Source organism: Streptomyces sp. PL-25 (genome assembly GCF_058344915.1).
Genome location: NZ_CP136997.1, coordinates 4,946,935 through 5,000,986, shown reverse-complemented (window position 1 = coordinate 5,000,986; position 54,052 = coordinate 4,946,935). Strand labels below are relative to the sequence as shown.

At 72.3% G+C, this 54,052-nt stretch carries 57 protein-coding genes, 1 pseudogene and 1 riboswitch (2 of these 59 running past the window's edge); of the genes and pseudogenes, 29 read left to right on the top strand and 29 right to left on the bottom strand.

The window, feature by feature from the left end:
- On the top strand, window positions 1-627 hold the 3' portion of the coding sequence (locus tag R4Z62_RS22720; protein WP_064537633.1) for an amino acid ABC transporter ATP-binding protein. 126 nt of this gene lie to the left of the window's left edge; 627 of the gene's 753 nt are visible here — the last part of the coding sequence; the start codon falls outside the window, past its left edge; it ends in the stop codon at window positions 625-627.
- 84 nt (window positions 628-711) lie between these two features.
- Here R4Z62_RS22720 and R4Z62_RS22715 read toward each other — a convergent pair whose 3' ends face one another.
- Window positions 712-1,488, bottom strand: coding sequence for a class I SAM-dependent methyltransferase (locus tag R4Z62_RS22715; RefSeq protein ID WP_491520736.1), 777 nt, complete (start codon window positions 1,486-1,488; stop codon window positions 712-714).
- A 101-nt stretch (window positions 1,489-1,589) separates the two neighbouring features.
- Between R4Z62_RS22715 and R4Z62_RS22710 the strand changes: the two genes are divergently transcribed.
- Window positions 1,590-2,219 (top strand): CGNR zinc finger domain-containing protein, encoded by a 630-nt coding sequence (locus R4Z62_RS22710; protein WP_355476846.1) that lies wholly within the window; start codon window positions 1,590-1,592, stop codon window positions 2,217-2,219.
- On the opposite strand, the gene sodX is transcribed toward R4Z62_RS22710, so the two are convergent.
- Complete coding sequence (gene sodX, locus R4Z62_RS22705; RefSeq protein ID WP_355476958.1) at window positions 2,123-2,557, bottom strand: nickel-type superoxide dismutase maturation protease; 435 nt, start codon at window positions 2,555-2,557, stop codon at window positions 2,123-2,125. The two genes, R4Z62_RS22710 and sodX, sit on opposite strands and share 97 nt — an antisense overlap.
- A 145-nt stretch (window positions 2,558-2,702) precedes the next feature.
- Here sodX and sodN point away from each other — a divergent pair, with 145 nt between their 5' ends.
- Entirely contained in the window at window positions 2,703-3,098 is a 396-nt protein-coding gene (gene sodN, locus R4Z62_RS22700) for a superoxide dismutase, Ni (RefSeq protein ID WP_064535234.1), read from the top strand.
- Between the two features lie 189 nt (window positions 3,099-3,287).
- Here sodN and R4Z62_RS22695 read toward each other — a convergent pair whose 3' ends face one another.
- The 3 genes from R4Z62_RS22695 to R4Z62_RS22685 are packed head-to-tail and all read right to left on the bottom strand — an operon-like array spanning window position 3,288 to window position 4,890.
- The gene (locus tag R4Z62_RS22695; protein ID WP_491520735.1) at window positions 3,288-3,671 is read right to left on the bottom strand and encodes a hypothetical protein; all 384 of its coding nucleotides are present in this window, start codon (window positions 3,669-3,671) and stop codon (window positions 3,288-3,290) included.
- Entirely contained in the window at window positions 3,671-4,309 is a 639-nt protein-coding gene (locus R4Z62_RS22690) for an Asp23/Gls24 family envelope stress response protein (protein ID WP_491520734.1), read from the bottom strand. The genes R4Z62_RS22695 and R4Z62_RS22690 overlap by 1 nt, the downstream gene beginning before the upstream one ends.
- A complete protein-coding gene (locus R4Z62_RS22685) occupies window positions 4,300-4,890 on the bottom strand; it encodes an RNA polymerase sigma factor (protein ID WP_389597605.1) in 591 nt (196 codons plus the stop codon). Before R4Z62_RS22685 ends, R4Z62_RS22690 begins: the two co-directional genes overlap by 10 nt.
- Window positions 4,891-5,049: 159 nt before the next feature.
- On the opposite strand from R4Z62_RS22685, the gene R4Z62_RS22680 reads away from it, so the two are divergent.
- The 6 genes from R4Z62_RS22680 to R4Z62_RS22655 all read left to right on the top strand — a co-directional run bounded on the left by R4Z62_RS22680 (window position 5,050) and on the right by R4Z62_RS22655 (window position 8,557).
- Complete coding sequence (locus R4Z62_RS22680) at window positions 5,050-5,535, top strand: Asp23/Gls24 family envelope stress response protein (protein WP_491521913.1); 486 nt, start codon at window positions 5,050-5,052, stop codon at window positions 5,533-5,535.
- An 83-nt stretch (window positions 5,536-5,618) separates the two neighbouring features.
- A complete protein-coding gene (locus tag R4Z62_RS22675; RefSeq protein ID WP_159393111.1) occupies window positions 5,619-5,789 on the top strand; it encodes a hypothetical protein in 171 nt (56 codons plus the stop codon).
- Window positions 5,786-6,193, top strand: coding sequence for an Asp23/Gls24 family envelope stress response protein (locus R4Z62_RS22670; protein ID WP_491520733.1), 408 nt, complete (start codon window positions 5,786-5,788; stop codon window positions 6,191-6,193). The genes R4Z62_RS22675 and R4Z62_RS22670 overlap by 4 nt, the downstream gene beginning before the upstream one ends.
- 97 nt (window positions 6,194-6,290) lie before the next feature.
- Window positions 6,291-7,022, top strand: coding sequence for a DUF6286 domain-containing protein (locus R4Z62_RS22665; protein WP_491520732.1), 732 nt, complete (start codon window positions 6,291-6,293; stop codon window positions 7,020-7,022).
- 68 nt (window positions 7,023-7,090) lie between these two features.
- Entirely contained in the window at window positions 7,091-7,699 is a 609-nt protein-coding gene (locus R4Z62_RS22660; RefSeq protein ID WP_491520731.1) for an alkaline shock response membrane anchor protein AmaP, read from the top strand.
- A gap of 114 nt (window positions 7,700-7,813) precedes the next feature.
- Window positions 7,814-8,557, top strand: a complete 744-nt coding sequence (locus tag R4Z62_RS22655; protein ID WP_491520730.1) for a VOC family protein — start codon at window positions 7,814-7,816, stop codon at window positions 8,555-8,557.
- Between the two features lie 9 nt (window positions 8,558-8,566).
- Here R4Z62_RS22655 and R4Z62_RS22650 read toward each other — a convergent pair whose 3' ends face one another.
- Window positions 8,567-9,148: a dihydrofolate reductase family protein gene (locus R4Z62_RS22650; RefSeq protein WP_064535228.1), complete on the bottom strand. Its 582-nt coding sequence runs from the start codon at window positions 9,146-9,148 to the stop codon at window positions 8,567-8,569.
- Window positions 9,149-9,273: 125 nt separating this feature from the next.
- On the opposite strand from R4Z62_RS22650, the gene R4Z62_RS22645 reads away from it, so the two are divergent.
- Window positions 9,274-9,873, top strand: a complete 600-nt coding sequence (locus tag R4Z62_RS22645) for a TetR/AcrR family transcriptional regulator (RefSeq protein ID WP_064535227.1) — start codon at window positions 9,274-9,276, stop codon at window positions 9,871-9,873.
- Here R4Z62_RS22645 and R4Z62_RS22640 read toward each other — a convergent pair.
- The 3 genes from R4Z62_RS22640 to R4Z62_RS22630 form a co-directional block, all read right to left on the bottom strand.
- Window positions 9,870-10,559, bottom strand: coding sequence for a GNAT family N-acetyltransferase (locus tag R4Z62_RS22640; protein ID WP_389597596.1), 690 nt, complete (start codon window positions 10,557-10,559; stop codon window positions 9,870-9,872). The two genes, R4Z62_RS22645 and R4Z62_RS22640, sit on opposite strands and share 4 nt — an antisense overlap.
- 187 nt (window positions 10,560-10,746) lie before the next feature.
- Window positions 10,747-11,916, bottom strand: coding sequence for a family 2 encapsulin nanocompartment cargo protein polyprenyl transferase (locus tag R4Z62_RS22635; protein WP_491520729.1), 1,170 nt, complete (start codon window positions 11,914-11,916; stop codon window positions 10,747-10,749).
- A 127-nt stretch (window positions 11,917-12,043) separates the two neighbouring features.
- On the bottom strand, window positions 12,044-13,450 hold the full coding sequence (locus tag R4Z62_RS22630; protein ID WP_064535224.1) for a family 2B encapsulin nanocompartment shell protein: 1,407 nt from the start codon (window positions 13,448-13,450) through the stop codon (window positions 12,044-12,046).
- Window positions 13,451-13,673: 223 nt separating this feature from the next.
- Between R4Z62_RS22630 and R4Z62_RS22625 the strand changes: the two genes are divergently transcribed.
- Window positions 13,674-14,660 carry a 1-aminocyclopropane-1-carboxylate deaminase/D-cysteine desulfhydrase gene (locus R4Z62_RS22625; protein ID WP_491520728.1) on the top strand — a complete coding sequence of 329 codons (987 nt, stop codon included), beginning with the start codon at window positions 13,674-13,676 and terminating at the stop codon, window positions 14,658-14,660.
- Between the two features lie 51 nt (window positions 14,661-14,711).
- Here R4Z62_RS22625 and R4Z62_RS22620 read toward each other — a convergent pair whose 3' ends face one another.
- Window positions 14,712-16,307 (bottom strand): Na+/H+ antiporter, encoded by a 1,596-nt coding sequence (locus R4Z62_RS22620; protein WP_491520727.1) that lies wholly within the window; start codon window positions 16,305-16,307, stop codon window positions 14,712-14,714.
- A 78-nt stretch (window positions 16,308-16,385) separates the two neighbouring features.
- On the opposite strand from R4Z62_RS22620, the gene R4Z62_RS22615 reads away from it, so the two are divergent.
- The 3 genes from R4Z62_RS22615 to R4Z62_RS22605 all read left to right on the top strand — a co-directional run bounded on the left by R4Z62_RS22615 (window position 16,386) and on the right by R4Z62_RS22605 (window position 18,507).
- Window positions 16,386-16,646, top strand: a complete 261-nt coding sequence (locus R4Z62_RS22615) for a UBP-type zinc finger domain-containing protein (protein ID WP_018571357.1) — start codon at window positions 16,386-16,388, stop codon at window positions 16,644-16,646.
- A 248-nt stretch (window positions 16,647-16,894) separates the two neighbouring features.
- Window positions 16,895-17,311 carry an ATP-binding protein gene (locus R4Z62_RS22610; protein WP_009190566.1) on the top strand — a complete coding sequence of 139 codons (417 nt, stop codon included), beginning with the start codon at window positions 16,895-16,897 and terminating at the stop codon, window positions 17,309-17,311.
- 17 nt (window positions 17,312-17,328) lie between these two features.
- Window positions 17,329-18,507, top strand: a complete 1,179-nt coding sequence (locus R4Z62_RS22605; protein ID WP_491520726.1) for an RNA polymerase sigma factor SigF — start codon at window positions 17,329-17,331, stop codon at window positions 18,505-18,507.
- Window positions 18,508-18,543: 36 nt separating this feature from the next.
- Here R4Z62_RS22605 and R4Z62_RS22600 read toward each other — a convergent pair whose 3' ends face one another.
- Entirely contained in the window at window positions 18,544-19,002 is a 459-nt protein-coding gene (locus R4Z62_RS22600) for a hypothetical protein (protein WP_064535222.1), read from the bottom strand.
- 116 nt (window positions 19,003-19,118) lie between these two features.
- Here R4Z62_RS22600 and R4Z62_RS22595 point away from each other — a divergent pair, with 116 nt between their 5' ends.
- On the top strand, window positions 19,119-20,087 hold the full coding sequence (locus R4Z62_RS22595) for a diacylglycerol/lipid kinase family protein (RefSeq protein WP_064535221.1): 969 nt from the start codon (window positions 19,119-19,121) through the stop codon (window positions 20,085-20,087).
- Window positions 20,088-20,407: 320 nt separating this feature from the next.
- On the top strand, window positions 20,408-20,665 hold the full coding sequence (locus R4Z62_RS22590) for a WhiB family transcriptional regulator (RefSeq protein WP_016639615.1): 258 nt from the start codon (window positions 20,408-20,410) through the stop codon (window positions 20,663-20,665).
- A 247-nt stretch (window positions 20,666-20,912) separates the two neighbouring features.
- Here R4Z62_RS22590 and R4Z62_RS22585 read toward each other — a convergent pair whose 3' ends face one another.
- Window positions 20,913-22,379: a sensor histidine kinase gene (locus R4Z62_RS22585; protein ID WP_491521912.1), complete on the bottom strand. Its 1,467-nt coding sequence runs from the start codon at window positions 22,377-22,379 to the stop codon at window positions 20,913-20,915.
- Between the two features lie 500 nt (window positions 22,380-22,879).
- Complete coding sequence (locus R4Z62_RS22580; protein ID WP_491520725.1) at window positions 22,880-23,530, bottom strand: TetR/AcrR family transcriptional regulator; 651 nt, start codon at window positions 23,528-23,530, stop codon at window positions 22,880-22,882.
- A gap of 93 nt (window positions 23,531-23,623) precedes the next feature.
- On the opposite strand from R4Z62_RS22580, the gene R4Z62_RS22575 reads away from it, so the two are divergent.
- Window positions 23,624-24,421, top strand: coding sequence for an SDR family oxidoreductase (locus tag R4Z62_RS22575; RefSeq protein ID WP_491520724.1), 798 nt, complete (start codon window positions 23,624-23,626; stop codon window positions 24,419-24,421).
- Window positions 24,422-24,748: 327 nt separating this feature from the next.
- Window positions 24,749-25,534 (top strand): glucosamine-6-phosphate deaminase, encoded by a 786-nt coding sequence (gene nagB, locus R4Z62_RS22570; RefSeq protein WP_382849519.1) that lies wholly within the window; start codon window positions 24,749-24,751, stop codon window positions 25,532-25,534.
- 263 nt (window positions 25,535-25,797) lie between these two features.
- Here nagB and R4Z62_RS22565 read toward each other — a convergent pair whose 3' ends face one another.
- The 4 genes from R4Z62_RS22565 to R4Z62_RS22550 all read right to left on the bottom strand — a co-directional run bounded on the left by R4Z62_RS22565 (window position 25,798) and on the right by R4Z62_RS22550 (window position 30,586).
- The gene (locus R4Z62_RS22565) at window positions 25,798-27,306 is read right to left on the bottom strand and encodes a glycoside hydrolase family 3 protein (protein WP_064535218.1); all 1,509 of its coding nucleotides are present in this window, start codon (window positions 27,304-27,306) and stop codon (window positions 25,798-25,800) included.
- Between the two features lie 9 nt (window positions 27,307-27,315).
- Window positions 27,316-28,182, bottom strand: a complete 867-nt coding sequence (locus R4Z62_RS22560) for a carbohydrate ABC transporter permease (protein ID WP_018571348.1) — start codon at window positions 28,180-28,182, stop codon at window positions 27,316-27,318.
- Entirely contained in the window at window positions 28,179-29,165 is a 987-nt protein-coding gene (locus R4Z62_RS22555) for a carbohydrate ABC transporter permease (RefSeq protein ID WP_064535217.1), read from the bottom strand. The genes R4Z62_RS22560 and R4Z62_RS22555 overlap by 4 nt, the downstream gene beginning before the upstream one ends.
- 137 nt (window positions 29,166-29,302) lie before the next feature.
- The gene (locus R4Z62_RS22550; RefSeq protein WP_064535216.1) at window positions 29,303-30,586 is read right to left on the bottom strand and encodes an extracellular solute-binding protein; all 1,284 of its coding nucleotides are present in this window, start codon (window positions 30,584-30,586) and stop codon (window positions 29,303-29,305) included.
- Window positions 30,587-31,049: 463 nt separating this feature from the next.
- Here R4Z62_RS22550 and R4Z62_RS22545 point away from each other — a divergent pair, with 463 nt between their 5' ends.
- The 6 genes and pseudogenes from R4Z62_RS22545 (at window position 31,050) to R4Z62_RS22520 (ending at window position 38,174) form a co-directional block, all read left to right on the top strand.
- Window positions 31,050-31,814 carry a GntR family transcriptional regulator gene (locus tag R4Z62_RS22545; RefSeq protein WP_018571345.1) on the top strand — a complete coding sequence of 255 codons (765 nt, stop codon included), beginning with the start codon at window positions 31,050-31,052 and terminating at the stop codon, window positions 31,812-31,814.
- A gap of 148 nt (window positions 31,815-31,962) precedes the next feature.
- A complete protein-coding gene (locus R4Z62_RS22540) occupies window positions 31,963-32,241 on the top strand; it encodes a DUF3311 domain-containing protein (RefSeq protein WP_064535215.1) in 279 nt (92 codons plus the stop codon).
- Window positions 32,238-33,848 carry a monocarboxylate uptake permease MctP gene (gene mctP, locus R4Z62_RS22535; protein WP_355476876.1) on the top strand — a complete coding sequence of 537 codons (1,611 nt, stop codon included), beginning with the start codon at window positions 32,238-32,240 and terminating at the stop codon, window positions 33,846-33,848. The genes R4Z62_RS22540 and mctP overlap by 4 nt, the downstream gene beginning before the upstream one ends.
- A gap of 102 nt (window positions 33,849-33,950) precedes the next feature.
- Window positions 33,951-34,460, top strand: a pseudogene (locus R4Z62_RS22530) (GNAT family N-acetyltransferase).
- A gap of 62 nt (window positions 34,461-34,522) precedes the next feature.
- Window positions 34,523-34,659: riboswitch (cobalamin riboswitch) on the top strand.
- A gap of 123 nt (window positions 34,660-34,782) precedes the next feature.
- Window positions 34,783-37,155, top strand: coding sequence for a ribonucleoside-diphosphate reductase subunit alpha (locus R4Z62_RS22525; RefSeq protein ID WP_491520723.1), 2,373 nt, complete (start codon window positions 34,783-34,785; stop codon window positions 37,153-37,155).
- Window positions 37,155-38,174, top strand: a complete 1,020-nt coding sequence (locus R4Z62_RS22520) for a ribonucleotide-diphosphate reductase subunit beta (protein ID WP_491520722.1) — start codon at window positions 37,155-37,157, stop codon at window positions 38,172-38,174. The genes R4Z62_RS22525 and R4Z62_RS22520 overlap by 1 nt, the downstream gene beginning before the upstream one ends.
- Here the strand turns inward: R4Z62_RS22520 and R4Z62_RS22515 are convergent.
- Entirely contained in the window at window positions 38,087-38,350 is a 264-nt protein-coding gene (locus R4Z62_RS22515) for a hypothetical protein (RefSeq protein ID WP_107440815.1), read from the bottom strand. The two genes, R4Z62_RS22520 and R4Z62_RS22515, sit on opposite strands and share 88 nt — an antisense overlap.
- Before the next feature lie 93 nt (window positions 38,351-38,443).
- Between R4Z62_RS22515 and R4Z62_RS22510 the strand changes: the two genes are divergently transcribed.
- Window positions 38,444-39,409 (top strand): GlxA family transcriptional regulator, encoded by a 966-nt coding sequence (locus tag R4Z62_RS22510; protein ID WP_381742499.1) that lies wholly within the window; start codon window positions 38,444-38,446, stop codon window positions 39,407-39,409.
- 27 nt (window positions 39,410-39,436) lie between these two features.
- Here R4Z62_RS22510 and R4Z62_RS22505 read toward each other — a convergent pair whose 3' ends face one another.
- The 10 genes from R4Z62_RS22505 to R4Z62_RS22460 form a co-directional block, all read right to left on the bottom strand.
- Window positions 39,437-40,837: a bifunctional albaflavenone monooxygenase/terpene synthase gene (locus R4Z62_RS22505; RefSeq protein ID WP_385495783.1), complete on the bottom strand. Its 1,401-nt coding sequence runs from the start codon at window positions 40,835-40,837 to the stop codon at window positions 39,437-39,439.
- Entirely contained in the window at window positions 40,834-41,937 is a 1,104-nt protein-coding gene (cyc1, locus tag R4Z62_RS22500; RefSeq protein WP_107440814.1) for an epi-isozizaene synthase, read from the bottom strand. Before cyc1 ends, R4Z62_RS22505 begins: the two co-directional genes overlap by 4 nt.
- Before the next feature lie 303 nt (window positions 41,938-42,240).
- A complete protein-coding gene (gene def, locus R4Z62_RS22495) occupies window positions 42,241-42,891 on the bottom strand; it encodes a peptide deformylase (RefSeq protein ID WP_389601653.1) in 651 nt (216 codons plus the stop codon).
- Between the two features lie 75 nt (window positions 42,892-42,966).
- On the bottom strand, window positions 42,967-43,947 hold the full coding sequence (locus R4Z62_RS22490; RefSeq protein WP_064535207.1) for a tetratricopeptide repeat protein: 981 nt from the start codon (window positions 43,945-43,947) through the stop codon (window positions 42,967-42,969).
- A gap of 104 nt (window positions 43,948-44,051) precedes the next feature.
- The gene (locus R4Z62_RS22485) at window positions 44,052-45,272 is read right to left on the bottom strand and encodes an HD-GYP domain-containing protein (RefSeq protein ID WP_491520721.1); all 1,221 of its coding nucleotides are present in this window, start codon (window positions 45,270-45,272) and stop codon (window positions 44,052-44,054) included.
- Window positions 45,269-46,681 carry an HD-GYP domain-containing protein gene (locus R4Z62_RS22480; RefSeq protein WP_491520720.1) on the bottom strand — a complete coding sequence of 471 codons (1,413 nt, stop codon included), beginning with the start codon at window positions 46,679-46,681 and terminating at the stop codon, window positions 45,269-45,271. Before R4Z62_RS22480 ends, R4Z62_RS22485 begins: the two co-directional genes overlap by 4 nt.
- A gap of 132 nt (window positions 46,682-46,813) precedes the next feature.
- Complete coding sequence (rsrA, locus tag R4Z62_RS22475; protein ID WP_064535201.1) at window positions 46,814-47,143, bottom strand: mycothiol system anti-sigma-R factor; 330 nt, start codon at window positions 47,141-47,143, stop codon at window positions 46,814-46,816.
- Window positions 47,140-47,835 (bottom strand): RNA polymerase sigma factor SigR, encoded by a 696-nt coding sequence (gene sigR / locus R4Z62_RS22470; protein WP_018571331.1) that lies wholly within the window; start codon window positions 47,833-47,835, stop codon window positions 47,140-47,142. The genes rsrA and sigR overlap by 4 nt, the downstream gene beginning before the upstream one ends.
- A gap of 320 nt (window positions 47,836-48,155) precedes the next feature.
- Window positions 48,156-48,794, bottom strand: a complete 639-nt coding sequence (locus R4Z62_RS22465) for an alpha/beta hydrolase family protein (protein ID WP_064535200.1) — start codon at window positions 48,792-48,794, stop codon at window positions 48,156-48,158.
- A gap of 92 nt (window positions 48,795-48,886) precedes the next feature.
- The gene (locus R4Z62_RS22460; RefSeq protein ID WP_491520719.1) at window positions 48,887-49,759 is read right to left on the bottom strand and encodes an SOS response-associated peptidase; all 873 of its coding nucleotides are present in this window, start codon (window positions 49,757-49,759) and stop codon (window positions 48,887-48,889) included.
- A 48-nt stretch (window positions 49,760-49,807) separates the two neighbouring features.
- Here R4Z62_RS22460 and R4Z62_RS22455 point away from each other — a divergent pair, with 48 nt between their 5' ends.
- The 4 genes from R4Z62_RS22455 to R4Z62_RS22440 all read left to right on the top strand — a co-directional run bounded on the left by R4Z62_RS22455 (window position 49,808) and on the right by R4Z62_RS22440 (window position 53,376).
- Entirely contained in the window at window positions 49,808-50,530 is a 723-nt protein-coding gene (locus R4Z62_RS22455) for a M50 family metallopeptidase (RefSeq protein WP_491520718.1), read from the top strand.
- 56 nt (window positions 50,531-50,586) lie between these two features.
- Window positions 50,587-51,918, top strand: coding sequence for a 3-phosphoshikimate 1-carboxyvinyltransferase (gene aroA, locus R4Z62_RS22450; RefSeq protein WP_491520717.1), 1,332 nt, complete (start codon window positions 50,587-50,589; stop codon window positions 51,916-51,918).
- Window positions 51,919-51,935: 17 nt separating this feature from the next.
- On the top strand, window positions 51,936-52,946 hold the full coding sequence (gene rsgA, locus R4Z62_RS22445; RefSeq protein WP_064535193.1) for a ribosome small subunit-dependent GTPase A: 1,011 nt from the start codon (window positions 51,936-51,938) through the stop codon (window positions 52,944-52,946).
- 106 nt (window positions 52,947-53,052) lie between these two features.
- On the top strand, window positions 53,053-53,376 hold the full coding sequence (locus R4Z62_RS22440; protein WP_018571325.1) for a DMT family transporter: 324 nt from the start codon (window positions 53,053-53,055) through the stop codon (window positions 53,374-53,376).
- Window positions 53,377-53,447: 71 nt separating this feature from the next.
- Here R4Z62_RS22440 and R4Z62_RS22435 read toward each other — a convergent pair whose 3' ends face one another.
- Window positions 53,448-54,052: the 3' portion of a TetR/AcrR family transcriptional regulator gene (locus R4Z62_RS22435; RefSeq protein WP_491520716.1), read on the bottom strand. It continues 163 nt past the right edge of the window; 605 of the gene's 768 nt are visible here — the last part of the coding sequence; its start codon lies off the right edge, out of view; it ends in the stop codon at window positions 53,448-53,450.

The following is a 54,052-nucleotide window of genomic DNA, read 5'->3' as shown; positions in this document are numbered from 1 at the left end:
TTCCTGCGCTGCATCAACCACCTGGAGAAGATCAACGCGGGCCGGCTCTGGGTCGACGGCGAGCTGGTCGGCTACCGCCAGCACGGCGACAGGCTCTACGAGCTGCGCGACCGCGAGGTCGCCATGAAGCGCCGCGACATCGGCATGGTCTTCCAGCGCTTCAACCTGTTCCCGCACATGACCGCCCTGGAGAACGTCATCGAGGCGCCGGTCCAGGTCAGGGGCGTGAACCGGGGCGAGGCCCGGGACCGCGCGATGCAGCTGTTGGAGCGGGTGGGCCTGGCCGACCGCGCGGGGCACTACCCCTCGCAGCTCTCCGGCGGCCAGCAGCAGCGCGTGGCCATCGCCCGCGCGCTGGCCATGGACCCCAAGCTGATGCTGTTCGACGAGCCGACCTCGGCGCTCGACCCCGAGCTGGTCGGCGACGTCCTCGACGTCATGCGCGACCTCGCCGAGTCCGGGATGACGATGGTCGTCGTCACCCACGAGATGGGCTTCGCCCGCGAGGTCGGCGACAGCCTGGTCTTCATGGACGAGGGCGTGGTGGTCGAGTCCGGCCACCCGCGCGAGGTGCTGACCGACCCGCAGCACGAGCGCACGCGCTCGTTCCTGTCGAAGGTGCTGTAGCCCCGCCGTACGGCGGGCATGTGTGAGGGGCGGTACGGGTTCGTCCCGTACCGCCCCTCACACATGTGCGCGCCGCGGCCCGCGCTACTTCAGGGCCAGCAGCAGGGTGTCCGACGGCGAGCACCACACCGGGCGGGCCTCGGCGAAGCCCTTCTCGCGCAGCACGCGCGCGTGCCAGGCGGCGGAGGGCATGTCGCCGTCGGCGTGCTCCCCGTAGATCTCGAAGCGGCGGGCGGTCGGCCCGGCCAGCACCGGGTCCTTCGCGGCCACCTGCCACCAGGCGGCCCAGTCCAGGGCGCCCTCCTCCTTGGCCCGTTCCATGCGCTCGTGGCGCTGGGCGCGCTCGGCCGCGTTGATCCGGGGCGTCGACTCGTCGATCATGTGGTCCGCGTTCATGAAGACACCACCGTCGCGGACGAGTCCCGCGACCTGACCGTAGAGGGCGGCGAGGGGTTCGCTGTGCAGCCAGTGCAGGGCCGTGGCGGTCAGGACGGCGTCGTAGGAGGCGTACGGCAGCTTCGCCGTCCAGTCGGGGTCCTTCAGATCGGCGGTCACGAAGGAGACCCGCTCGTCACCCGCGAAGGTGCCCTCGGCGATGGCCAGGAGCGCCGGGTCGAGGTCGACGCCCGTGCTGGTGGCCCCCGGGAAGCGGTCGAGCAGGCGGGCGGTGATGGTTCCGGTGCCGCAGGCCAGGTCCAGGACCCGCGGCGCGGCGCCGACCAGGGCCTCCACCATGTCGAGCATGATGCGGAAGCGGTCCTCCCGGTCGGGCATGTACCACTCCTGCTGCCGGTCCCAGCTCTCCTGCCAGGCCCGCCAGTCGGTGCCCGCCGTCGTGACGTCCCTGCCCGTGCCGGTCATCGCCGTCTCCCTCACTCAGGTCGCGTCGTAATACCCTGGAACCACGACCGGCTGTTACCGACCGCACCCACGACCATAGAGCGCCCTCGTAAGGACTACAAGTGGAACTGGCCTATTACTCGGACTACGCCGTACGTCTCGTCAACAGCGAGGAACCGGGGCGCGGCAAAGACGTCCTGACCTCGGTGGAGGCGGTCCGCGACCTGTTCGGCGCCAACGGCTCGGCGGCCCGGCGCGCCACCGAGGCCGACGTCACCCGCTTCCGCTCGGTCCGGGGGCGGCTGCGGTCGGTCTTCGAGGCGGCCGACCAGGGCGACGAGACCCTGGCGGTGGCCCTGCTGAACTCGCTGCTGCTGGAGTTCCCGGTGAGCCCGCAGATCTCCGGGCACGACCACCGCGACGAGGACGGCCGGCCGCTGTGGCACATGCACCTGGCCGACCACCCGTCCAACGCCACCGCCGGCTACGCGGCGATCGCGGCCATGGGCCTGGCCTTCCACCTCACCGCGTACGGCGTGGACCGCCTCGGCCTGTGCGAGGCCGCGCCCTGCCGCAACGCCTACCTGGACACCTCGACCAACCGCTCCCGCCGCTACTGCTCCGACCGCTGCGCCACCCGCGCCAACGTGGCCGCCTACCGGGCCCGCAAGCGCCTGGAGGCCGACCGGTCGGCGAGCACGGGCCTGACCGCCGACAGCGCCCAGCGCACCAGCGCCAGCGGCGAGCGCTGACCGTCCCGGCGCGGCCGGTAGCGCAGCCACACCCTGCCCAGCACCAGGTCCTCCGGCACCGTGCCGTAGTCGGTGCTGTCCCCGCCCGCGTACGCGTTGTCGCCCAGCACCCACCAGCCGCCCTCGCGGCGCTCCGCCGCCCGCTTGACGACGAGCAGGTCCTGCTGGAACGGATGGCGCAGCACGATCACCTCCCCCGCGCGGACCCGGGCCCCGTACTGCACCACCAGCCGGTCCCCCTGGTGCAGCGTGGGCACCATGGACGGACCGGTCACCTCGGCCAGCCCGAAGGGCAGCAGAGCGCCTCTGCGCTCGGTCTCCTGCAACAGCTCCGGCATCCCCGGCACCTCCCCGGTCCGTTCCTCCACCAGTCCCAGTCTGACCCTGGACTTTTGTCCTAAGCCCCTGGGGGCACCCGCGAAAACAGGCTTTGCAGGGAGTAATGTCCCCCCTGAGAAGACGATCACGAGGAAGGAATGCTCCATGCTTTCCCGCCTGTTTGCCCCCAAGGTCAAGGTCAGCGCGCACTGCGACCTGCCCTGCGGTGTGTACGACCCCGCCCAGGCCCGCATCGAGGCGGAGTCGGTGAAGGCCGTCCAGGAGAAGATGGCCGGCAACGACGACCCGCACTACCAGGCCCGCGCCACGGTCATCAAGGAGCAGCGCGCCGAGCTGGCCAAGCACCACGTCTCCGTGCTCTGGAGCGACTACTTCAAGGCCCCGCACTTCGAGAAGTACCCCGAACTGCACCAGCTGGTCAACGACACGCTGAAGGCCCTCTCCGCCGCCAAGGCCTCCACCGACCCGGCGACGGGCCAGAAGGCGCTGGACTACATCGCCCAGATCGACAAGATCTTCTGGGAGACCAAGAAGGCCTGATCTTCGCTTGAGCCTTGCGACCTGCGGTTTCTCTGAACGCAGAGTCTCCTGCCCGCACCCGGACCGCAGGCCGCCGACAACGGCGGCCGTGCCGGTCCGGGTGCGGTCTTTTTCGCCCGGCCCCGGCTCCGGCCTTCCTCGCTCCGACCCCGGCCTTCACCGCTCCGGCCGCGGACGCGCAGCCGCGCCTCACGCCGCGTCGGGCCGCCGGGCGACGACACCGGTCACGACGACCTCGACGGTGACCGGCTCCACGGCGCCGAGCATGGTGAGGTGCGCGACGGCGGCGGCCGCCACCCGGTCGTGGACGTCACGGGCGACGTCCAGCGCCCGCCGCCGCCCGGACAGGACGCAGCGCACCTCGATGTGCCACCCCGTGCCGTCGGGCGGCCGGCCGGCCCGGACGGCCGCCTCGGGCGGCGCCCGTCGCGGGGTGGCGTCCGGCCGGGCGGGCGCGGCGGCTGCCGCGAGACGGCGGGTGAGGCGGGGGTCCAGGGCCGCCACACCGGGCACCGCGAGGGCCGCCTCGGAGGCGACGCCGGGCAGCGCCGTGGCCGCGGGGACGGCGGTCATCACGCGCCGCCGCCGGTCACGGGGCCGGGCTCCGGGGGCTGTTCCGGTTCCAGGACGCCGGTCACGGTGATGTCGACGGCCGTCACGGCGAGGCCCAGGTCGTGCCGGGCCGAGTGGAGGACGGACCGGCGCACCTGGCGGACCCGGTCGGGCAGCGGGCGGTCGAGCGCGGCGGCCAGGGTCAGGGTGACGCGGACGTCCGCGCCCTCCCCCTCGGGCCGGAGCCGACAGGCCGCCGCCCTGGCGCCGGGCACCGTGTCCGCGGCCCGCCGCAGCACCTTCGCCGCGGCGCTCTCGGCGATCCGCAGGTCCCGTTCCGGATCGGCCAGGGGCAGCAGCCGTCCGAGCCGTACCTCTGCCCTGACGACGTCCATGACACGCTCGGTGAGCGCCCGGAGGGCGGAGGTGTCCTCGGTGGCGCACAGCGCCCGGGTGGCCTCGGTCAGCGCCGCCAGCCCCTCGACGGCCTCGCGGCAGTACGGACAGGAGGCGGTGTGCGGGTCCGCGGCCGTGTCCCGCGCCCGCTCCCACACCTGGCTGAGCAGGCGGCCGCAGGGCAGCACCTCATCGCCTTCGAACGGGGGCCCGTCGGCCCCGGGCGGTCCGGAAGGCCGTGCGTGCGGGGCGTCTAGCGCCATGGGCCCATCGCCTCCTGAAGGGATCGGCGGGCCCGGAACAGCCGTCCGCGCGCCGTCTGTTCGCTGGTCCGGGTCACGTGGGCGATCTCCTTGTAGGACAGGCCCTGCACCTCCCGGAGGATCCAGCACAGCCGCTGCCCGGCGTCCAGTCCGGCGAGCGCGCGGGAGAGGGCGGCGGTGGCCGCGTCCTGCTCGGCGGACCGGGCGGGCTGGCTCCAGGCGTCGCCCGCCGCGGGCTCGACGACGGCGTCCAGGGAGAGGGGCGGCGGTCTGCGCCGTCGCATGGTCAGGCAGCGGTTGACGGTGATCCGGTACATCCAGGTACGGAACTCCGCGCTGTGCCGGTACTCCGGCAGCCGCCGCCAGGCACTGACGAAGGCGTCCTGGACGGCGTCCTCGGCGTCCTGGGGGTTGCCGAGCATGCAGCGGGCCAGGGCGAGCAGGGACGAGCCGTGCCGCCGGACGAGAGCGGCGAAGGAGTCGTCGTCCCCCTCTGCCGCCCGTACGGCCAGCAGCCCGTCCGGCAGGTCACATTCCCGCAGGTCGCCTTCCGGCGGTGGGGACACAGTGCGTTCGATCATGGCGTTCCCGTACGAAGACTCGGACCACCGCCGCGTACCCGGAGAGCGCCTTGTGATGCACGTCACAGCCTTCGCGCGTGAGAGATGCCCCGTCCGATATGTCCAACCTTGTGAGGGGCACCAACACCGGTGTCCGACCGACCGATCGAGGCGACCGCCATGACGGACAACATCACCAGCGTCGGCGGGGGCAGCCGGCCCGAGGCGGGTGTGAGCGCGCTCAAGGGCCGCACCGGGGCCGGGGCACCGGCCGAGACACGGGGGAAGACCACCATCGCGGACGGCGTGGTGGCGAAGATCGCGGGCATGGCCACCCGCGAGTCGCCGGGCATCCACAGCCTGGGCGCGGGCATGGCCCGTGCTCTCGGCGCCGTGCGGGAGCGGGTGCCGGGCGGCGGCGGAGGCGGCCTCACACGAGGAGTGAAGGTCGAGGTCGGCGAGCGCCAGGCCGCGGTGGACGTGGATGTCGTCGTCGAGTACGGCGTCTCCATCGTCGACGTCGCCGGCGGCGCCCGCGCCAATGTCATCAGCGCCGTGGAACGGATGACCGGGCTGGAGGTCGTCGAGGTGAACATCACCGTCGACGACGTCCACCTCCCCGACGAGGAGGACGAGGACCAGCCGGACGAGGGCCGCGTGCGGTGAGCCGCCGCCGCGCCCTGGGGGCGTGAGCGGGGAAGAGCGGGTGACCGGGGAAAGCCACGTACGTTCGTGAGACGGGTGAGTGCATGATGAACGCGGCAACGACAGGCCTCGTGGCGGGCATGGCGCTGGGCTTCGCCGGGTACTTCGGCGGCTTCTGGGCGTTTCTGCTGGTACTGGTCCTGGGCGCGGTGGGGCTGGTCGTCGGCCTCGCCGTGCAGGGCGACCTCGACGTCCGGACCCGGAGGCCGCGGTGAGGACCCGGCCCGGTCCGCCCCGCGAGGGGCCGGGCGCACCGGCTCCGCCCGCGGGCCTGCCGCCCCCGGCGGAGCGGGGCGCCACCGTCATCCCGGACAGGGTGGTCGAGCGTATCGCCGCACAGGCCACGCGCACGTCCCAGACCGGACGCGCCGCCGTACCGCCGGACCGGGGCGGGCCGACGGCGCCCGGCGCCTCCGCCGCCGTCCGTTCCGGATCGGTGCGCCTGCATCTGGCCCTCGACCTGCCCTACCCCACCGACATCCCCGAAGCCTGCGAGCGGATCCGGCAGGACGTCGCCGAACGGGTGGCCACGCTGACCGGCCTGCGGGTGGGCGAGGTGACCCTCACCGTCCGCCGGCTGGTGACAGCCGCCGGAGCGAGCCGGGGGCGGGTCCGGTGACCGGCGCGCAGCGGCCCCGCGCACCGGGCGTGCCGTGCGGCGCACCCGCGTATGACCTGCGGCGCGCCGGGCGTGCCGTGCGGAAAGGGGTGATCCGATGACATCCGAACCCGGCCTTCCGGGCCGCTCCGCTCCGTCGTCCGGGCACCGCGCCGCCATGGTGCCGTCGGCGAAGGAGTCCGCGGTGGAGGAGTCTGCGGCGAAGGAGCCCGATCCGCCCGGTCGTGACATGTCCGGCCGTGAGCGCGGGTCCGGGCGCGGGTCCGGGGACGGCGGCAGCGGGCACCGGACCCGCCGGCCGTGGTCCGCGCGCCGCGTCCCGGCGGCGGTGGTCGCCCTGGTGCTGCTCGTGGCAGCGGTCGCGGCGCTGGTGGACGTGGTCGCCGTACGGGCGGGGCGTCCGGCGGCGGCCTGGCGGCGGCACCTGACCGACGAACTGGCCACCCGCCCGGTGGACGACGTGTGGATGCTCACGGGAGCCGCCGTGGCCGCCGCCCTCGGGGTCTGGCTGATCCTCCTGGCTCTCACCCCCGGCCTGCGCCACTGGCTGCCCCTGCGCTCGCCCGCCGACTGCCCCTGGCTGCGGGCCTCCCTGGACCGCGACGGGGCCGCCGGCCTGCTGCGGGACGCCGCGATGCGGGTGCCCGGGGTCGGCGCGGCGCGCGTGCGGGTCCGCCGCCACCGCGTCAGAGCCCGCGCGGACGTCCGCTTCCGCGATTCCCGGCAGGTGAAGGACGACCTCACCGCGGTCCTCGACGAGGAATGCGGCTGGCTGGCCCTCGCCCGCCCGCCCCGCATCGTCGTACGCGTGCGACGGCGCGCCCACTGACCGGAGATCCGCACCGACCGACCGGAACCCGTACCGACCGGAAACCCGCAGCATCGGGAGCCCGAACCATGACGCCGAGATCCGTACTCAACCGCAGCCTGCTGGCCCTCGCCGGACTGGTCCTGCTCGGCGGCGGACTGCTGATCCTCTTCGCCGGGCTCGACGTCTACCGGCCGCACGATCTGGTCCCGCCCGGCGGCTGGCCCCTGACGGCCCCCGGCGACGTGCTGCTCGGCTCCGCCGACCGGAAGCGCTGGAGCAGCCAGGGCTGGTGGTGGTGGCCCGCGGTCATCGCCGCCCTCGCCCTCGCCTTCCTGCTCGCCCTGTGGTGGCTGCTCACCCAGCTGAGCCGCCGCCGCCCCGGCACTCTGCCCGTCGGCGGCGCACCTCCGCAGGAGGGCGTCGAACTGCGTGACAGCGCACTCGCCGACGCGGTCGCGGCCGAGGCCGGCGCCCTGCCGGGGGTCGACCAGGCGACCGTACGCATCACCGGCCGGGCCGCCTGCCCCCGCACGCGCGTCGGGCTCATCCTCACCCCCGAGGGCGCGCCCGGCGCCGCACTCGGTGCCCTCTGCGAAGGACCGCTCCGCACCGCGCACCGGTCCACCGGCTCCCCGCCGACGCCCACCGAGGTCCGCATGCGCGTCGTCCGCCACCGGCCGCACCGCGTGGACTGAGCGGTGCGGCGGTCCGGCGGTCCTGGTCCGGCGGGGCGGCGGTCCGGCCCGGCCGCGGTCCGGCTCCGGGCACCGGCCCCTTGGTGGAGCCCGGGTACTCGTACCATCGGCCCCATGGAGATCCGCTGGACGTACGCCTTCGTCGACCGGCCCGTGGAGAGTTTCGGGCGGGCCCTGGAGTTCTGGGCCGCCGTCACGGACAGCCGGGCGTCGCAGGTGCGGGGCGAGAACGGAGAGTTCGCCACTCTGGTGCCGGAGAGCGGGGACGCCTGCGGGAAGGTGCAGGCGGTCGGTTCCGGGGGCGGGGGCGCGCATCTGGACCTGGCGGTCGACGATGTGCCGGGGCTGGCGGCGGCGACCGTACGGCTCGGGGGCTCGGTTGCCGCCGAGCACGAGGGATGGGCCGTACTGCGGTCACCGGCGGGGCTGTTGTTCTGTGCGGTGCCCTGGGCCGGGGAGTCGGTGCGTCCGCCCGTCGTGCGCGGCAGCCGACTGGACCAGGTGTGTCTGGATGTGCCGCCGTCCGCCTTCCGCGCGGAGGTCGCCTTCTGGAGCGGGCTGCTGGAGGGCTGGACGTCGCGGCCCGGCGCGCTGCCCGAGTTCCACACGATCGCGCCGCCGGCCGGTCTGCCGGTGCGGATCCTGCTCCAGCGCCTGGACGAGGAGCGGGCCGCCGCCGCCCACCCGGACCTGGCCTGCGCGGACATCGCCGCCACCCGTGCCCGGCACGAGGAACGGGGCGCGACCCGGGTGGCCGACCACCCGCACTGGACGGTCATGCGCGACCCGGCCGGCGGTCTGTACTGCCTGACCGGCCGGGACCCGGAGACGGGCGGCCTGCCCCGGGCGGCTTCGTAGGACGGCCCCTCATGCCCTCCGGTACGTCCGCACCAGCACCCCGTTGGCGAAGGTGCGCACCTCGTCGAGGGTGAACGGCGTGACGGAGAAGCCCGACGCGAACATCGGCAGGCCCGAGCCGAGGACGACCGGGTAGGTCTTGACGACGATCTCGTCGATCTCGTCGGCGAGTTCCCCGGCGAGCCGCGAGCCGCCGCACAGATAGATGCCGAACTCGCTCTCCTCCGCCTTCAGTGCGCGCACCCGCTCCACCAGGCCGGTGGAGATGACCTCCACGTCCGGGTCGGGCGACTGCCCCAGCGTGCGCGAGGCGACGTACTGGCGCAGATGGGCGTACGGGCTGGTGATGCCCTCCTTGAGGGCGAGGTCGTAGCTGACCCGGCCCTGGATCAGCGTGTCGAAGCGCTTGTTCTCCAGGTGGTCGATGCCGAGCGCGCGGCGGCCCTGGGTGGCCGCGGTCTCCGGGTACTCCTCCGTCAGGAAGCCGAGGAACTCCTGGTCGAGGTAGGCGAAGAACATCTGCGCGTCGCCGTCAGGGGCCCCGATGAAGCCGTCGATCGAGCAGGCGATGAAGTAGGTGAGCTTTCGCAATCCGGACTCTTTCCGTAGGCTGCGCGGCGAACCACTGCGCTTGTAGTGCTTCAGTTGTAGTACTTCAAGCGTAGTGGTTGCAAGGGATCACGGCATCACCAAGCAAGTGAGAGAAGGGGTTCCGTATGGCCGGGAATCCGGAGCGGCGGGCGGCGCTGGTCGACGCGGGGGTCGAGGTACTCGCGCGGGAAGGCGCCCGCGGGCTGACCTTCCGCGCGGTCGACGCCGAAGCGGGGGTGCCGGTGGGCACCGCGTCCAACTACTTCACCGGCCGCGACGACCTGCTGCGCCAGATCGACGCCCGGCTGCACATCCGTCTGGCGCCCGACCCGGAGGTGGTCGCCCATCTGATGGACCGCCCCAGGGACCGCGCCCTGGTCACCGCGTTCATGCACGACCTGCTGCACCGCGCGACCCGGGACCGCAGCGGTTACCTGGCGCTGCTGGAGATGCGCCTCGAAGCCACCCGGCGCCCCGCGCTGCGCGCCTCCTACACCCGGTCGGTGCGCGGTGATCTGGAACAGGCCCTGGAGTTCCACCGGGCGGCCGCGCTGCCCGGCGGCGACGAGACCGTGACCGTCCTCTACCTCGCCATGCTCGGCCTGCTCCTCGAACACCTGACCCTGCCGGACGTCCTGGACGGCGTCCTGCCCGGAGTGAGCGTGCCCGACGGCCTGGTGGACCGCGTCGTCGCGGCTCTCGTACCGGAGACCGAAGAGGCTTAGCGCTTTTCGGCGGTCCGGCCGCCGGTGCCGGGTTCGCGCCACATCGGCCACATCCGCGGGCCGTCCGGCAGGTCGACCGTGGTACCGGTGTACGCGAACCCCAGGCGTTCGTAGAGCCTGGTGCTGCGCGGACTGCTGGCCTCCAGATAGGCGGGCAGACCCTCGCGGTCGCAGCGGTCCAGGACGTGCCGGACGAGCGCGCCGCCCAGGCCCGCGCCCTGCCGGTCCGGGGCGACGGCGATCATCCAGAGGTACTCGTGGGCCCGGCCCGCAGGATGCGTCGCGTCCAGGAGCCGGACGATCTCCTCCACCCTCGGGTTCGCCGGATCGACCGTCTCGCGCATCCACACCGCCGGGTCGGCCGGTTCCCCGCCACGACCGCCAGAACCGTCGGGAGTAGCGGAACCGTCAGGACCGGCGGGACCGGCGGAGCCGTGGGTGTCGGCGGCGGACGCGGGCATCGACAGCCACAGCGCGCAGGCCGCGCCGTCCTCGGTCAGGTCGATACGGCCGTCGGCGAGCACCACGTCCGTGAAGGCGCCCATCAGCCGGTGGTGAGTCCGGCGGCGGTACTCCGCGTCCGGGAAGACCCAGCTGCTCACGGGGTCGTCCCGGAAGGACTCGTCCAGCAGCCGCACGACCAGTTCCCGGTCGTCTTCCCCGGCCGCCCGGATCGCCACGCCCATCGTCCGCCCCTCACCTCGACAAGCAGTGCCGGTACGGGCGCCGAGCGTACCGGGCGCTTGCCGGGACGGTGCGGGGCGGGCCCCGCACACCGTGGGGCAGTGCGGGACCCGCCGAACCGGAGCCCCGGCCGCCGTACGGGGTCAGGAACCGTACGGGCCCGGGGGCTCCGGAACCTGAGCGCGCGCCTCAGCTGGTGCGGCGGGTCACGAACTCGGCCAGCGCCAGCAGACCTCCCGCGTCGGCGGGGTCCGGGACGGCACGGGAGAGTTCCTGGACGGCCTGGGCCATCCGGTCGGCCGCCTGGGACTGGGCCCAGTCCCGGCCGCCGGCCCGCTCCACCATCAGCGCGGCGCGCTCCTCCTCCCCTTCCTGGTGGGGCCGGGCGTAGAGCTCGGCCAGCTCCCGGGCGGCCGGGGTGCCGGAGGTGAGCGCGGCGACCACGGGCAGCGACTTCTTGCGGGCGGCGAGGTCGGCACCGGCCGGCTTGCCCGTACGGCCGGGGTCGCCCCATATGCCGATCACGTCGTCGATGAGCTGGAACGCCAGTCCCGCCTGTCTGCCGAACGCGTCCAGCGCCTCCACCTCCTCCTCGGCCGCTCCCGCGTACAGCGCTCCGGCGGCGCAGGCGCAGCCGATCAGCGCTCCCGTCTTGGCCTCGGCCATGGCGAGCACCTCGGGCAGCGTCACCTCGCAGGGCGGGCGCTGCTCCAGTGCGCTGTCCGCGTGCTGGCCCGCGCACAGTTCGACGACGCAGGACGCGAGCCGGGCGGCGACCGCCCGGGACGCCGGATGCGGGTCCTCGGCGAGCATCCCCAGGGCCAGTGCCTGGAGGGCGTCCCCGGCGAGGATGGCATCGGTGTCGCCGAACACCGTCCAGGCCGTGGGCCGGTGGCGGCGGGTGGTGTCCCGGTCCATCACGTCGTCGTGCAGCAGCGTGAAGTTGTGGACCAGTTCCACCGCCGCCGCGGCCCGCGCGGCGCTCGCGCGCGCCCGCGGGCCGCCGAGTGCCTCGGCCGCGGTGAGGACCAGTGCCGGGCGGATCGCCTTGCCCGCGTGCCCGGCGGCCGGTGTGCCGTCCGCGTGCTCCCAGCCGAAGTGGTAACTGGCGATGCGACGCATGGAGGCGGGCAACGAGGCTACCGCCGAACGCAGTTCGGGATCGAACGACGTCCGGGCCCGCTCCAGGATCACCGCCGCGTCCTGCCCGTCGGGCGAGCCCTCGGGACCGCCGCCCTCGTCCGCACCGGCGGGCCGCGGCAGCGCCGCCACGGAGGCCGCCCCCGCCTGCCGCGCCGTCGCCGCGCCACTGCGGGCACCCGGCGGGCGCGGTGTCGTCCCCGTCATGATCTCGGCCATCCGCTCCCCCTCGGTGAGTCCGCGAACAGTGGCGCCTGCGCGTCCGGCGCGGGACGTCCGCCCGGGTGCCGGCCGGGGTGTACTACCCGGGCCCGCGGGCGCGGACACCGCGAGCCGGCGATGCGGCTCAGTACCAACGGCCGACCTCGACGTTCTCCAGGACACCGACCGCGTCCGGTACCAGCACGGCCGCCGAGTAGTAGGCCGTCACCAGGTACTTGACGATGGCCTGTTCGTTGATGCCCATGAACCGCACGGACAGGCTCGGCTCGATCTCGTCCGGGATGCCCTTCGCGCGCAGCCCGATGACGCCCTGGTCCTCCTCGCCGGTGCGCAGCGCGATGATCGAGCTGGTCCGGGCCTCGCTGACCGGGATCTTGTTGCACGGGAAGACCGGCACCCCGCGCCAGGTGGGGATGCGGTTGCCGCCCATGTCGATCGTCTCGGGGACCAGTCCCCGCCGGTTCAGCTCGCGGCCGAACGCGGCGATCGCACGCGGGTGGGCGAGGAACAGCTTGGTGCCGCGGCGCCTGCTGAGCAGTTCGTCCATGTCGTCGGGGCTGGGCGCGCCGTCGTGCGGCTGGATCCGCTGGTCGTACTCGCAGTTGTGGAGCAGGCCGAAGTCGCGGTTGTTGACCAGCTCGTGCTCCTGGCGCTCCTTCAACGCCTCGACGGTGAGCCGGAGCTGCTGCTCCGTCTGGTTCATCGGCTGGTTGTAGAGGTCGGCCACGCGGGTGTGGATGCGCAGCACGGTCTGGGCGATGCTCAGCTCGTACTCGCGGGGGCTGGCCTCGTAGTCGACGAAGGTGTGCGGGATGTCCGGCTCGCCGCTGTGCCCGACGGCGAGGTCGACCTCCTTCTCGCCGTACCTGTTGGTGCGCTGGCCCGGGATCGAGCGCAGCTGCCGCAGGTGGGCGCGGAGCGAGTCGGCGCGCTCGGCGACCTGCTCGAAGTCGTGCCGGGACAGGACGAGGACGGTGCACGTGGTGTCGGCGCGGACCGTGTAGTCCCAGATGGCGTCCGGGTCCAGCAGTGCCTGCTCGCCGAAGTAGGCGCCGTCGGCGAGGACGCCGAGGACCTGGTCGTCGCCGTACGGGCCGGTGCCGACCTTCTCGGCCCTGCCGTGCGCGAGCAGGTAGACGTCCTCGGACTGGTTGCCGAAGGAGGCGATGACCTGGCCTGCGGCGATCTCCCGCTGCCGGCAGCGCTGGGCCAGCTCGGAGAGCACGTCGGTGTCCTCGTACCCCCGCAGGGCGGGCAGTTCGCCGAGTTCGGCGGGGATCACCTCGACGCGGTCGCCCGTCTTCACGAAGGTGATCCGTCCGTCGCCGACGGCGTACGTGAGCCGCCGGTTCACCCGGTACGTGCCGCCCTGCACATCCACCCACGGCAGCATGCGCAGGAGCCAGCGCGAGCTGATCTCCTGCATCTGGGGTACGGACTTGGTGGTGGTGGCCAGGTTCCGCGCGGCCGCGGTGCCGAGGCTCTGCTGCGGCCGGTCCTGCTCCGTGCGGACCTCATCGCCTACCGACATAGAGAATTGCCCTCCCGGTCATGCCCGGTGCGATCGGCGCCGGGCATCGATTTGCAGGGCCCAGCCTTCCATCACGTAACGTGGCCGTGCTATTACACGAAAGAGCGGGAATGGATCACCTCCGGGCCGGGCACACATGGGGATCCCGTCCGGCGCGCGTACCGGAATTCCGTACGGCACGGGCCTTTCTCCCGGTCCGGGCGGACGCGGGGACAATGGTCCGGTGACCAGCTCCGCCGTCCCCGATCCCATCGGTCCCACCGCCTCCACCGGCCCCATCGGTCCCACCGCCTCCCCCGGTCCCACCGGTCCCACCGCACTCTCCCCCTCCCTCTCCCCCGTCCTCCCGTCCCCCTTGCAGGAGCTGAGCGACGAGCGGTTCGGCCGGCGCGGACTGCGCCTGCTGCTCAAGCGCGACGATCTGATCCACCCGGAGCTGACCGGCAACAAGTGGCGCAAGCTCGCGCCGAATTTGCGCGCGGCAGCGGGCCGGACGATCGTGACCTTCGGCGGCGCCTGGTCCAACCATCTGCGGGCGACCGCGGCGGCCGGACGGCTGCTGGGCGTGCCCACGGTGGGCGTGGTGCGCGGCCAGGAGCTGGCGGACCGGCCGCTCAACGACTCCCTGGCCCGGTGCGCCGCCGACGGCATGCGGCTGCACTTCGTCGAGCGGTCCACGTACCGGAGCAAGGCGGAACCCGAAACGCTCGCGGCCGTGCTCCGCGCGGCCGGTGCCGAGGACGCCCATGTGGTGCCCGAGGGCGGCAGCAACACCCTGGCGGTGCGCGGCTGCACCGCTCTGGGCGCGGAGCTGGCGGGCCGGGCCGATGTCGTCGGTGTGGCCTGCGGCACCGGGGGCACCCTGGCCGGACTCGCCGCCGGACTGCCCGGCGGCTGCCGGGCGCTGGGGATACCGGTCCTCAAGGGCGGTTTCCTGGCCGCCGAGGTGCTCGGCCTCCAGGAGAGGGCCTTCGGCGGCCGTCGCGGCACCTGGTCCCTCGACGACCGCTTCCACTTCGGCGGCTACGCCCGCACCACCCCTGAACTCGACGCCTTCGCCGAGGACTTCACCGGTCGGCACGGCGTCCCCGTGGAGCGCCTGTACGTCGCCAAGCTGCTCTACGCCCTGGTGGCCCTGGCCGAGGAGGGCGCCTTCGCGCGCGGGACGACGATCGCGGCCGTGGTGACGGGGCGGCCGTTCCCGCCGTAGCGGAGCGGCCGGTCCGCACCAGGGCACCGCCCCGGGGCGCGCTCCCCGCCGCTACGCGGCCTCCCGGTAGGCGGCGGCCTCCTCCAGGTCCAGCCTGCGCAGCAGGGTGCGCAGCATCTCGTCGTCGATGTAGCGGCCGTCGCGCAGGTGCACGAAGACGGCGCGCTCGGCGCCGATCATGTCCCGGGAGAGCCTGCGGTAGGTGTCGTCGACCGATTCACCGGTGACCGGGTTGGTCTGGCCGAGGCGCTCCCACACGGCGTTGCGGCGGCGTTCCAGGACCGAGCGGAGCCGGTCGGCGAGGGGCGGCGGCAGGACGTTGCGCTCGTCGGCGAGCAGTTCCTCCAGGCGTTCCTCGGCGACCCGGGACGCCTGGGCCTGGGCGTTCGCCTCGGCGAGGGTGGCGGCCTGCGGGTCGGGGCCGGGGAACTTCAGCAGGTGGATGAGCGGCGGCAGGGTCAGGCCCTGCACCACCAGGGTGCCGATGACCGTCGTGAAGGTCAGGAAGAGCAGCAGGTTCCGCTGCGGGAAGGGCTCGCCGCCGTGCACCGTGAGGGGGACGGAGAAGGCGATGGCCAGGGACACCACGCCCCGCATCCCGGCCCAGGAGGTGATCACCGCGCCCTTCCAGGTGGGATTCTCCTCCCGCTCGTGCACCCGCCGGGACAGCAGCCTCGGCAGGAACGTCGCCGGGAACACCCAGACGAACCGGGCGGCCACCACCACCAGGAACACGGCGATCGCGTACCAGGCGGCCTCGGCCCCGGAGTACTTCTCCAGGCCGCGCAGGACGACGGGCAGTTGCAGTCCGATGAGGGCGAACACCGCCGACTCCAGGACGAAGGCGACCATCTTCCACACGGCCTCCTCCTGGAGGCGGGTCGCGAAGTCGACCTCCCAGGCACGGTGGCCGAGGTAGAGGGCGACGGTGACCACCGCGAGGACACCGGAGGCGTGCACCTGCTCGGCGACGCCGTAGGCGACGAACGGGATCAGCAGCGAGAGGGTGTTCTGGAGCAGCGCCTCCTTCAGGTGGGTGCGCAGCCAGTGCAGCGGTGCCATCAGCACCAGTCCGATGCCGACCCCGCCGACCGCCGCCACGAGGAACTCCTCCGTCCCGCCCGACCAGGTCGCGCCCTCGCCGACGGCCGCGGCGAGGGCCACCTTGTAGGCGGTGATCGCGGTGGCGTCGTTGAGCAGGGACTCGCCCTGGAGGATGGTGGTGATCCGGGAGGGCAGCCCGACGCGGCGGGCCACCGCCGTCGCCGCGACCGCGTCCGGCGGGGCCACCACGGCACCCAGCACCAGCGCGGCCGTCAGCGGCAGCCCCGGCACGATCCGGTAGGCGGCCCAGCCGACCACGAAGGTCGCGAAGAGCACGTAGCCGACCGAGAGCAGGGCCACCGGTCTCAGCTGCGCCCGCAGGTCCAGGTAGGAGCTGTCCGCCGCGGACGTGTACAGCAGCGGGGGCAGCAGCAGCGGCAGGACCACCTCCGGGTCGAGCGTGTAGTCCGGCACGCCGGGCACGTAGGAGATCGCAAGTCCCGCGGCGACGAGCAGCAGCGGAGCCGGCACCGGGGTGCGCCGGGCGGCCCCGGCCACCGCGGCGCTGCCCGCCACCAGCAGAAGCAGCGGCATCACGTCCATCGTCCTCGCCCGCCCATCGTGTCGTCCCGCCCGGCTTTTCCGCGCGGTCCTCCGCGCGGAAGTCGTAATCTGGCAATCATGAAACAGTGCACGCACGCCGACGCGCTGCCGTATCCGGAGCCCGAGCCCCGAAGCGAGACGTGCCCGGAGTGCCTGCGGGACGGCACACACCCGGTGCAGTTGCGGCTCTGCCTGACCTGTGGCCACGTGGGATGCTGCGACTCGTCGCCGGGCCAGCACGCCACGACGCACCACAAGGACACCGGGCACCCGGTGATGCGGACCTTCGAGCCCGGGGAGGACTGGCGCTGGTGCTTCGTGGACCACGTCCTGGTGTGACCGGGTTTCCCGACGGTTCGACCGTCTGACGTGTGGGTACGTCAACCCGGCGCGCGTTGTTCCTATTTGGATCCGCCCAACCCCTAGCCACGGAGCGTATCCGTAGGTTTACTATGAGTGACAGGAAGGGGTCGGGGTCCCGGAACACGAGTGGCGTGAGCGCGGTAGCGTCACCGCTGGACCATGAATCGTGTGCCCCGGGGGGCGACCCTCGGCCCTAGAGAGCTTGTACCACCTTGGAGGTGAGGGTGTCCCAGATCGCAGGCGAGCCCGCGGCGAACCAGGACTTCGTGGAAGTCCGGCTGCCGGCTGCGGGTGCCTACCTGTCGGTGCTGCGGACGGCCACGGCCGGCCTGGCGGCCCGTTTGGACTTCACCCTCGACGAGATCGAGGACCTGCGCATCGCGGTGGACGAGGCCTGCGCGATCCTGCTCCAGCAGGCCGTGCCCGGCTCGGTGCTCAGCTGCGTCTTCCGGCTGGTCGACGACTCGCTGGAGGTCACCGTCTCGGCCCCGACCACGGACGGTCACGCCCCCTCGCGGGACACCTTCGCCTGGACCGTCCTGTCGGCCCTGGCGGGCAAGGTCTCCTCCGCCGTGGACGAGGACAAGACCGTTTCGATCAGCCTCTACAAACAGCGCGGCGCGGGACCCGGGCCGGCGTGAGGAACGGGGACGGGCCGGTGCGGGACGAAGAACGCGGCACACGGGAGCTGCCGACCGAGGGCGGGACCCCGCCTCGCGCCGACGCGGCCGGAAAGCCCAACAGGAGCGCCCAGGGTGTCCAGGGCGCTCCGGCGGAGCCCGCACGGCCGGCGGGCGGCATCGACGGCATCCCCGAGCAGGCCAGGCCGCATCCGGAGGACGACACCGCGGAGTCCGGCGCCCTGGGCGCGGAGCCGCGGGAGCGGGACGGCGCCGCGCGGGGCGACACCGCCGACGGGCGCGGGGACCCGTCCGCCCGGTCCGCCCGGTCGCAGCGGCCGAGGGCGGGAGAGGAGGCAAGGGCTCGGGGAAGGGCGACGGGCGGGACGATGAGCGAGCACGAGCGGGACTCCGAGGACACCGCGCAGAGCGCCCCGCGCGTGCGCGGCGCGCAGCACGACCCGCACGACCGCAGCGGCGCACGCGCGATGTTCGTCGAGCTGCGCGCGCTGCCGGACGGCAGCCCGCAGTACGCGGAGCTGCGCAACCAGCTGGTCCGGATGCACCTGCCCCTCGTCGAGCACCTCGCGCGCCGCTTCCGCAACCGCGGCGAGCCGCTGGACGACCTCACCCAGGTCGCCACGATCGGACTGATCAAGTCGGTCGACCGGTTCGACCCGGACCGCGGCGTGGAGTTCTCCACGTACGCGACCCCGACGGTCGTCGGCGAGATCAAACGGCACTTCCGGGACAAGGGCTGGGCGGTGCGCGTGCCGCGCCGGCTCCAGGAGCTGCGGCTCTCGCTCACCACGGCGACGGCCGAGCTGTCCCAGCTGCACGGCCGCTCCCCCACGGTGCACGAGCTGGCCGAGAAGCTGGCCATCTCCGAGGAGGAGGTCCTGGAGGGCCTGGAGTCGGCCAACGCCTACTCCACGCTGTCCCTGGACGTCCCCGACACCGACGACGAGTCCCCGGCGGTCGCCGACACCCTGGGCGCCGAGGACGAGGCGCTGGAGGGCGTGGAGTACCGCGAGTCGCTGAAGCCGCTGCTGGAGGACCTCCCGCCGCGTGAGAAGCGCATCCTGCTGCTGCGCTTCTTCGGCAACATGACCCAGTCGCAGATCGCGCAGGAGGTCGGCATCTCGCAGATGCACGTCTCGCGGCTGCTGGCCCGCACGCTGGCCCAGCTCCGGGAGAAGCTGCTGGTGGAGGAGTGACCGGACCTCGCCGGTGCGGCCCCCCGGGGCGCGCGGTTACCGCTGGCCGGTCTCCTGGGCACGGCCCGGTCCCCTGATGCCGAGGGCCCGGGTCGTCGCCGGGTGGACCAGCAGGACCAGGGACGCCACGGCCACGGCGGCGAGGGCGACGCCCGCCGGGACGGCCACGCTGTCGGCCTGGAGCAGGCTGTAGGCGACGGGCAGCGCCATGATCTGGGTGATGAGCGCGGGCCCCCGGCTCCAGCTGCGCCGCAGCAGCAGCCCGCGGGCCGCCAGCAGCGGCAGCAGCGCGAGCGCCAGGACGGTGATCCCGCCCGTGACGGCCTGCTGCCGGTCGTGTCCGCCCGTGAGGCCGAGGACCAGCATCCAGACGCCGCCGGCGAGCAGGGCCAGCCCCTCCAGCGCGCACAGCGCCGCCGCGGCGGTCAGCCGTCGCGGGCGCGGGCCGGAGGGTGCGTCCGTGGTGCCGGTGGAGGGGTTCTGCTCGCTGCTCACCCCAGAAGGGTAGCCCGCGCCGTGCACCGGACCGTGTCCAGGCTCACGCCCTCCCCTCTTACCCGATCCCTACCTCGGCCTGGGCCGAGTACTCCTCAGTAGGTACGCTGCTGACCATGCGTGCACTTCTCGTGGTCAATCCGGCGGCTACCACCACAAGCGCACGTACGCGCGACGTCCTGATCCACGCGCTCGCCAGCGAGATGAAACTGGACGCGGTCACCACCGAGTACCGCGGCCACGCCCGCGACCTGGGCCGGCAGGCGGCGGACAGCGAGGACATCGACCTGGTCGTCTCCCTGGGCGGCGACGGCACCGTCAACGAGGTCGTGAACGGGCTGCTGCACCGGGGCCCCGACCCCGAGCGCCTGCCCCGCCTCGCGGTGGTGCCCGGCGGGTCCACCAATGTCTTCGCCCGCGCCCTGGGGCTGCCCAACGACGCCGTGGAGGCGACCGGCGCGATCCTGGACGCCCTGCGCGAGGGCAGCGAACGCACGGTCGGGCTGGGACTGGCCTCCGGGACGCCGGGCACCGACGACGCGGCGGTCCCCGAGCGCTGGTTCACCTTCAACGCCGGACTGGGCTTCGACGCGGGCGTGGTCGGACGCGTCGAACAGCAGCGCGAGCGCGGCAAAAAATCGACGCACGCGCTGTACGTACGGCAGGTGCTGCGCCAGTTCTTCGGCGAGCCGAACCGGCGGCACGGCGCGATCACCCTGGAGCGGCCCGGCGAGGACCCGGTCGCCGATCTGGTGGTGGCGATAGTGTCGAACACCTCGCCGTGGACCTACCTGGGCAATCGCCCGATGTACACCTCGCCCCGGGCGTCCTTCGACACCGGCCTCGACGTGCTCGGACTCAGCCGGCTGTCCACGGCAGCGGTGGCCCGGTACGGCACCCAGTTGCTCACTTCGTCCCCCGAGCGCGGACCGCAGGGCAGGCACGCCCTGTCACTGCACGACCTGAGCAGCTTCACCTTGCATTCGAAGGCTCCGCTCCCCCTCCAGATGGACGGTGACCATCTGGGGCTGCGTACGAGCGTGACGTTCACAGGCGTACGCCGTGCACTGCGTGTGATTGTGTGAGTGGAAGGGCCCAAAGTCCTTTCACTCGAACGTTTAGGCCAGGATCCACCCCATGGAAGTACGGCTGTGACCTAGTCGACACCGAGGAATCCAAAAAAAGTTTCCGGAAGGGGTTGTATCCGCCGCCGAGGTTTGCGAATCTCTACATGGCGATCGGGACGGCCCAACACACCGGGCCCCGGAGATCGCCGGAACCCCTCTTCAATCCACAGGACCACGCCAGGGAAACCTGACGGTCGGCCCTTCACTTGTTGAGGGATTCGTGAAAGCGTTCACATTCACAAGCAACTTGCACGTAATACCAAGGAGAGGTAGCAGCCATGGACTGGCGTCACAACGCCGTTTGCCGCGAGGAAGACCCCGAGCTCTTCTTCCCCATCGGCAACACCGGTCCTGCGCTGCTGCAGATCGAGGAAGCCAAGGCCGTCTGCCGTCGCTGCCCGGTTATGGAGCAGTGCCTGCAGTGGGCGCTCGAGTCCGGCCAGGACTCCGGCGTCTGGGGTGGTCTCAGCGAGGACGAGCGCCGCGCGATGAAGCGCCGCGCCGCTCGCAACCGGGCCCGTCAGGCCTCCGCCTGACCACAGCCACCCCGCTGACAGCCTGAGCTTGGCGGCGCGTACAGCGCGTACGCATCCCCCGCACCCGAGCCGCAGCGCGCAGTACCACCGATGCTCCCCGAGCTCTTCGAGCAGGGGTACCCCACCCGATGGGGCAGCAACGAGCGACTGGCCCCGGACCGATCACGGTCCGGGGCTCTTTGCTGCGCCGAGGACCCGCACCGCCGTGCCGGGGACCCGGACGCCGTCACCGTGACGGCTACGACTCCTACTTGGCGGTGCCGACCGGGATGTCGAGCAGGACGCGCGTGCCGCGCTCCGGGGCCGGGACCATGTCGAAGGTGCCGCCCAACTCGCCCTCGACCAGGGTGCGCACGATCTGGAGACCGAGGTTTCCGGAACGGTGCGGGTCGAACCCCTCGGGCAGCCCCACGCCGTCGTCCTGGACCGTCACCAGCAGCCGGCCCTCGCGCGTGCTGCCGCCGCGGACCGCGGAGACCTCGACGGTGCCGGTGTCGTCCTGGCGGAACCCGTGCTCCAGCGCGTTCTGGAGGACTTCGGTCAGCACCATCGAGAGCGGGGTGGCGACCTCGGCGTCCAGGATCCCGAACCGCCCGCTGCGCCGACCGGTGACCTTGCCGGGCGAGATCTCGGCGACCATCGCCAGCACCCGGTCGGCGATCTCGTCGAACTCCACCCGTTCGTCCAGGTTCTGAGACAGCGTCTCATGCACGATGGCGATCGAGCCGACCCGGCGGACCGCCTCCTCCAGGGCCTCCCGGCCGCGCTCGGAGTCGATGCGCCGGGCCTGGAGCCGCAGCAGCGCCGCCACCGTCTGGAGATTGTTCTTGACCCGGTGGTGGATCTCCCGGATCGTCGCGTCCTTGGTGATCAACTCGCGTTCGCGGCGGCGCAGTTCGGTGACGTCGCGGCACAGGACCAGGGAACCGATGCGGGTGCTCTTGGGTTTGAGCGGAATGGCCCGGAACTGGATCACCCCGTCGCTGGCCTCGATCTCGAACTCGCGCGGGGCCCAGCCGCTCGCCAGTTTCACCAGCGCCTCGTCCACCGGCGCGCGGGACGGGGCGAGTTCGGCGGTGGCCTCGCCGAGGTGGTGGCCGACGAGGTCGGCGGCGAGACCGAGGCGGTGGTAGGCGGACAGCGCGTTCGGCGAGGCGTAGGTGACCACGCCGTCCGCGTCCAGCCGGATCAGCCCGTCCCCCACGCGCGGCGAGGCGTCCATGTCGACCTGCTGGTCGGGGAAGGGGAAGGAGCCCGCCGCGATCATCTGGGCCAGGTCGGAGGCGCTCTGGAGATACGTCAGTTCGAGCCGGCTCGGGGTGCGCACGGTGAGCAGGTTGGTGTTGCGCGCGATGACACCGAGGACGCGCCCCTCGCGCCGCACCGGGATGGACTCGACGCGCACGGGCACCTCCTCGCGCCACTCCGGATCGCCCTCGCGGACGATGCGCCCCTCGTCGAGCGCCGCGTCCAGCATCGGGCGGCGGCCGCGCGGCACGAGGTGGCCGACCATGTCGTCCTGGTACGAGGTCGGCCCGGTGTTGGGGCGCATCTGGGCGACGGACACATAGCGGGTGCCGTCCAGCGTCGGGACCCACAGCACCAGGTCGGCGAAGGAGAGGTCGGAGAGCAGCTGCCACTCCGAGACCAGCAGATGGAGCCATTCGAGATCGGAGTCGTCGAGGGCGGTGTGCTGGCGTACGAGTTCGTTCATGGAGGGCACGCCTGCGAGCGTACCCGGGCGTTTGTACGGTTCTGAAACACCCGGCGGGGCGAGGCGGGCCGGGGTGCGGCCGGGGCGGAGGAGTTCGCCGGTCCGGGCCCGAACACACCCGCGGGCCGCGGCGCCTGGGAGGGACCCTCAGCCCTCCCGGCACCGCAGCCCGGAGCAATATCGGCCGTGGGGTGTGCGGTCCCGGTCGGCCGAAGGATGAGGAGCCGGAGCAGTCAGGGCAGAGAGCACCGGTTCCTCGGTCCGTCCTCCTGTGCGGGGAGAACGGAGGTTCGTGTGTTCACCTCGTGTGCACGGACGGGTCGCGCGGTCCGCGTCCGGGATCCCCCTCGATTGTGGACTAGACCACTTGGGCCTGTCCATGAGCGGGCAGCTGTTCGTTGTGCTTTCTTCATCGAACGGCGTGATCGGACGGTCGTACAGGACCGGCCGGCCCCGCCGGGCACCGGGCGCTCACCAGGCAGCAGCCTAGCCCGCGCGGCTCAGCGGCGGGGCCAGACGGCCAGGGCAATTTCCGCGACCGCCTCCAGCTCCTCGCGGCGCGCGCCGTCGCGCGCCTGCTGGGACATGCCCTGGACCAGTGCGCCGACGTACCGGGCGAGTGCGCCGGTGTCGGTGTCCGCCGGCAGCTCCCCGGCGGCGACATCGGCGCGTATCCGGCTCTCGAACGCGGCGATGTTCTCGTTGCGCCGGGCCCGCAGGGACTCCTCCACCTCCGGGGTCGTGCAGTTCGCGGCCGCGTGGATGACCAGGCAGCCGTGCGGGCGGCCCGGCGCGGTGTACTCGGCCGCCGCCTCGCGCAGCATCCGCTCGACGGCGGCACGCGCCGTGGGCTCCTCGGCCAGGGCGCGTTCGCCGAAGGAGCCGTACCGCTCGCCGTAGTCGCGCACCACTTCGGCGAAGAGCGCCTGCTTGTCGCCGAAGGCCGCGTACAGGCTGGGGGCGCCGATGCCCATGACCCGGGTGAGATCGGAGACGGAGGTGCCCTCGTACCCGTTCTCCCAGAAGGCGAGGACCGCCTTCTCCAGGGCGGTCGCCCGGTCGAACGAACGCGGCCGGCCGCGGCGCCTGGCGGCGGGCGCGCGCTCCCGCTCCCCGCCGACCTGCGCTTCTTTCTCCTGCTGTGCCTCCATGGAGTGATTTTATAGCGGCCACTAGAGAACTGTCAGCGGGCTGTTGTACGGTCTTTCTGTAGCGACCGCTAGGGAAATGCGAGGGGGCCTGACATGGGCGTCATGGGAACGGACGAGCGGACAGGTGCGACCGGACGGACGGGCGTGCTCGCGGGCCGCACCGCGCTGGTCACCGGGGCCGGCAGAGGCATCGGTCGGGGCGTGGCCGAGCGGCTGGCCCGGGACGGCGCACGCGTCGCGGTGCACTACGGCAGGAGCGCGACGGCGGCCGAGGACACGGTCGCGGCGATCGAGGCGGCTGGCGGATCGGCGTTCGCGATCGGCGCCGAGCTGGGCGGGCCCGGCGACGCCGAGGCGCTGTGGGCCGAGTTCGACCGGCACGCGGACGGCCTGGACATCCTGGTGAACAACGCCGGGGTCGGCACGTCGCAGCCGCTGGAGGCGATCGAGGAGAAGGAGTACGACCAGGTCTTCGCGGTGAACACCAAGGCTCCGTTCTTCCTCGTCCGCCACGGCCTCCACCGGCTGCGCGACGGCGGCCGGATCGTCAACGTCTCCTCCGGCCTCGCGCGTACGGCGGTGATGCCGGACAAGGTGGCCTACGCCATGACCAAGGCCGCGCTGGACGTGTTCACCCGGGATCTGTCCAAGCTGCTGGGCCCCCGCGGCATCACGGTCAACTCGGTCGCGCCCGGGATCATCGACACCGACAACACGGCCGGCCTGCTGCACGGCACACCGGGCGGCTGGGACCGGGCGGCGGCGATATCCGCGCTCGGCCGGGTCGGCGCACCGGCGGACGTGGCGGACGTGGTGGCCTTCCTCGTCTCGGACGCCGGACGGTGGGTGACGGGGAGCTGGGTGGACGCGACAGGGGGGTCGCTCACATGAGGGGACGACGGGGAGCCCGGGAAGCTCAGGGGGGGCGAGGAGAGCGGGGACGCACAGGAGAGAAGGAGACAGGGGGCGACGGAAGGGGGCGCAGGGGGTGGCGGGACAGGGGGGCGGAGAGGTAGAGAGGAGGCGGGCGACGAGGCTGCCGGGGGGCGGTTCGCGGGGTGGTGGCGGGTGCGTCGGTGCGGGGTCCGCGGTGAAGGGCCGATGATCGCGCGGGACGGGTCCCGGGAACCCGATTCTGCTAGATTGGTCTAAACCACACGACCCCTCCTTTCCGGGTCCGGTCCCCTTCTCGGCTCTCCTCAGATCGGCAGGCCCAGCGTGGAAGTTGTCATCGTTCCGGATGCCAGGGCGGGCGGCGAGCTCATCGCCGAGGCCATGGCGCAGCTGCTGCGGCGGAAGCCCGACGCCCTGCTCGGCGTGGCCACGGGTTCTACTCCGCTGCCCATCTACGAGGCGCTGGCGGCCAAGGTCGCTTCCGGCGCCGCGGACACCTCCCGGGCACGGATCGCACAGCTCGACGAGTACGTGGGGCTGCCCGCCGACCACCCGGAGTCCTACCGGTCCGTCCTGCGCCGGGAGGTGCTGGAGCCGCTGGGGATCGGCATGGAGGCGTTCCTCGGCCCGGACGGCACCGCCGAGGACGTGCAGGGGGCCTGCGAGGCGTACGACGGTGCGCTGGCCGAGGCCGGAGGGGTGGACCTCCAGTTGCTGGGCATCGGCACGGACGGGCACATCGGGTTCAACGAGCCGTGCTCCTCGCTCGCCTCGCGGACACGCATCAAGACGCTGACCGAGCAGACCCGAGTGGACAACGCGCGCTTCTTCGACGGCGACGTCGAGCAGGTCCCGCACCACGTCATCACCCAGGGCATCGGCACGATCCTGGAGGCCCGGCACCTGGTGCTGCTGGCCACCGGGGAGGGCAAGGCGGACGCGGTCGCCGCGACCGTCGAGGGCCCGGTCGCCGCGGTCTGCCCGGCCTCGGCACTGCAGCTCCACCCGCACGCCACCGTGGTCGTCGACGAGGCCGCCGCCGCCAAGCTGAAGCTCGCCGACTACTTCCGCCACACCTACGCCAACAAGCCGGACTGGCAGGGGATCTAGGGCCTCTCCTCCCTCTTCCCCCTCCGTCCCGCGCGGCCCGGTCCGGCCGTGCGCGGAGGAGATGCGCGCGAGGCGCCGGCGCCCGGTGAGGGGGACCGGCGCCTCTGCCGTACCCGCGCCGGTGCCATGTCCCGGGCCGCCTCGGTGTCCCCTGCGTCGACGGTGTCGAGCGTGTCGACGTCTCCCGTGCCGGGCGGGATGCCCGAAGGCGCCGGTCCCCCGAGGGGTGACCGACGCCTGTGCGGGTGCGGGTGCGGGCTGGGCTACTTCCCGGCGATGATCTCCGCCGCCGCCAGGCCGCAGACGCGGGCGGCGCCGTGGGTGGCGATGTGGAGGGCGCCCCGGGGGGTGGCCTGGGGGACGCCCATCTCGACGACGATCGTGTCGGGGCGGGCCGCGATCAGCGTGTCCAGGGCGGCGGCCATCCAGGGATGGCGGTGCTCGTCGCGGACGACCGCCACCACGCGCCGGTCGCCGGCCGCCCGCAGGGCCGCCTGTCCGGCGTCGTCGCCGCTGAAGCTGCCGGTCTCCGTGCCGGGCAGGAGCCGGGACAGTTCGGCGGCCACGCCCCAGGGCGTCTCGTCGCCGACCGCGATGTTGGCGACCGGGGTGAGGGCGGCGACGTAGGGCGCGCGGTCGAGCGGAGTGAACGTTTCCGCGACGGTGACCCGCTGGGCCCGGCGGGCCGCGCGCAGACCGACCTCGGGGTCGGCGACGACACCGGTGCCGGTGGCCGCCGCCTCGGCGGTCCAGCGGGCGAGGGCGCGGACCCGTTCGGCGGCGTCGGCGAGCCGCTCCTCGGGCAGGTCGCCGGAGCGGACCGCGCCGACCAGGGCGTCCCGCAGCCGGTCGACGGTCCCCTCGTCCGCGAGGCCGCCGCCCACGCAGATCGCGTCGGCACCCGCGGCGACGGCGAGGACACTGCCCCGCTCGATGCCGTAGGTGTCGGCGATGGCCTTCATCTCCACGGCGTCGGTGACGATCAGGCCGTCGTAGCCCAGTTCGCCGCGCAGCAGTTCGGTGAGCACCCGCCTGGACAACGTTGCCGGAAGGTCCGGCTCCAGGGCCGGCACCAGGATGTGCGCGCTCATCACGGCCTTGGTCCCGGCGGCCACGGCCGCGCGGAACGGCACCAGGTCGCGGGCCTGGAGCACATCGGCGTCCACGTCGATGCGGGGCAGCGCGTGGTGCGAGTCGACCGCGGTGTCGCCGTGCCCGGGGAAGTGCTTGGTGCAGGCGGCGACGCCCGCCGCCTGGAGCCCGCGGACATAGGCGGCGGTGTGCCGGGCGACCAGGTCGGTGGAGGCGCCGAAGGAGCGGACGCCGATGACCGGGTTGCCCGGGTTGGAGTTGACGTCCGCTGAGGGCGCCCAGTCGAAGTTGACGCCGCACTCGGCGAGCCGCCGGCCGAGTTCGCGGGCGACGTCCTCGGTCAGCTGCACGTCGTCCACCGCGCCGAGCGCGTGGTTGCCGGGGAAGCTGGAGCCGGTGCGCACCTCCAGGCGCGTGACGTCGCCGCCCTCCTCGTCGATGGCGACGAGGACGTCCTCGCGCTCGGCGCGCAACCGGGCGGTGAGGGCGGTCAGCTGCTCCGCGGTGGCGACGTTGCGGCCGAACAGACCGACCGAGGCCAGTCCTTCGCCGAGCCGGCGCAGCAGCCAGTCGGGGGCCGTGGTCCCGGTGAAGCCGGGCTGGAGGACGGTCAGCGCGTCGCGGGCGAGCCGGTCGCTCGCCGCGTCGGAGGCGGTGGCACCGCCGGCGAATGTCGTCATCGGGTGGCGTTATCCCTTCACGGCGCCCGCGGTCAGGCCCGCGGCCATCTTGCGCTGTACGAGGAGGAACAGAACGACGATGGGCACCGCCATCATGGTGGCTCCGGCCATCATCGGGGCGTATTCGGTGCCGTTCTTGGTGGTGAAGTTGCCGAGCCAGACCGTGGCGGTCTGGTTCTGCTGGCTCATCAGCATCAGGGCGTAGAGGTACTCGTTCCAGGCCTGGATGAAGCCGTAGACCGAGGTGGCGACCATGCCGGGGGCGAGCAGCGGGAAGACCACGCGGACGAAGGCGCCGGTGCGGGTGCAGCCGTCGACCATGGCGGCTTCTTCGAGTTCCTTGGGGATGTTGACGATGAAACCGCGCAGCGTCCACACCGTGAAGGGGAGCACGAAGGTCAGATACGTGATGATCAGGCCGGTCAGCTTGTCGTACTGACCCAGGTCGTTCAGCAGCAGGAAGATCGGGATGATCATGGCGACCAGCGGCACCATCTGCACCGCGAGAATGCCCACGATCACGATCTTGCGGCCCCGGAAGGCGAACCGGGAGATGGCGAGCGCGGCCAGCGTGCCGACGACGATGCCGACGCCCACGACGACCAGGGACACGATCAGGCTGCGCCCGACCGGGCCCCAGAAGTCGGAGACCTCCAGGGCGCGCTTGAAGTTGGCCGTGGTGAAGCCGGTGGGCAGCAGGCTCGGGTCCGGGTCGATGGCGTCCTTGGCCGGCTTGAACGCGGTGTTGAGCATCCAGTAGAGCGGGAAGCCCAGGACGACGAAGACCAGGAGGCCGAGCAGGTTCCAGCCGAGCTTCGGCGCCCGGCGGCGGCGGACCGCGGGGGCGGCGGTGCTCGTGCCGCTCAGGGTGCTCATTCGACCTCTCCGATCTTCAGCATCTGGCGCATGTACACGGCGACCACGCCCAGCAGCAGCAGCACGGTGATCAGGGCGATCGCCGAGCCCTGCGCGTAGTCGTTGACCACGAAGGCGCGGTCGTAGGAGTAGGTGTTGAGGATCTGGAACTCGGCCTCGGGGTGGCCGCCGCGCATGACGAACACCTGCGGGAAGACGCCCATGTCCCAGATGACCGACAGGGTCGTGAGCATCACGAGGACCGGCTTGAGGATGGGCAGGGTGACATAGCGGAAGACACCCCAGGCGCCGGCGCCGTCGAGCCGGGCCGCCTCCTCCATCTCCTTGGGCACCTGCGTCAGACCGGCGCTGAGCGTGATGACGACGAAGGGCACGGCGCCCCAGACCACGAGGAGCATGATCACCGCGAGCCCCTGGGGGCCGCTGGCGAACCAGTTGTGGCCGATCAGCTCGACTCCGGGCAGCTTGCTCAGCAGCGCGTTGAGGATGCCGTAGTCGGAGTCGAAGAGCCACTTGAAGACGGTGGTGGCCACGATGACGGGCATGCCCCAACTGGCCACCAGCGCGATGTTGATCAGCGTCTTGACCCAGCCGGAGACCCGCTGCTGGAGCAGGGCGAGCGCCATGCCGATGACCATGGTGAGGATCACGCAGCCGGCGGCGAAGACGATGGTGCGCACGACGACCGACCAGAACTCGTCGTCGCTGAGCACCTTGGTGAAGTTGGAGAACCCGACCCAGTCGGCCTTCTGGAAGCCCCACAGCTGCGGCTGCTGGAACTTCTGGAAGGACAGCGTGACCAGCCGCACCAGCGGGTAGGCCATGACCAGGGCCAGGATCAGCAGGCAGGGGGCGAGCAGCAGCCATGGGGTCGTCGCGCCGCCCGACGCCCGGTTTCTGCGCGGCCGGTCCGCGGCGGCGGGTGGCGGCGCCTGCCGCGGTGGCGGCACCTTGGCAGGGGTGGTCGTGTCTGCGGCACTCATCGCGCGCTCCTCAGCGGCCGTCAGGTGGTACGAAGGCGAAGCAAGGCAAAGCCCGGCACGGCCGTACGGGGAGCGGGCCCCGTGAGACGGCCGTGCGAGAAGCAGGGCCCCGCCCGCGGCAGGGCCCTGCGCTCAGGTCACTTGGTGTTGATGACCTTGTCGATCGCGGCGTCCGCCTCCTTGGCGGCGTCCTCGACCGACTTCTTGCCGGTGCCGATGCTCTGCAGCATGGTCTGCAGCACCTGGGCCTTCTCGACCTGGCCCCAGCCCGGCGCCATCGGGACGAACCAGCTGGACTCGGCCGCGGTGGCCGGGACCGCCGTCTTCGGGTCGCTCTTCAGCGTCGCGAGGTCGGTCTTGTTGTTGGGCAGGTTGCCCTTGGCGATCAGGCCCTTCTGACCGGCGGTGCCGGTGAAGGCGTTGATCCACTCGGCGGCGACGGCCTGCGCCTTGGACTTGACCGGGACGGCGAGGTCCGAACCGCCGAGGAAGACCGGCATGTTCTTGCCGGACGGGCCGGGCATCACGAAGTTCTCGACCTTGTCGGCGAGCTTGCCGACCTTGTCGTTCTTCGGGTCGGCGGCGGTCGCGCCCTCCCAGGCGGCGGCGAAGATCATGCCGGACTTGCCCTGGCCGTAGACGATGGGCCGGTCGGCCTCGTCCTTGGTCTTGTCACCGTGCATGTACTTGTCCAGGACGGCCTTGTAGTCGTTCAGGCCCTTCAGGGACTCCGGCGAGGAGAGGTTGGCCTTCCACTGGCCGCCGTCCTCCTTGGCGATGGAGCCGCCGGCGTCGTAGACGAAGGACATGGCGGCGTACCAGTCACGGCTGGGCTGGTACCAGGCGCTGAACTTGTCGCCCTGCTTCTGCTGCACCTTGTCCAGGTCGGCGATCAGTTCCTGGTAGGTCTTCGGCGTGGTCTTCACATCGGACTGCGCGAAGATGTCCTTGCGCCAGTTGGCCACGCGGCCACCGGCGTAGTAGGGCACACCGTAGGTCTTGCCCTCGTACGTCACGGAGGCCTTGAGGCCGTCCAGCCACCCGGAGGAGTTGTCGAACTTCGACGCGTCCAGCGGAGCGAAGGCGCCCTTGACCATGTAGCCGAGCATCTCGGTGTTGCCCATCTCGACCACGTCGGGGGCCTTGTCGGTGGCGAGCACCGCGTCGAGCTTGGTGTTCTTGTCCGGCCAGCCGTAGTACTCGTGCTTGACCTTCAGCCCCGGGTGCTTCTTCACCACCGCGTCGTCGGCGGCCTTGACCAGGTCCGGCCAGTTGTTCTGCGCGTCGACGGTGAGCCAGACGGTCAGCTCCTTGGCGTCCGCACCGTTCGAGCCCCCCTTGTCGTCGTCACTGCCGCCACAGGCCGCGATGGAGACCATCATTCCCGCGATACCGATCGCGGCAACAAGCTTGCGCTTCACGCCACCCTCCTCAGGGATGCCACAAACCCCCCTGCCTCCCCGCGGTTGAGCGACAGTTGGAAGCGTCAGCGCACACCGCCCATGGGGCCGGGACCTGGACCAATGGTGTAGACCAGTACGGGGAGCTTGGCCCAGACCAATAGGGCTGTCAAGGGTGCGCCGACCTGCTCAGGTGCTCCGTTATGGGACCGCGATATGCAGGGACCTTTCATTGCTCATGCGGTCAAACGGACGTCCCCGCTCCACTGGACCACCGGCCGTCACTTCCCCCCGGTCGCGCGCCTGTTCGCGTGGACCACCCGGGCCGGGGACGGGCGATGGACTAGACCAGCGGGGGTCACGGCGGTATACAGAGGAGATCACGGAGCGTGCGGGTGCCACCCGTCACAAGAAGCCGTGCCACGATGTGAGCCGTGGCCGACGGGAGTCGGTCGCTTCGGCACTGGAGCCGGGAAGGCAGAGCATGAGCACCGACGTCAGCAGTGCGGAGAACGAGGGTGGGGCGACCGTCCGTACCGCGCGCGTGCCCAAGTACTACCGCCTGAAGAAGCACCTGCTCGACATGACCCAGACGCAGGCGCCCGGCACGCCCGTGCCGCCCGAGCGGACCCTGGCCGCCGAGTTCGACACCTCCCGCACGACCGTGCGCCAGGCGCTCCAGGAACTCGTCGTCGAGGGCCGGCTCGAACGCATCCAGGGCAAAGGCACCTTCGTCGCCAAGCCGAAGGTCTCCCAGGCGCTGCAACTGACCTCCTACACCGAGGACATGCGCGCCCAAGGACTGGAACCGACCTCTCAGCTGCTGGACATCGGGTACATCACCGCCGACGACCGGCTCGCCGCCCTGCTCGACATCACCGCGGGCGGCCGGGTGCTGCGCATCGAGCGGCTGCGCATGGCCAACGGCGAGCCCATGGCCATCGAGACCACGCACCTCTCGGCCAAGCGCTTCCCCGCGCTGCGCCGCAGCCTGGTCAAGTACACCTCGCTCTACACCGCCCTCGCCGAGGTCTACGACGTCCATCTCGCCGAGGCCGAGGAGACCATCGAGACCTCGCTGGCCACCCCCCGCGAGGCCGGGCTGCTCGGCACCGATGTCGGCCTGCCCATGCTGCTGCTCTCCCGGCACTCCCAGGACCGCACCGGCCAGCCCGTGGAGTGGGTGCGCTCGGTCTACCGCGGCGACCGCTACAAGTTCGTGGCGCGCCTGAAGAGGCCGATGGACTGATCCCGCCCTGCCCCGCCGTGCCCCTGCGCCCGGTCCCCGGACGGTGTCCGCGGAACCGGTATGCGGACAAGGGGTTCCGTTCGCTTGTCACCGTGACCTAGATTGCCTGCGCATCGCACCGGTGACCAGCACAGGAACGGAGCCGCACATGTCAGATGGGCCAGGAGTGGGCAAAGGGGTGGTGACACCCCTGCGGGTGGTCATCGGCCTCTGCCTCGTCGCGCCGTTCGTGGCGATGCTGTGGGTCGGTTCGTACGCGAAGACCGACCCCACGTTCATCGGCATCCCGTTCTTCTACTGGTACCAGATGCTGTGGGTGATCATCTCCACGGTCCTCACGGTGATCGCCTACCGGCTCTGGCAGCACGACCAGCGCGGGCGCCGCACCGGTGACTCCGCGTCCGCGAAGGGCGGTGCGGCCCGGTGAAGGACGGCGTCAACGGCGTCGCGCTCGGCGTCTTCATCTTCTTCTTCCTGCTCGTCACCGTCATGGGCTTCCTGGCAGCGCGCTGGCGCCGGGCGGACAACGAGCACAGCCTGGACGAGTGGGGCCTGGGCGGCCGGTCCTTCGGCACCTGGATCACCTGGTTCCTGCTCGGCGGCGACCTGTACACCGCCTACACGTTCGTGGCGGTGCCCGCGGCGATCTACGCGACCGGGGCCGCCGGGTTCTTCGCGGTGCCGTACACGATCCTGGTCTACCCGCTGATCTTCACCTTCCTGCCCCGGCTCTGGTCGGTCTCGCACAAGCACGGGTACGTGACGACGTCCGACTTCGTGCGCGGGCGGTTCGGCTCCAAGGGCCTGTCGCTGGCGGTGGCGCTCACCGGCATCCTCGCCACCATGCCGTACATCGCGCTCCAGCTCGTCGGCATCCAGGCGGTGCTGGACGTGATGGGCGTGGGCGGCGGCGAGAACACCAACTGGTTCGTGAAGGACCTGCCGCTGCTGATCGCCTTCGGCGTGCTGGCGGCGTACACGTACTCCTCGGGGCTGCGCGCGCCCGCGCTGATCGCGTTCGTGAAGGACGCGCTCATCTACATCGTCATCGCGGTCGCGATCATCTACATCCCGATCAAGCTGGGCGGGTTCGACGACATCTTCGCGGCGGCCTCCGAGAAGTACAGCAAGGCGGGGGCGGGCGGACTGGCACCGGCCCCGGGCGGCCAGTGGACGTACGCCACCCTGGCGCTGGGCTCCGCGCTGGCGCTGTTCATGTATCCGCACTCGATCACCGCCACGCTGTCCTCGCGCAGCCGCGAGGTGATCCGCCGCAACACCACGATCCTGCCGCTGTACTCGCTGATGCTGGGCCTGCTGGCGCTGCTCGGCTTCATGGCGATCGCGGCGGGCGTGAAGGTGCAGAACGGCCAGCTGGCCATCCCGCAGCTGTTCGAGGACATGTTCCCGGACTGGTTCACGGGCATCGCCTTCGCGGCCATCGGCATCGGCGCGCTGGTGCCGGCGGCGATCATGTCGATCGCGGCCGCGAACCTGTTCACCCGCAACATCTACAAGGACTTCATCAAGCCGGACGCGACGCCCAAGGAGGAGACCCGGGTCTCCAAGCTGGTCTCGCTGCTGGTGAAGGTGGGCGCGCTGGTCTTCGTGCTGACCATGGACAAGACCGTGGCCATCAACTTCCAGCTGCTCGGCGGGATCTGGATCCTGCAGACCTTCCCGGCCCTGGTCGGCGGCCTGTTCACCCGCTGGTTCCACCGCTGGGCGCTGCTGGCCGGCTGGGCGGTCGGCATGGTCTACGGCACGGTCGCGGCCTACGGGGTCGCCTCGCCGACGCAGAAGCACTTCGGCGGCTCGGCCAAGGAGATCCCGGGCATCGGCGAGATCGGCTACATCGGCATGACGGCGTTCGTGCTGAACGTGGCCGTCGCCGTGGTCCTGACCTTCGTCCTCAAGGCCCTGAAAGCCCCCGACGGCGTCGACGAGACCCGCCCGGAAGACTACACGGCCGACGCCGGGGACGCCGGTGTCTCCGTCGAGCTGCCGCCCGCCACCGCGGGCAGCGCCCACTGAGCGGACGCCCCCTTCGAGGAGGCCGACGCCCTCGACCGGGCCGACGGGCCGCCGGGAGAATCCGGCGGCCCGTCGCCGTGTCCGTGCGGCACACTCGGGGCCATGGACCTCGTGATCAGGCCGGCGCTGCCCGGCGAGTACGCCCCCCTGGGCGAGATCACCGCCCAGGCGTACCTCCGGGACGGTCTGCTGGACTTCGGAGCCGACGACCCGTATCTGGACGTGCTGCGGGACGTCGCCGGACGGGCGGCGGCCTGCGAGGTGCTGGTGGCCGTGGCGCGGGACGAGGTGCTCGGGCGGGGTCGCCTTCGTGCCGTCCGGCGGCCCCATGGCGGACATCGCGGGTCCCGGCGAGGCCGAGATGCGCATGCTCGCGGTCGACCGCGCGGCACGCGGCCGGGGCGCGGGCGCGAGGCCCTGGTGCGGGCCTGCGCGGACCGGGCGCGGGCCACCGCGGGCTGTGTCCGCCTGGTGCTGTCCACCCAGCGCGCCATGCACAGCGCGCACCGCCTCTACGAGCGCCTGGGCTTCGTCCGCACCCCGCGGCGCGACTGGAACCCCTTGCCCCACCTGGCCGACACCAGGCTGCTCACCTACGCGTTGACCCTCTGACACCCTCCGCAGTCGACGCGACACAACATATGGGGGTGGCTTCCACACCCGGCACAAGATGTATGCTCATGCTCGCTGTCGTCGCAGGGGAATCCGGTGCGAATCCGGAACTGTCCCGCAACGGTGTACTCGTACGCACATGCCCTTGAGGCCGCATACGAGCGTCAGTCCGAGGACCTGCCAACAGTGCGCCCGGCCGTCCGGTCCGGGTGTCTGACGTCCGGGCCTCGCGGAATGGGCCGGTGGACGCGGCGCCGTGCGCGCTCGTGCTGCCGCTCCCTGCCCTCGCCGAGGCTCCGTGCCGAGCGAGGGAGAGCCACACGTGACCATCGCGCCCGCCGATCCGGTCTCAGCCGAGGGCCGCCTGGAGAACGACGGTCCCGGTGCCGCGCTGCTGCGGACCCTGACCGAGCTGACCGCCGACCTCCCCGACGCCGACCCCGGCCGGGTCGCCGCCGCCGCGCTGCGCGGCCGTTCGGCCCGCGCGGACGAGGCGGAGCTGCGGGAGCTGGCCACCGAGGCCGCGGCCGGGCTCATCTCCGAGGACCCCGCCTACTCCCGGCTCGCCGCCCGCCTGCTGACGCTCTCCATCCGGTCCGAGGCCGCCTCCCAGGGCGTCACCTCCTTCACCGAGTCCGTCGCCGTGGGCCACCGGGAGGGACTGATCGCCGACCGGACCGCCGCGTTCACCCGGCTGCACGCGGCCCGTCTGGACGCGCTGGCCGACCCGTCCGCCGACGACCGCTTCGGCTACTTCGGCCTGCGCACCGTGCACAGCCGCTACCTGCTGCGGCACCCGATCACCCGCAAGGTGATCGAGACGCCCCAGCACTTCATGCTGCGGGTGGCCGCCGGCCTCGCCGAGGACGACAGCCCCCGGGCCGTCGACGAGGTCGCCGCGCTCTACGGGCTGATGAGCCGCCTGGACTACCTCCCCTCCTCCCCCACGCTCTTCAACTCCGGCACCCGCCACCCGCAGATGTCCTCCTGCTATCTGCTCGACTCCCCCAAGGACGAGCTGGACAGCATCTACGACCGCTACCACCAGGTCGCCCGGCTCTCCAAGCACGCGGGCGGCATCGGGCTGGCCTACTCCCGCATCCGCTCGCGCGGTTCGCTGATCCGCGGCACCAACGGGCACTCCAACGGCATCGTGCCGTTCCTGAAGACCCTCGACGCCTCGGTGGCCGCGGTGAACCAGGGCGGGCGGCGCAAGGGCGCGGCGGCCGTCTACCTGGAGACCTGGCACTCCGACATCGAGGAGTTCCTGGAGCTGCGCGACAACACCGGTGAGGACGCGCGCCGCACCCACAACCTCAACCTGGCGCACTGGGTACCGGACGAGTTCATGCGCCGGGTCAACGCCGACGCGCAATGGTCGCTGTTCTCCCCGGCGGACGTGCCGGAGCTGGTGGACCTGTGGGGCGACGAGTTCGACGCGGCCTACCGCAGGGCCGAGGAGGCCGGGCTCGCGCAGAAGACGATGCCCGCCCGCGAGCTGTACGGCCGGATGATGCGCACCCTGGCGCAGACCGGCAACGGCTGGATGACCTTCAAGGACGCCGCCAACCGCACCGCCAACCAGACGGCGGAGCCCGGCCACGTCATCCACTCCTCGAACCTGTGCACGGAGATCCTGGAGGTCACCGACGACGGGGAGACGGCGGTCTGCAACCTCGGCTCGGTCAACCTCGGCGCCTTCGCCGACCCCGAGACGGGTGACCTGGACTGGGAGCGGCTGGACGAGACGGTCCGCACCGCCGTCACCTTCCTGGACCGGGTCGTCGACATCAACTTCTACCCGACCGAGCAGGCGGGCCGCTCCAACTCCCGCTGGCGGCCGGTCGGCCTGGGCGCGATGGGCCTCCAGGACGTCTTCTTCAAGCTGCGGCTGCCGTTCGAGTCCCCCGAGGCGAAGGCCCTGTCGACCCGCATCGCCGAGCGGATCATGCTGGCCGCCTACGAGGCGTCCACCGACCTCGCCGAGCGCAACACGCCCCTGCCCGCCTGGGAGAAGACCCGCGCCGCCCGGGGCGTGCTGCACCCCGACCACTACGACGTGGAGCTGACCTGGCCCGAGCGCTGGGCGGCCCTGCGCGAGCGGATCGCCGCCGTCGGCATGCGCAACTCGCTGCTGCTGGCCATCGCGCCGACCGCCACCATCGCCTCCATCGCGGGCGTCTACGAGTGCATCGAGCCGCAGGTCTCCAACCTGTTCAAGCGCGAGACGCTCTCGGGTGAGTTCCTCCAGGTCAACTCCTACCTGGTGCGCGACCTCAAGACGCTCGGCGTCTGGGACGCCCGTACCCGCGAGGCGCTGCGCGAGTCCAACGGCTCGGTGCAGGACCTCGCGTGGATCCCGGAGGACGTACGGCGGCTGTACCGCACGGCGTGGGAGATCGGGCAGCGCTCTCTGATCGACATGGCCGCGGCCCGCACCCCGTTCCTCGACCAGGCGCAGTCGCTCAACCTGTTCCTGGAGACGCCGACCATCGGCAAGCTCTCCTCGATGTACGCCTACGCCTGGAAGCAGGGTCTGAAGACCACCTACTACCTGCGCTCCCGTCCGGCGACCCGGATCGCCCGCGCCGCCCAGGCGCAGACCCGCGCCGCCGTCCCCGCCCAGCAGGTGGCCGACCCCGACGCGGTCGCCTGCTCCCTTGAGAACCCCGAGTCCTGCGAGGCCTGCCAGTGATGACCAGCACCACCCGTGACAAGAACCTGCTCGACCCGGGCTTCGAACTGACCCTGCGTCCCATGCGGTACCCGGACTTCTACGACCGCTACCGGGACGCCATCAAGAACACCTGGCACGTGGAGGAGGTCGACCTCCACTCGGACGTCGCCGACCTCGCCAAGCTCATCCCGAGCGAACAGCACCTCATCGGCCGCCTGGTGGCGTTCTTCGCCACCGGTGACTCGATCGTCGCCAACAACCTGGTGCTCACGCTCTACAAGCACATCAACTCCCCGGAGGCGCGTCTGTACCTGTCGCGCCAGCTGTTCGAGGAGGCCGTGCACGTCCAGTTCTATCTGACGCTGCTGGACACCTACCTGCCCGACCCGGAGGACCGGGCGGCGGCCTTCGCGGCGGTGGAGAACATCCCCTCCATCCGCGAGAAGGCGGAGTTCTGCTTCAAGTGGATGGACTCGGTCGAGAAGCTGGACCGGCTGGAGAGCAGGTCGGACCGCCGGCGCTTCCTGCTCAACCTGATCTGCTTCGCCGCCTGCATCGAGGGCCTGTTCTTCTACGGCGCCTTCGCATACGTCTACTGGTTCCGCAGCCGCGGTCTGCTGCACGGTCTCGCCACGGGCACCAACTGGGTGTTCCGGGACGAGACGATGCACATGTCGTTCGCGTTCGACGTGGTGGACACCGTGCGCAAGGAGGAGCCGGACCTCTTCGACGACCAGCTGGAGCAGCAGGTCACCGACATGCTGCGGGAGGCCGTCGAGGCCGAGTTGCAGTTCGCGCGCGACCTGTGCGGTGACGGCCTCCCGGGGATGAACACCGAGTCGATGCGGCAGTACCTGGAGTGCGTGGCCGACCAGCGGCTGACCCGCCTGGGCTTCGCTCCGGTCTACGGCTCCGAGAACCCCTTCTCCTTCATGGAGCTCCAGGGTGTTCAGGAGCTGACCAACTTCTTCGAGCGGCGTCCGTCCGCGTACCAGGTCGCGGTGGAGGGCACCGTCGACCTGGACGAGGACTTCTGAGCCTCCGGTTCACGTGTCGCGGACTCCTGGTCCCGGTGGGCCTGCTGTGCCTCCCTGATGCTGCGGTCGATGCGCCGGTCGCGCAGGATGCCGAGCACCGAGGGCAGCGCCATCAGGACCAGGAGTCCGAAGGTGAAGAGCATTCCGATCAGGGCTTCTGTCTGGTCTGCGTTCATGCACACCACTGTCGCGCCGGACACTCCTGACCGTGAGTGGCAGGACTGCCGTAGACCTTCAAATTCCTGCCATCGGTGCGGCACACTGGTGGCATGTTGCAGAACGTGGCCGCCGTCCTGCTGGACGGCGTGCACCCCTTCGAGCTGGGTGTGGTCTGCGAGGTCTTCGGCATCGACCGCAGCGACGACGGGCTGCCCCGGTACGACTTCGCGGTGGTCTCCGCCGAGGGGCCCTCGCTGGGCACCCATGTCGGCGGCCTGGGCATCACCACGCCGTACGGGCTGGACCGGCTCGACGAGGCCGATCTGATCGCCGTGCCCGCCGGGAACGACTTCGCCACCCGGGTCTACCCGCCCGAGCTGCTGGCCGCCCTCCGACGGGCCGTCGACCGGGGCGCGCGGGTGCTCAGCGTGTGCTCCGGCGTGTTCGTGCTGGGCGCCGCCGGGCTGCTGGAGGGGCGGCGCTGCGCGGTGCACTGGCACCACGCGGCCGAGCTGGTCCGGCAGTATCCGCACGCCACCGTCGAGGCGGACGTGCTCTACGTCGACGCGGACCCGGTGATCACCTCGGCCGGCACGGCGGCCGGTATCGACGCCTGTCTGCACATCGTGCGCAAGGAGCAGGGTCCCGAGGTCGCCAACAAGATCGCCCGGCGGATGGTGGTGCCGCCGCACCGGGACGGCGGCCAGGCGCAGTACATCGAGCGGCCGCTGCCGAGGTCCCGCTGCGACACCGTGGGCGAGGTGCTGGTCTGGATGGAGCGGCACCTCGACGAGGAGGTCACCGTCGAGCAGCTCGCCGCCCGCGCCCACATGTCCCCGCGCACCTTCGCCCGCCGGTTCCAGCAGGAGACGGGCACCACGCCGTACCGCTGGATCCTGCGCCAGCGGGTGCTGCTGGCACAGCGCCTGCTGGAGGGCACGGACGAGACGATGGACGCGATCGCCGACCGCACCGGTTTCGGGACCGCGGCGGCCCTGCGCCACCAGTTCGTCCGCGCGCTGGGCACCACGCCGAACGCCTACCGGCGCGCGTTCAGGGGCCCGCAGGCCGCCTGAACGCGCGCCCACCGGGCGGCGGCGGGGTCAGCGGGGCAGCGCCCGCAGCAGCAGGCGGCGCGGGCGCAGCGTGATCCCGATGCGCGGCCTGGGGTCGGAGCCGGGCGCCTGCTCGAAGCGGTAGGCGCCGGCGATCGCGGCGGTGAGCAGGGTGAGTTCGGCCATCGAGAAGTGGTCGCTCGGGCACTTGCGGTTGCCCACGCTGAACGGGCTCATCGCGTACTTGGGGACCTCCTTGGAGCGCTCCGGGAGCCAGCGGTCCGGATCGAAGTCCTCGTGCCGCCCGTAGGAGCGGTGGTCGCGCTGGATGGCGTAGGGGCTGTAGATGACGTCCGCGCCGGCCGGAATGCGGTAGCCGCCCAGTTCGGTGTCGGCGACCGTGCGGCGGGTCAGAATCCAGACGGCCGGATAGAGGCGCAGTGTCTCCGTGACGACATTCGCCGTGTACCGCAGTTCTCGGACGTCCTCGAATGCGACGGGGCGGTCACCCACCACGGTTTTCACCTCGTCGCGGATCTTGTCGCCGAGATCCGGGCGCTCGGTGAGAACGAGAAGCAGCGACATGATCATGGAGCCGACGGTTTCGCTGCCCGGGGTGAGTATCGCGATCACCTGATCATGGATCTCCTGCTCCCCAATAGGCTCGCCATTCTCGTCCTTCGCCTCCAGCAAAGCCGTCAGCAAATCGTCCGGTTTTTGACCGCCTGCCCTCCGGTCCGCGACGATCTCATCGACCAGGAGATGCAAATCGGCCAATGCGCGGTTGAATTCGCGGTTGGACCTGACCGGCACCTTGTAGAGGGGGCCCAGCGGCACCACCATGCGCTGGTACATGCCGCTGAACAGGGTGGCCAGGGCCGCGCAGATGCGCTCGGCGCGGGCGTCCATGTAGCTGCCGCGCATCAGGCACCGCGCGGCGACGCGCACGGCGACCCGGAAGGACTCCGCGGTCACGTCGAGCACCTGCCCCGAGCGCCACCGCTCGACGAGGGCGTGCGCCTCCTCGGTCATGATCGGCCCGTACTCGGGGAGCACGTCGAGCCGGAAGGCGGGCTGGATGGTGCGCCGCTGGCGCCGGTGCAGCGGCCCGTTGGCGGTGGCCACGCCCTCCTTGCCGAGCAGGCTCTCCAGCGACTCCCACAGCGGCCCGGCGATGATGTAGTCGGGGCTGAGCGCCAGCGCCCCGGTGAGGTCGGGCGCGGTGACGGCGTACACCGTCTTGGGGCCGAGCCTGAGCCGGACCACCTCGCCGTGGTCGCGCAGCCCGCTCAGGAAGGCCAGCGGGTCGCGGGCCAGCCGCAGCCCGTGGCCGAGGAGCGGCACGGCGCCGCCGGCCAGTGGCGGCTCCCCCGGCAGCCGGCCTGTCCGCGCACCTGTCTGCCGACCCGCCTGCGACCTGTCCTCGGGCTTCACCGACTCGACGGTCATTTCTCACCTGCCGCTTCATTGTTGACGTACGGGGGCGTGGACCGGTCGTCCCAGCTGTCGACCATGTAACGGCCGGACTCGTGGTGGAACCAGTAGACGGAACTGAACCAGTTGCGCATATTTCCCAGGCAGGCCCTGACGGCGGAAGCAAGTTCCTTTCCCCGCACCGTTCCGTCCGCGAGGCCGTCGGCGAACCGTAATCCCTCCTGCTCCGCGACCAGGAATTCGTCAATGCACTCCTCCACCCGGCGGCGGATTTCCGCTATGGCTTCCTCAAGACTCAGTCCCTCGTGTTTGACAAGACTTATCCCGAGGTTGTGCACCTCGTCACCCGCGATCTCCTTGGGCAGTGAACACAGATCGTTGTACCAGGCGGCGAATTCCTGGCTCAGCAGGGCCGGACGCCGGTATGCGGGATGCCTGCGGACGGAATCCGGGAGTTCGGTCCCCGCGCTCGGTTCCAGCAGATCCGTCCAGATCCAGTGGGCGAAGGTGAGCCGGCGCAGGGCGAGGTACTCCTCGACCGTGGGGACGACTCCCTGGGCGCGGTTGTGGAACTCCCGGTCGTAGGCGTCGATCACCGCGTGGAAGTGCCGGGCGAAGCGGGCGTTCCAGGTGTCTGGCAGGAACGCGTACAGCCGCAGCACGCTGTCCGCGAACCCCGCCACCAGCACGTCCGGGTGGCGCAGATGGTCCCGGGGGGCGTCCAGCGCCGTGTGCAGCGCGCGGCGCAGCCTGCGCCAGGCGCCCGGCCGCCCGTGGACGATGTCCCGGTCGTGGCGGTCGTCCCAGAGGAAGAACCAGGCGCTGTAGTCCGCGATCGCCTGGAGCACCTCGTCCGGGGCGCCGAGGTAGTACCCCGCCATGAGGTCGGTGTAGCGCAGGCCGTCGGCGTGCTGCTCCACCTTGTCCGCGGGCATGAGCCGCTTTTCCAGCAGCCAGCCGCGGGTCTTCTCCTGGAGTTCGGGCCAATAGGCGTGCAACTGCCTGGGAAACGCGGCCTCGATCACCGGGAGGGCGAGCGACGGCGGTACCGCCGCCACCGTCACCGTGGGTATGGATGTGGATGTCGATGTGGTGCTGTATGGGAAAGCCGGCACGAACAACCCCTCTCAGCCGCCGGTGGCGTCCGCCCCTTCCGCTGTGCCCGGCGCACGCCGTCGCGCATCCCCGCTCTCCCATTCAGCACCACAACTGACCGTTCTGGGAACGGATTTGCTTCACTCGCCATCTGGGATGCCGCGAATATCCCCTTGTGTGACTGATTCTGATTCAACAGATGCGCACAAAGGATCGAATGCGCGAGGGGCCGGGTGCGGACACAGGGACGGCGCCCGACCGGTAGGACGGTCGGGCGCCGTGTGCCGTACGGGGCGCTCGGGCCCCGGGTGCCGGGAGTGCGGTCAGTCGTTGGCGACCACGGGGTAGCGCGGCTCGTTCTCGGCCATCTGCCGCAGCGCGTCCTTGCGCTCCCGCTTGGAGAGCCGGTCGATGTAGAGGTAGCCGTAGAGGTGGTCGGTCTCGTGCTGCAAACAGCGTGCGAAGTAGCCGGTGCCGCGCACCTTGACCTGGTTGCCCCGCTCGTCCTGGCCGGTCACCTCGGCGTAGTCGGGGCGGGCCAGCGGCGCGTAGGCGGTCGGCACGGACAGGCAGCCCTCGTTGCTGTCGTCCAGCCGGCGCCGGTCCGCGGGCAGCTCGACGAGCTTCGGGTTGCACAGGACGCCGACGTGCCGGACCCCCTCGTCGTCCGGGCAGTCGTAGACGAAGACCTTCCTGCCGACACCGATCTGGTTGGCGGCCAGGCCCACTCCCTCGGCGGTGCGCTGGCTGGCGAACATGTCCGCGACCAGTTGCTGGAGCTCATCGCCGAAGTCGGTGACGTCCGCGCACTCCCTGTGCAGCACCGGGTTGCCGACGACCGTGATCGGCCGCGAGGTGCCCCGCTCACGCCAGGCCGCCTCGCGCGCCTCGCAGTCCTCCGTGTCCACGACATAGCCCTCGTCGTCGACGGGGAGCACGCCCGCGTGCTGCTGATCGGTGTCCTGCTGCGCCATGACCGACGTACGCCTTCCTGCAAGCCTGAGAAGTTCTGCCCGTACAGCCTACGGGGACCGGGGCGCGCCCGTGGTTCAGCAGACCTCTTCGAGATCCCGCCAGTCACGGGAGTCGGGGCTGTCCGCGACCCAGCCGTCCAGCAGCCCGCGCACCAGCGAGGCCGGGGCCGCCACCCCGCACTCCCGCTCCGGCACCCACAGCTGCCCGTCGGTGCGGTGGCCCAGCGGTCCCGGGTGCCCCGGCTCGCTGTGGTCGTGCGGGTCCAGGTGCTCGCCGTCGCCCTCGTCGGAGGGCATCCGCGACTCCGAGCAGGTGCGGCAGAGCAGCCGCACCGAGGAGGACCAGTCCTCGGCGGCGAAGCCCGCGTCGGCGGCGAGCTGCTCCAGGGCGTCCCGGTCGGCCTCGGTGGCGGCCTCCAGCAGGACCACCCAGGTGGGCACCGGCGAGGGCGCCCACAGCTCGATCTCGTCGAAGACGGGGAAGCTGTGCCCGGCCGCGGTGGTCCGCTCGCCGTGCGGCACCCCGTCGTGCAGCACGACCTCGCCCCAGCGCCGCCCGGAGGAGGGCAGCGGGATGGACAGCACCTCGATCCGGGCCGGGTCGAGCCGGCGCCCCCAGACCACCTCGGCCTCGCCCTCCGGCGACAGCCGCACCGCGGCGCTGCCCAGCTCCATGCCGACCGGCTCGCCCGCGGCGGTCGCGCCGCCGGGCACCTTCAGGCCGTACGCCTGCCAGGAGCGCCGGGCCAGCGGCCAGTCCTGGAGCGCGGTGGCGGCGATCCCCACGTTCCACCAGTCGGGCGCCCCGCTCTCCCGCTCCAGCAGGGCCACCGCCCGCAGGCCCGCGGCCCGCGCCTGCTCCCAGTCGTGCCGGAACTTGTGCAGCAGGGCGAGGTTGAACCAGGACTCCGACAGCCAGGGCTCCAGATCGGCGGCGCGCGTCAGCAGCGCGCCCGCGTCCTCGTACCGGCCGTCGCCGATCAGGGTGAACGCGCGGTCGGTGGCCTGCCGCCAGGAGGCGGAGGGCCGGTGCCGTCCCTTGCCGAAGATCCTCACGATTCCCGCCTGCCAGTTCCGTCGTATGGGCTGGCTCTGCCCCCGGACACCCTTTCCTTCGCATCCAACCACGTACGGCTTGAGGGGCGCTCATTACCCATGGGTTACCCCGCTGCGGGAGGAGTCAGACCGTCCCGGGCCAGCACACGGGCCAGGGATTCCACCACCTCGGCCGCGTAGGCGTCCGCGGTGGCCAGCCGCAGTTCCTCCAGCGCCCGCAGCGGGCCATGGGGTCCGCCTGCCCGCGCCTTCTCGTCGTAGGCGTTGACGGCCCGCACGATCCGCGCGGCCCGCGGCTGCTCGGCGCACGGGTCGGCCTGCCGCTCCACGACCACCGCGACCTCCCGGTCCACCCCGGCCTGCCGGACCACGGCACCGCCGAGCAGCGCGATCCGCCGCCGCCGTTCAGCGGGCAGGTCCGCCGTGGCGCCCGCGGGCACCGGGTCGACCAGACTGAGCTGGCCGATGTCGTGCATGAGCGCGGCGTGCTCCAGCACGGTCAGCTCGGGTTCCGTCAGGCCCAGGTCCCGGCCCACGGCCCGGCACAGCGCGGCCACCCGCCGGGCATGTCCGTGCGGGGTGTACCCGGCGACCTCGGTGGCGCGGGCCAGCGAGGCGATGGTCTGCCGGTAGACGGCGCGCACGGCCGCGTACCGGCGCAGGGACAGCTGGGTGAGCAGCAGCGGCACACAGAAGACCGGCAGCGCCCACAGCCCGGCCACCGCCACTCCCAGGGCCATCACCGCGCCCGTGGCGCACACCGCCGAGCCGATCCCGAGCAGACCGCGCAGCTCCTCGCGCAGCAGCGGGCCGAACGGCCACCGGGTGCGGCGGTGCGCGGACGCCGCGGCGAGCACCGCGCCGCACAGCGAGGTGAGCACCAGCAGGGCGACCAGCAGCAGCGCGTACGCGGGGCCGCTCAGCGACCGGAAGGCGCCCTCGTTGTACAGGGGTTGGAAGCAGACGGCGGCGAAGGCGACGGTCAGGACACGGCGGGTGAGGTGGTCGAGGGTGCCGCCCCGGCCGCGGGCGATGTGCGGGACGCCGCCGAGCAGGGCGGCGGCCAGCACCACGGCCACGACCTGGCAGGTGCCGTGCCCGCTGTGGTGACCGGCGACCTCGCCCAGCAGCGCGTACGCCAGCGCACCGGCGGCCCCGAGGGGCGCGGCCTCGCGCAGTTCGCTCCCGGGTCGGCGGGTGAGTTCCCCGGCCAGGATCAGCACCCCGAAGGCGAGGGCGGCGCCGCGCTCCTCCAGACCGGTCCACAGGGTGACCGCCAGGCAGAGCGCGGCCACGAGGAGGGCGGCGCCGCGCAGCGGGCTCATCGGGGCGGGCCGCCGTGCCGGGCCCGCGCGGCGGCGTCGCCGGGCGGGCCCGGCACGGTCCGCTCCGGTGGGGCCCCGGGAGGGGCGGGGGGCTCAGGCACGGGGGCCGGGGTGTTCGGGGTCTTCGGGGTGTTCTCGTCGGCGGTGACCGCCGGGTGCCAGCCGTGCCGGTCCAGGGCCCGCACCAGGGCGGCGACCATCCGCGGGTCGAACTGGGTCCCGGCGCAGCGCTCCAGCTCGCCCAGGGCGGCGCCTACCGGCCGGGCCCGCCGGTAGGAGCGGGTGGACGTCATCGCGTCGAAGGCGTCGGCGACGGCGACCACCCGGGCGCACTCGGGGATCTGGGCGCCGCACAGGCCGTAGGGGTAGCCGCTGCCGTCGAGGCGTTCGTGGTGGTGCAGGATCGCGGACCTGGCCTCGCCGAGGAAGGAGATGCCGCGCACCATCTCGTGGCCGTACTCGGGGTGCAGTTCGATGACGCGGCGCTCCTCGGGGGTGAGCGGGCCGTCCTTGCGCAGCAGCCGGGTGGGGACGCCGAGCTTGCCGACGTCGTGCAGGATCCCGGCGAAGCGCAGCGTCTCGACGCGTTCGTCGTCCAGGCCCAGTTCCCGGGCGATCAGCACGGAGGCGCGGCCGACCCGCTCGCTGTGGCCGCGCGTGTACCCGTCCTTGAGGTCGACGGCCTGCACCAGGGCCCTGACGGTCGCCCGGTGCGCGGCGCGCTCGCGGTGGTACTGGGCGTAGACCCACCAGGAGACGCACATGGGCAGCAGCACGAGGAGGGCGGCCACCGGCCCGTACCGGCTGCGCCACAGGACGGCCATCATCAGTCCGCCGAGCCCGTGCACGGCGATCGGCGCGAGCGAGCGGGCGAACCGGCCGCACCGGGCGTGCCGGGCCGCGGCGCCGCGCGGGCGTCCGCCGGGCGGGGCGCCGGCCGCGAGCCGCCGGATCCCGCCGTCGAGCACGGTCAGCACCAGGCAGAACGCCGTCACGGCCGCGGCGGCGGGCAGCAGGGCGTAGGGGAAGTCGCGGCCGACGACCGCGTCCCGGCCGCCCAGGTCCCAGTGCACGCGGGCGGCGGCCCATCCGGCGAGGGCGAGCTGGGCGGCCCGCCAGATCCGGCGCAGCGCCTCGGGGCGCTGTCCGGCCCGGGTGAGCAGGGCGCCGGGCAGCGGGACGAGCGCGGCGGCGGGCGGCGGCAGCAGGAAGGCCGCGGCCAGCAGGACGGGGTAGAACGGCCCGGCGGAGCGCCGCCGCACGAGCCCGTCGCAGGCCGCCGCGACCGCGGCGAGCGCCAGGACGGCCCACCAGGGCACGGGCATGCCCGGCAGCGGCAGCAGACAGGACAGGGCGGCGAGGGCGACACAGGCGGCGTACGCGCGGGCCAGCGGCGGAACCGCCTCCATGACGCCCCTCCCCGGTCGTGCCTGTCCCCGGCCAGTGGGCCGAGCCTAGGGCGGCGGGAGGGGGGTCCGCGGGCCGATAACCCGCGGATTAGCACGTACGGGTGAAGCCGGGGCCGGAGGGAGCGCCGGGGTTCAGGACTCCCGGGGGGTCACCGGTGCCGTGGCCACATCGCGGTCGGCGACGACGGGACGGTCGGAGACGGGCTGCCCCGAGCGGATCAGGTCGAGCCGGCCCATGACCTTGGCGCGCAGGTCCGCGGGCACGTCGTCATGGCCGCAGCACCGCTTGACCAGCTTCTTCACGGCCTGCTCCAGGCCGTACTTCTCCAGGCACGGTGAGCACTCGTCGAAGTGCTGCCGGAACTTGTCGCGGTCGACGTCCGGCATCTCGCTGTCGAGGAACTCGTACAGGTGGTCGAGTACCTCACTGCAGTCCGTTTCGTGCGGCTCTCCGCAGCTCATGAGCCCGAGCCTTTCGCTTCGTTCGACTCTCCGGCGCCGGCCGGGACCAGTCCGCGCTCTCGGGCGTAGTCCTCGAGCATGCCGCGCAGTTGACGACGGCCCCGGTGCAGCCGGGACATCACCGTACCGATGGGTGTCCCCATGATGTCCGCGATCTCCTTGTACGCAAAGCCCTCGACATCCGCGAGATAGACGGCGATGCGGAATTCCTCGGGGATCGCCTGGAGCGCTTCCTTCACGTCCGAGTCGGGCAGGTGGTCGAGCGCCTGCGACTCCGCGGAGCGCAGACCCGTCGACATGTGCGACTCGGCGCGGGCGAGCTGCCAGTCCTCGATCTCCTCCGCGGCGCTGCGCTGGGGCTCGCGCTGCTTCTTGCGGTAGGAGTTGATGAAGGTGTTGGTCAGAATCCGGTACAGCCACGCCTTGAGGTTGGTGCCCTCGCGGAACTGGTGGAAGGACGCGTACGCCTTGGCGTAGGTCTCCTGCACCAGGTCCTCGGCGTCGGCCGGGTTGCGCGTCATGCGCAGCGCCGCCGAGTACATCTGGTCCAGGAACTCCAGGGCGTCCCGCTCGAAGCGCGCGCTGCGCTGGGCGGTCGACTCCGCGGCCGCGTCCGCACGCGCGCCCCGGCCCTCGGGCAGCTCCGCCTGGCCGTTGTCGGTCCCTGCGTCGGTACCGGGAACCGGACCCACCTCCTCAAGCGACGTCGCGAGACCGAAGGCGGCCCCGCTCGTTTCGGAGGATAGACGACGATCCGGTCCGCCCGCCGCCCGAATAGGGGCGGTCCTGGCCGCGTGCAGCACCGACCAGTCGAGGTCGGCTCGGCCGGTGCGGCCTGCGCGTCCGGTGTCGGACACCGCCGGTCGCAGCCCGTCCGCAAGGTCGCGGCGGGTGACGGCCGGGCAGATGGTGGAACCCATGCGGCGGACTTCCTCTCGTGTGGCGTCGGCGCCGGGACATCAGCACTTCTGTCCGCCTCAACAGTGCGCACCGGGCCCGCATTCCCGGGCCGTCACCCGAGTGAGCCGCACCACCGCACGACACCCTCGGTGAGGACGGCCAGCGCCTGCTCCTCGGTGGTGCCCGACCGTTTCGGCACCGCGAAGCCGTGGTCGCCGTACGGGACGGTGATCAGCTCGTAGGGGCCCTCGGGGAACTCCCCGGGCTTCCCGAAGGGGTCGTTGCCGCCCTGGACCACGAGGGTGGGGACCCCGGCGCCGAGCAGTTCACCGGCCCGGGACTTCTCCGGGCGGCCCGGCGGGTGCAGCGGGAAGCTGAGGGCGAGGACCGCGTGCGCGCCCAGCGGGGCCGCCGTACGGCAGGCCACGCGCGCGCCCGCGCTGCGCCCGCCCGCGACGACGGGCAGGCCCGGGGCGGTGAGCGCGGGCCAGACGCCGCGCCAGCCGGTGTCCAGGGTCTTCGGCGCGGGCGCCACCTTCTTGCCCGCCACCCGCCAGGGCTGCTCCACCAGCGCCACGCTCACCCCGTGCCCGGGGAGCGCGGCGGCCAGGGCCTTCAGGTCGCGGGCCTCGATGCCGCCGCCCGCGCCGTGGCTCACGGCGAGGACGAGACGCGGCCGTGCGGCCCGGTGCCAGGTGACGCGGGCGGTACCCGCGTCCGTCTCGACGGTCTCGGAGGTGTCAGGGCTCACCCCGGAGAGGATGTCAGAAGGGCGGCCCGGCGGCCCGCCCGCGCATCCCCGGCACGGTCAGAAGACGGCCCGCCCGCGCGCCCCCGGCACGGTCAGAAGAGGGTGCCCTCCTCCGGGGCCTCCAGTTCCTTCAGCAGTTCCGGCCCGTTGTTGCGGACGTTGCTCACCGCGGTGGACACCGGGTAGGCGCGCATCAGGCCCTCGGGCGGCGGCGCCAGCAGCGCGCGCAGGCCGGCGGGGTCCATGCGGGCCGGGTCCAGCCAGGCGTCCCAGCGGTCCGGGGTGAGCATCAGCGGCATCCGCGGATGGATGTCGGCCAGCGACCGCGGCCCCTCGGCCGGGCCCACCGCCAGCGGCGCCGTCTCGGCCTCGGTGGTGATCACCGAGCAGGTCACCCACCACGCCTGCGGGTGGTCGTCGGGCAGCGTGCGGTCCCGCCAGAACTCGTACAGGCCCGCCATCGCGAACACCGAGCCGTCCGCCGGGGTGACGAAGTACGGCTGCTTGCGCGGGCGTTTGCGCCTGCCCTCGACCTCCAGGTCGCGCTCCTCGGTGCCGGTGACCCACTCGTAGTAGCCGTCGGCGGGCACGATGCAGCGCCGGACGGCGAAGGCGCGGCGGTAGGACGGCTTCTCGTGCACGGTCTCCGCGCGGGCGTTGATCATCCGGGCGGCGCCCTCGGGGCTCTTCGCCCAGGACGGCACCAGTCCCCACCTCAGCTTGCGCAGCTGCCGAACCGGACGCCCGTCCCCGGCGTCCTTCAAAGGGCGGTCGAGGACGACGGGGACCTCCTTGGTGGGGGCCACGTTGTAGTCGGCCGCCAGGGTCTCCTCGGGCTCGTCCCCTTTCTCGACGTTCTCGACGTTCTCGATGTTCTCGATGTTCTCGATGTTCTCGATGTTCTCGATCCCGAAGATCTGGGCGAGATCCCCCGGCCCCCGGCTCGCTGCATACCGTCCGCACATACATGCCACACTGCCAGACTCCGAACGACGACAGGGAGCCCCTCAGGAATGGACAGCCTCGCCGCCGTCGCGCTGCCCGCCCTCTGGGACCGGCTCGTCGGCACCCAGCCCGACCCGGACCTGTGGGTGGTGCTCGCCACCGCTGCCGCCGCCCTCGTGGTGGTGGCCCCGCACACCCTGTGGCGGATATCCCGCAACGCCATCACCATCGCCCACGAGGGCGGCCACGGTCTGGTCGCCCTGCTCACCGGCCGCACGCTGACCGGGATCCGGCTGCACTCCGACACCAGCGGCCTCACCGTCAGCCGCGGCAAGCCGTACGGCCTCGGCATGATCCTCACGGCCGCGTCCGGCTACACCGCTCCCCCGCTGCTGGGGCTCGGCGGCGCCGCCCTGCTGGCCGCCGGGCACGTCACGCTGCTGCTGTGGGTGGCCACGGCACTGCTGGTGGCGATGCTGGTGATGATCCGCAACGCGTACGGGGTGCTGACCGTCGTCCTCACCGGCGGCACGTTCCTGCTGGTGTCCTGGCTGGCGGGACCGCAGGTGCAGGCCGCGTTCGCGTACGCCGTGGTGTGGTTCCTGCTGCTGGGCGGGGTGCGCCCGGCCTTCGAGCTCCAGGTCAAGCGCTCGCGCGGGGGCGCCGGCGACTCGGACGCGGACCAGCTGTCCCGGCTGACGCACGTCCCGGCGGCCCTGTGGCTGTTCCTCTTCCACGCGGTGTCGCTGTGCTCGCTGATGGGCGGGGGCCGCTGGCTGCTCGGGATGTGATCGCCCGCAGCACCGTGAGGAGGGCCGGGGCGACGCCCTCCTTATAGAGTGGGCGCATGGCCCCGAACCCCGCCCACACCGCCCTCTGGCCCGCCCCGCACGCGAGCGGAGCCGTCGACGCGACGGTCCACGTGCCCGGGTCCAAGTCGGTCACCAACCGCGCCCTGGTCCTGGCCGCCCTGGCCTCCGAACCGGGCTGGCTGCGCCGCCCGCTGCGCTCCCGGGACACCCTGCTGATGGCCGGCGCGCTGCGGGAGATGGGCGTCGGCATCGAGGAGACGGTGTCGTCCAGCACCTCGGGCGCGGGCGGCTCCGGCGAGGCGTGGCGGGTGATCCCCGCCGGACTGCACGGCCCCGCCACGGTCGACGTGGGCAACGCCGGCACCGTGATGCGCTTCCTGCCGCCGGTCGCCGCGCTCGCCGACGGCCCCATCCGCTTCGACGGCGACCCGCGCTCCTACGAGCGCCCACTGCACGGCGTGATCGACGCGCTGCGCGCCCTCGGCGCCCGGATCGACGACGACGGCCGCGGCGCACTGCCGCTGACCGTGCACGGCGGCGGGGCCCTGGACGGCGGCCCGGTGGAGATCGACGCCTCCTCGTCCTCCCAGTTCGTCAGCGCCCTGCTGCTGTCCGGACCGCGCTTCAACCAGGGCGTCGAGGTCCGCCACACCGGGGCGACGCTGCCGTCGATGCCGCACATCCGGATGACGGTGGACATGCTGCGCGCGGTCGGCGCCCAGGTGGACACCCCGGAGTCGGGCGGCGAGCCGAACGTGTGGCGGGTCACCCCGGGCGCGCTGCTCGGCCGCGACCTGACCGTCGAGCCGGACCTGTCGAACGCGCAGCCGTTCCTGGCGGCGGCGCTGGTGACCGGCGGCAAGGTCGTCATCCCCGACTGGCCGCAGCGGACGACCCAGCCCGGCGACCGGCTGCGGGAGATCTTCACCGAGATGGGCGGCTCCTGCGAACTGTCCGACTACGGTCTGGTGTTCACCGGATCGGGCGCGGTGCACGGCATCGACGTGGACCTGGGCGAGGTCGGCGAGCTGACCCCCGGCATCGCGGCGGTCGCCGCGCTCGCCGACTCCCCCTCGACGCTGCGGGGCGTGGCGCATCTGCGGCTGCACGAGACGGACCGGCTGGCCGCGCTCACCAAGGAGATCAACGAACTCGGCGGCGATGTGACCGAGACCACCGACGGACTGCACATCCGCCCGCGGCGGCTGCACGGCGGGGTCTTCCACACCTACGAGGACCACCGCATGGCGACGGCCGGTGCGATCATCGGCCTGGCGGTCGAGGGCGTGCAGATCGAGAACGTGGCGACGACGGCGAAGACCCTCCCGGACTTCCCCGAGCTGTGGACCGGGATGCTCGGGTCGTAGGGCGCAAGGAACACGTCATGCGCCGCTACGGCAAGCACACCGACGAGGACGACATCCGCTCCCGGCCCAACCGCAAGGGCAACCGGCCGCGCACCCACATCCGCCCCAAGCACGAGGACGCCGCCGAGGGCATGGTGCTCACCGTCGACCGGGGGCGGCTGACCTGCCTGGTCGACGGGCGCACGGTCGTCGCGATGAAGGCCCGCGAGCTGGGCCGCAAGGCCGCGGTCGTGGGCGACCAGGTGGCCCTGGTCGGTGATCTGACCGGCCAGAAGGACACCCTCGCGCGCATCGTCCGCATCGAGGAGCGCTCCTCCGTCCTGCGCCGCACGGCCGACGACGACGACCCCTACGAGCGCGTGGTCGTCGCCAACGCCGACCAACTGGCCATCGTCACCGCGCTGGCCGACCCCGAGCCGCGCCCGCGGCTGATCGACCGCTGCCTGGTGGCGGCGTACGACGCGGGTCTGACCCCGCTGCTGGTGATGACCAAGTCGGACCTGGCGCCGCCGGACAAGCTCCTGGAGCTGTACGGGGCGCTGGACATCCCCCATGTCGTCACCAGCCGGGAGGAGCTGGAGAGCGGCGGCGCGGCGGACCGGGTGCGCGCGCATCTGGGCGGCCGGGTCACGGCGTTCGTCGGGCACTCCGGCGTCGGCAAGACCACGCTCGTCAACGCCCTGGTCCCCGAGGAGCGCCGGCGCACCACGGGGCATGTGAACGCGGTGACCGGCCGGGGCCGGCACACCACCACCTCGGCGCTGGCGCTGCCGCTGGCGGGCGACACGGGCTGGGTCGTCGACACCCCGGGCGTACGGTCCTTCGGGCTCGCCCACATCGACCCGTCCCGGGTCATCCTCGCCTTCCCCGACCTGGAGCCGGGCACCGAGGGCTGCCCGCGCGCGTGCAGCCACGACGAGCCGGACTGCGCGCTGGACGCCTGGGTGGCGGACGGCCACGCCGATCCGGCCCGGCTGTACTCGCTGCGCCGGCTGCTGGCCACCCGGGAGCGGACCGAGGGCGACTGAACCGGGCCGGGGCGCCCGCGTTGTTTGGCAGCCCCGCGGGCAGGTAAGTGCATAATCGCACCGAGCCGGAGCGGCCACGGAACGCGCACACACGGGAGGACAGCACATGGCGTGGCTGCTGGTCATCGTCGCGGGACTGCTCGAGACCGGCTTCGCCGTCTGTCTGAAACTCTCGCACGGCTTCACCCGGCTGTGGCCCACCATCGCCTTCGCCTGCTTCGCCCTCGGCAGCTTCGGTCTGCTCACCCTGTCGCTGCGCAAGCTGGACGTGGGGCCCGCCTACGCGGTGTGGACCGGCATCGGCGCGGCGGGCACCGCGATCTACGGGATGATCTTCCTCGGCGACCTGGTGTCGACGCTGAAGATCGTCTCGATCAGCCTGGTCATCTTCGGCGTGATCGGACTCCAGCTCTCCGGCTCCTCGCACTGAGCCGCCGCGCGGTCGCGGGGGCGGCACCACAGGGGGCGGCACCACAGGGGGCGGCACCACAGGGGGCTGCATCACAGGGGGTGGCGGCGCAGCACTCCGCTCACCAGCGCGGCGACGCCGGCCTCTTCCGGCGGCGCGGCCACGCAGGACAGCGCCAGCCTGAACACCAGTTCGCAGACGTCCGCGAGTTCGGCACCGTCCGCGGCGGCCCGCGGGGCCGACAGGGCCGGTGAGCCAGGTGGGGTCGGAGAGTCAGGTGGGGTCCGTGAGCCAGGTGGGGTTGGTGAGTCCGGTGGACTTGACGGCTCAGGCGGCTCCGGCGCCGCGGGGGTGCGCGACACGCCCGGCGCGCACGGCACATCCGCTCCGCCCGGCACATCCGCTCGTCCCGGCCCGTCCCGGCCCTGCGGGTCGGACAGCGCGGCCACGGCCCGGTCGCGGACGGTCGTGAGCAGATCGGCGGGCGAGGGCAGCGCCCCGCGCCGGGCCGGGCCGGCACCGAAGGGTGCGGCCGCCGACAGCCTCGGCACGGGCAGCCGTTCGTCCCAGCACCCGGTCAGCATGGCCCGCACCACCGCGTTGCCGTGGGCGGCCGACGCGGTCCACTCGGCCACGGCCGTCAGGCGCCGTACCGGATCACCGGCGCCCGCCAAGGCGCGTTCCACCCCGGCGAGAT

What these genes read in the sequence shown, in the direction of transcription:
- R4Z62_RS22715 (WP_491520736.1), bottom strand. Translation starts at nt 1,488, where the DNA reads ATGACCGGCACGGGCAGGGACGTCACGACGGCGGGCACCGACTGGCGG.
- sodX (WP_355476958.1), bottom strand. Translation starts at nt 2,557, where the DNA reads ATGCCGGAGCTGTTGCAGGAGACCGAGCGCAGAGGCGCTCTGCTGCCC.
- sodN (WP_064535234.1), top strand. Translation starts at nt 2,703, where the DNA reads ATGCTTTCCCGCCTGTTTGCCCCCAAGGTCAAGGTCAGCGCGCACTGC.
- R4Z62_RS22695 (WP_491520735.1), bottom strand. Translation starts at nt 3,671, where the DNA reads ATGACCGCCGTCCCCGCGGCCACGGCGCTGCCCGGCGTCGCCTCCGAG.
- R4Z62_RS22690 (WP_491520734.1), bottom strand. Translation starts at nt 4,309, where the DNA reads ATGGCGCTAGACGCCCCGCACGCACGGCCTTCCGGACCGCCCGGGGCC.
- R4Z62_RS22685 (WP_389597605.1), bottom strand. Translation starts at nt 4,890, where the DNA reads ATGATCGAACGCACTGTGTCCCCACCGCCGGAAGGCGACCTGCGGGAA.
- R4Z62_RS22680 (WP_491521913.1), top strand. Translation starts at nt 5,050, where the DNA reads ATGACGGACAACATCACCAGCGTCGGCGGGGGCAGCCGGCCCGAGGCG.
- R4Z62_RS22675 (WP_159393111.1), top strand. Translation starts at nt 5,619, where the DNA reads ATGATGAACGCGGCAACGACAGGCCTCGTGGCGGGCATGGCGCTGGGC.
- R4Z62_RS22665 (WP_491520732.1), top strand. Translation starts at nt 6,291, where the DNA reads ATGACATCCGAACCCGGCCTTCCGGGCCGCTCCGCTCCGTCGTCCGGG.
- R4Z62_RS22660 (WP_491520731.1), top strand. Translation starts at nt 7,091, where the DNA reads ATGACGCCGAGATCCGTACTCAACCGCAGCCTGCTGGCCCTCGCCGGA.
- R4Z62_RS22655 (WP_491520730.1), top strand. Translation starts at nt 7,814, where the DNA reads ATGGAGATCCGCTGGACGTACGCCTTCGTCGACCGGCCCGTGGAGAGT.
- R4Z62_RS22645 (WP_064535227.1), top strand. Translation starts at nt 9,274, where the DNA reads ATGGCCGGGAATCCGGAGCGGCGGGCGGCGCTGGTCGACGCGGGGGTC.
- R4Z62_RS22640 (WP_389597596.1), bottom strand. Translation starts at nt 10,559, where the DNA reads ATGGGCGTGGCGATCCGGGCGGCCGGGGAAGACGACCGGGAACTGGTC.
- R4Z62_RS22635 (WP_491520729.1), bottom strand. Translation starts at nt 11,916, where the DNA reads ATGGCCGAGATCATGACGGGGACGACACCGCGCCCGCCGGGTGCCCGC.
- R4Z62_RS22630 (WP_064535224.1), bottom strand. Translation starts at nt 13,450, where the DNA reads ATGTCGGTAGGCGATGAGGTCCGCACGGAGCAGGACCGGCCGCAGCAG.
- R4Z62_RS22620 (WP_491520727.1), bottom strand. Translation starts at nt 16,307, where the DNA reads ATGGACGTGATGCCGCTGCTTCTGCTGGTGGCGGGCAGCGCCGCGGTG.
- R4Z62_RS22615 (WP_018571357.1), top strand. Translation starts at nt 16,386, where the DNA reads ATGAAACAGTGCACGCACGCCGACGCGCTGCCGTATCCGGAGCCCGAG.
- R4Z62_RS22595 (WP_064535221.1), top strand. Translation starts at nt 19,119, where the DNA reads ATGCGTGCACTTCTCGTGGTCAATCCGGCGGCTACCACCACAAGCGCA.
- R4Z62_RS22590 (WP_016639615.1), top strand. Translation starts at nt 20,408, where the DNA reads ATGGACTGGCGTCACAACGCCGTTTGCCGCGAGGAAGACCCCGAGCTC.
- R4Z62_RS22585 (WP_491521912.1), bottom strand. Translation starts at nt 22,379, where the DNA reads ATGAACGAACTCGTACGCCAGCACACCGCCCTCGACGACTCCGATCTC.
- R4Z62_RS22580 (WP_491520725.1), bottom strand. Translation starts at nt 23,530, where the DNA reads ATGGAGGCACAGCAGGAGAAAGAAGCGCAGGTCGGCGGGGAGCGGGAG.
- R4Z62_RS22575 (WP_491520724.1), top strand. Translation starts at nt 23,624, where the DNA reads ATGGGCGTCATGGGAACGGACGAGCGGACAGGTGCGACCGGACGGACG.
- R4Z62_RS22565 (WP_064535218.1), bottom strand. Translation starts at nt 27,306, where the DNA reads ATGACGACATTCGCCGGCGGTGCCACCGCCTCCGACGCGGCGAGCGAC.
- R4Z62_RS22560 (WP_018571348.1), bottom strand. Translation starts at nt 28,182, where the DNA reads ATGAGCACCCTGAGCGGCACGAGCACCGCCGCCCCCGCGGTCCGCCGC.
- R4Z62_RS22555 (WP_064535217.1), bottom strand. Translation starts at nt 29,165, where the DNA reads ATGAGTGCCGCAGACACGACCACCCCTGCCAAGGTGCCGCCACCGCGG.
- R4Z62_RS22545 (WP_018571345.1), top strand. Translation starts at nt 31,050, where the DNA reads ATGAGCACCGACGTCAGCAGTGCGGAGAACGAGGGTGGGGCGACCGTC.
- R4Z62_RS22540 (WP_064535215.1), top strand. Translation starts at nt 31,963, where the DNA reads ATGTCAGATGGGCCAGGAGTGGGCAAAGGGGTGGTGACACCCCTGCGG.
- R4Z62_RS22520 (WP_491520722.1), top strand. Translation starts at nt 37,155, where the DNA reads ATGACCAGCACCACCCGTGACAAGAACCTGCTCGACCCGGGCTTCGAA.
- R4Z62_RS22515 (WP_107440815.1), bottom strand. Translation starts at nt 38,350, where the DNA reads ATGAACGCAGACCAGACAGAAGCCCTGATCGGAATGCTCTTCACCTTC.
- R4Z62_RS22510 (WP_381742499.1), top strand. Translation starts at nt 38,444, where the DNA reads ATGTTGCAGAACGTGGCCGCCGTCCTGCTGGACGGCGTGCACCCCTTC.
- R4Z62_RS22505 (WP_385495783.1), bottom strand. Translation starts at nt 40,837, where the DNA reads ATGACCGTCGAGTCGGTGAAGCCCGAGGACAGGTCGCAGGCGGGTCGG.
- def (WP_389601653.1), bottom strand. Translation starts at nt 42,891, where the DNA reads ATGGCGCAGCAGGACACCGATCAGCAGCACGCGGGCGTGCTCCCCGTC.
- R4Z62_RS22485 (WP_491520721.1), bottom strand. Translation starts at nt 45,272, where the DNA reads ATGAGCCCGCTGCGCGGCGCCGCCCTCCTCGTGGCCGCGCTCTGCCTG.
- R4Z62_RS22480 (WP_491520720.1), bottom strand. Translation starts at nt 46,681, where the DNA reads ATGGAGGCGGTTCCGCCGCTGGCCCGCGCGTACGCCGCCTGTGTCGCC.
- rsrA (WP_064535201.1), bottom strand. Translation starts at nt 47,143, where the DNA reads ATGAGCTGCGGAGAGCCGCACGAAACGGACTGCAGTGAGGTACTCGAC.
- R4Z62_RS22460 (WP_491520719.1), bottom strand. Translation starts at nt 49,759, where the DNA reads ATGTGCGGACGGTATGCAGCGAGCCGGGGGCCGGGGGATCTCGCCCAG.
- R4Z62_RS22455 (WP_491520718.1), top strand. Translation starts at nt 49,808, where the DNA reads ATGGACAGCCTCGCCGCCGTCGCGCTGCCCGCCCTCTGGGACCGGCTC.
- aroA (WP_491520717.1), top strand. Translation starts at nt 50,587, where the DNA reads ATGGCCCCGAACCCCGCCCACACCGCCCTCTGGCCCGCCCCGCACGCG.
- rsgA (WP_064535193.1), top strand. Translation starts at nt 51,936, where the DNA reads ATGCGCCGCTACGGCAAGCACACCGACGAGGACGACATCCGCTCCCGG.
- R4Z62_RS22440 (WP_018571325.1), top strand. Translation starts at nt 53,053, where the DNA reads ATGGCGTGGCTGCTGGTCATCGTCGCGGGACTGCTCGAGACCGGCTTC.